Raw genomic sequence first — 45,741 nt, forward strand, 5'->3', positions numbered from 1 at the left:
AAAATCTTGCGATGAGAGAAACTCCGAGAGCTCAACCCCATTTAATAGGAAAATCCTGTAAATAAACCTATAGTTTTATTTACAGTGTATACTTCCCAATTAGTTTAGGCAGAGATTTAACTTATAGCAAACTAAAACTTGTTAGTCTAATTCCTAGTTTGATGTAAGGTAAAACTATGAAGCTTACTGATATTTCTCCTGCTATTGCTCTTACTCCACTCGATGGACGCTATCATACACAAACTTCTCCTCTAGTTGAATACTTAAGCGAACCTGCATTAAATCGCGAACGCATGCGAGTAGAAGTAGAATGGATGATTCTTTTAGCAAATGGTTATAAAGCAAATAACTTTATGCCAATCGTTAAAGGCGTTGAACGTTTAAGCGATGAAGAATGTGAATATTTGCGTTCTATTCCAGAAAATTTTGATAAAGAAGGAATTGCACGTCATGCAGCTCATGAAGCTATTACTCATCACGATGTAAAAGCTGTTGAATACTACATTGATGACGCTTTAGACGAAGCAGAAGAAAAGTTAAAGCATAAAACTCAACTTTCTTCGCTTAAAACTCTTGTTCATTTTGCTTGCACAAGTGAAGATATAAATAATCTTTCTATTGCTCGATGCGTAAAAAACGCTGTGAAAAATGTTTATAGAAAGCAATTAGACCAAATAGTGGATTATCTAGTTAAAAAAGCACGAGAATATCGCGATATGCCTCTCCTTTCGCTTACTCATGGTCAGCCTGCAACTCCAACTACTTTAGGAAAAGAACTTGCTGTATATGCCTATCGCTTGCAAAGACAGCAAAAGCATTTAGATAATCAAGATTATCTTGGGAAAATAAATGGTGCTACTGGAACTTTTGGAGCGCATGTAGTAGCATTCCCGGAAGTCGATTGGATTAGCGTTTCAAAAGAATTTGTAACAAATCGCATGAATCTTGATTTCAATCCTTTAACTACTCAAATAGAAAGTCACGATTGGCAAGCTGAATTATATAGCACTGTTAGCCACATCAACCATATTTTACATAATCTTGCTGTTGATATATGGATGTACATTTCTAGAGGAGTATTTGTACAAGTTCCAGTTAAAGGCGCAACAGGATCTTCTACCATGCCTCATAAAGTAAATCCTATTCGTTTTGAGAATGCTGAAGCAAATCTCGAAATTTCTTGCTCCTTACTCGACACTCTTTGTGCAACTCTTACTGAGAGCAGATGGCAAAGAGATTTAACAGATTCAACAACGCAAAGAAATATTGGTTCAGCGTTTGGATATGCAATACTTGCTCTTAACAATCTATTTGGAGGATTACAATCAATTCATCCTAATAGTGATTTTATGAAACAAGAATTGAATAACAATTGGGAAGTTTTAGGCGAACCAATACAAACTGCTATGCGAGCTGAAGAGATTGCTGGAGTTGAGGGTATGGAACGCCCTTATGAACAAGTTAAAGAACTAATGCGAGGAAACAAGATTAACCAAGAAGACGTTGAATCCTTCATTTCTTCTAGAAACTTTGATTCTGAAACATCTAAACGTTTAACTTCTTTAAAGCCAGAAACTTATACAGGATTGGCTTCAAAATTAGTTGATTTTCTTGAATAAGGAATATTATTAAGAATCATGTAAACTATGCATAGTGTGTTATACAATAGCACGCTATGCATTCCTGTTCTAATTTGAGCAGAATAACATTAAATACGCATACAATTGATGGTACGTTCAAATGCAAACGCAAGTAGTTTCACATACAGATGTTGTTATCAATGACACTCAGCCTAGTAGAGTGAGAAATCTAGCAGATTTACTTTATGCGATTTTGTCATTGGTTTTAAGCTTTGTTGTAATTCTTTCAGCAATGTATCTTTCTGGTACTACTGCAGGTGTCGAGCACGATGCTAGAAATGCTGGCAAAATTATTGTGTGGATTATAACAGATGTTCCTTCATCTCTTATGCAACAAGGTTTAACTATTATAATCGTCACAGTTGTTCTTGCGAGTATGATTAGAGCAAAAAGATGGGTTGATATATCAATATCAACTATCACTTTGCTTTTAACATATTTAATTTCATGGGCAATTTCTTATATGCTTGCAAAATTAAATAGTCCTTCTCTTTTCGCATCCCTTACTTCAATTTCTAATTCTCAAGGTATAGAAGTATTTGAATTATTGCCAGATATGTATGCAGTACTAGTAGCTTTCCTTACTGTAAGTGGTCCTAGAAGAGATAATAGAATACTGAAAATATCTTGGAATACTTTGATTGTCACTGCTCCTATTTTGATTATGACATCATGGAATTCTTTAACTGGAGTACTAGCATCATGGTGTATTGGCAGAACTATTGGAACTTTAGTTAGATTTATTAAAGGAACTAAAAGCAAAGGTGCTTGGGGTGACGATATTGTTGACGCTTTAAGCAATATAGGAATCAATAATTTAGTGCAATTAACTAGACGAAACCAACAAGCAGATCATTCTGGAATGCTTCGCTCTAGTTTAGATGACGATTTAATAGAAAATTCTCGTATGTATGATGCGACCGATATTCATGGCAATCGTTACGTAATTTCTGTTTTAGACAATCAAGTTCACTTACCAGGATACATAAATCAGCTTTGGCAATGGATTAGACTTATTGACGTTCCTGTTAGAAGAGATCCTTCAGCTCGTCATACAGTTCATCATCATCTTTCAATGTTACTTGCATTAAGAAATCTAAGATTAGCAACAGCTAATTTTTATGGAGTTACAGATTTTGAAAAGTCATCAATGATGGTTTTTAACTCTAATAACACTCCTAGCCCATGCAATCTTAATACTATGACTATTGATGATGCTGCTAGATTTATGAGATATCTTGATATTGCTAATAGTAGAGGTATTACTCATAGGAGAATTACTCCAGAAACTTTAGCTAGATTAGAAGATGGAACGCCAATTATAGCTGGATGGCATAATGGCGATGTTGCTAGTGATAAAAACAATATTGCTTTAGATAAAGTACAATTATTAACACTTATTGCAGCTTTAATTGGCATAGATAATGCGATTCAAGCAGCAATTGAATCATGGGGACGTAACACTTTAGCTGATTTGCTACCTTTTATGCAAAAAGCTGCTATACCTGCATCTACAAGAGCATTGCCTTCAGTTAATAAGAAAATGCTTGAGGAATTAAATAATAAAATAAGCGCGAATGTTATAGAGCAAGTGAACGAAGAAGATGTAACAGCAATACGTCTTTCTCGTTTCAATATTCGATTCTTTGTAAGTATAGTTTTAGCAATTATTGCTGGTGTAGTTATAATCACGCAATTACATTTACAAGAATTAGTTAAAGCTCTAAGAATGGCGAACCCTCTACTAGTTTTAATATGCTTATTATGCAGCATTGCAGCATGGATTGGTTCAGCAATAACATTAAGCTCATTCATGGATGACGCTAAGCCTTCTGCTTGGGTTTTATTCTGCTCACAAGTAGCATCAGGTTTTACAGCTGTTTCTATGCCAGCTGGAGTAGGACCAGCGTTTGTAAATCTTCAACTTCTAAAAAAGCAAGGCTACTCTCCTACTGCAGCTACAGCTATTACAAGTGCAACTTGGATGATCCAAGCTATTATGACAACGCTTGTTATGTTCGCAATCGGTATTTTTACTGGAAGAAATGTACTTTCAGGAATGATCCCAACGCATATGTTTATTACAGTAATTGGATTAGTTACATTGATTGTAAGCATATGCATGGCAATTGCTCCTATTCGTAAAAAAATAACAAAGCGCTATTTACCAATTCTTTTTGCTTATGGACAGCAAATTAAAGAAATGATTTCTAAGCCAATACAACTTTTTATCAGTATTTTTGGAGCAATCATATTAGTTATAGCAGTTGGATTAGGATATTGGATTTCACTTCTTGCTTTCGACTATTATGCAAATCCTTTAGAAACAATATTGCTATTCTTAGTTGCAAATGCTGCAGGCTCTGCTATACCAACTCCTGGAGGATTAGGAGCTGTAGAAGCATCATTGACATTCGCATTTACATCAGTTGGAGTTCCGCCGACAATTGCATTATCTGCAACACTTCTTTATAGATTGATGTTTTATTGGTTAAGAATACCTTTAGGAGCTATGTCTATGAGATGGCTTAGTAAAACTGGCAATATATAGAGAAAAACGCAATTTAGAACACTAAATAATAGTTTTGCTATTTACTAAAGACTCATTTTTGAAAAAAATATTAAAAAAGTTTAAGAAATCATCAAAAATGGCTACATTTGTAGGGAAAATGTACTAATATCAAGTATGAGTGTGGCCTTTGAAAGAGAAAGGCCCCTGACACAAAGGATGCTGCATGGCATACAACAAGTCTGATCTCGTTTCGAAGATCGCACAGAAGTCCAATTTGACCAAGGCACAGGCCGAAGCCGCCGTCAACGCATTCCAGGATGTGTTCGTTGAGGCTTTGCAGTCCGGCGAAGGTTTGAAGCTTACTGGTCTTTTCTCTGCAGAGCGTGTAAAGCGCGCTGAGCGCACTGGTCGTAACCCACGCACCGGTGAAACCATCAAGATTCCTGCATCCTACGGTGTGCGTATCTCTGCTGGTTCTTTGTTGAAAAAGGCTGTAACTGCCTGAATCACACTTTTACACTAAAAGCGTAAAATAAAAAATATTGAAGGGACATTTCGCTGTGTTGCTATGTCCCTTCAATTTTTTCTAATGTAAGTATTGTTGTAATTCTTTAATAACTAAACCATTAGAGGCAACTACATCATTTTCTCTACGCCAATGTATAGAACTTCCATCCCATTGGCATACAGTTCCTTGTGCTTCTTTTACAACAACTGCACCTGCAGAAACACCAGGAATATCCCAATAATGAAGATGCGGCTCGAAATATGCATCGTATGTACCGTCTGCAACTTTACACAAATCAAGAGATGCAGGGCCTATACGTTTAATATCTGCAGGTCCACCTTCTAATGAAGACACAACATCTAAAGCTCTCTTAGATTCTTCTGGAATATACGACATTCCGTAACACACAACAGATCCTTGTAAGGTTGATGTTGTAGAAGGAGTAATTTTTTCGCGTTTTTCACCATTAGGAGTACGACGTATTCGAATAGCACCTTGACCTTTAGCTGCTAAATATGTAAGACCTAGAGCAGGAGCGTGAACAACACCTAAAACAGGTTGAGCTGAGCTTTCTTCATTAAATTCAAACAAAGAAACAGTAAGAGTCCACTCTGCCATATCTCTATTAAAATTGATTGCTCCATCAATACTACCAACGCACCAAAAGCGCTCCCCAGGCTTACAATGCTCATGACGATTGCGCCAAAAACCTTGGAATGCGTTAATGTATGTTAAACGATTCTCAATAAAACGAATAAGTTTATCGCCAAACTCTGATGATGACTGCGTTGGATCCCCAAGAGCTAAAGAGCTCATATCTCTAGGACTTAATTGATCTTGATAAGCGTGTTTCCCAACATCCTCTAAAATTCTAGCTACTTCTAATGCTGCTTCTCTTAAATTTATTTCTGACATATTCTCACCTCTCTATCGTCTGTATCTCATCTGTATCCACATATTCTCTTAAAATCTTGCATCTATTTTACTCAAGTTTTAGCATGTTACAAAGCGTATACACATTATATTTCAAACACTCCAATAAAATTTCACAATTATCACAATAAAAACATATAAAACATATAAAACATATAAAACATATAAAACTAAGTTTTACTACAAGTAAGACTTACATCCATTCATAAAACTCATAAGAACAAACATATAACAATCAAAGATTCTTATTTGATTTGTTGTACATCATATATACAGTATCAGATATGGATGAATATAAAAAGTGCCAAACTCAAGCTTTTAGACACGGGCTTTTAGTTATGGACGTTGATGCAACTCTTATTGACGAAGAAGTAATTGATTTGCTTGCACAAGAGTCTGGAGTAGCAAAAGAAGTAGAAGATATAACACATAAAGCTATGCAAGGAGAAATTGATTTTAATACTTCACTAGTTAAAAGAGTTTCAATGCTTAAAAATACAGATTCATCAATATTAACTAAAATACGCGAAAAAATACATGTAACTTATGGAACTAAAGAATTGATTGAGATTCTTCATTCATATGGATGGAAAATTGGAGCTGTTTCCGGTGGATTTCATGAAGTTATAGATGATATATTATCTTCTATTTCTATAGACTTTTGGGCAGCAAATCATTTAGAAATTGTAAATGGGAAATTAAGTGGACGCGTGGCGGGGCAAATCGTAAACAAAGATTATAAATCTTATATGCTGAAAAAATGGGCTTATGAAAATAACATAAGCATAGAAAACACTGTTGCAATTGGAGATGGCGCTAACGATATTAAAATGCTAACTTGTGCAGGAACAGGAATCGCATTTTGTGCTAAAGAAATAGTTAAAAACAAAATTCCAAACATCATAGATAAGCGAGATCTACGTGAAGTTTTGAAGTTTATTAGCAAAAAAATATAGCTTATTATTCACAATGTGCTTGATCGCTTAAATGCGCTCCTCTAGCCCAATCTGCAGCGTTCATAGACTTTTTCCCTTGTGCTTTTACTTCTAGCAACTCTAAAACTCCATTAGAAGTACCAACCCAAACATGATGCTTATCTATAAATAATCTTCCAGGTAAAAGATTTACAACTCCCTTTTTTTGTAAATCATTGTTATCAGCTAAAGCACACTTAATAATATGCAACTTTAATTCTGATTCATTATGTGTTGTATCAACTAAATTACACCAAGCACCAGGATTTGGAGTGCAAGCACGAATTTGACGATCGAGAGCAAAAGCTGGAATATCAAAACGAATATGGGCATCTTCAACTGTGATTTTTTGAGCTACTTCATACGATCCTAAAGGTTGCTCTATTGGAATAATAGTTCCAGATTCAACTCCTTTAAGAGAAGTGCAAAGCAAAGGAGCGCAATCTAAACTTAGTCGTTTTAACAAATCTCCAGAAGTTTCATGAGATCCGATTTCAGTAGTGTATTGAGAAAGAATAGGACCAGAATCCATACCTTTAGTAATACGAAATACTGTAGCTCCAGTAACATCATCTCCAGCCCAAATGGATCTTTGAACAGGTGCAGCTCCACGCCATTGAGGCAAAAGTGAAAAATGAAGATTATACCATCCTAAAGGCAAAGCATTTAATACAGGTTCGCGTAAAATCTTTCCATATGCTACTACTGCAGCAGCTTTAATACCGGAATCCTTTAATTGCTTAATAAATAACTCTTCTTCACTAGGATCTGATTGCCATACAGGTAAACCTAATTCTAAAGCTGCCTGTTTTACAGGACTTTGTACTAATTTTCTTCCTCGTCCAGTTGGCGCATCAGGGCGCGTAAGAACAGCGCGCACATCAAAATGTTCATGATCTTCAGCTAATAAGCGAAGAGATGGCACTGCAACTTCAGGAGTACCAGCGAATAACAATGGTAATACCATAAACACTCCACTAAAAAAACCAACTAAAACTAACTAAAACTAATATAAAACCAATATAAACTAGCTAAAGCTAATCTATAAAAGCATCTTTAAGCTTACTAAAGAAACCTTTACGATTTAAATTCTCTTTTACTGAAGTTTGCTTTATATCTTTAACTTCTAAATCGTGAATCTTTGCAAATTGCTCCATTAACTCACGTTCTTTAGAACTCAATTTAGTAGGAATATTAACGTTTACATGAACAAGTAAATTGCCACGTTCTTTATTTTCAGAACGCATTATTCTAGATCCTAAGCCTTGTAAAGTAATAACATCCTCATTTTGGCAACCTTGAGGGATAGCAACTTCTTTATCTCCGTCAAAAGTGTGAATTGTTGTATTGTGTCCTAATACAGCCCAGCTCATAGGAACTTCAATCCAGCAATGTAAATCATCACCTTCTCTAGTAAATTGTTTATCATTTCGGATTAAAACATCAATGTACAAATCTCCGGCAGGTCCGCCACACTCGCCTACTTCGCCTTGAGATGCTAAACGAAGTCTAGATTGATTGTTAATTCCAGCTGGAATATTTACTCCAACTTCACGAACAGTGCGAACGCGACCAGTTCCGCGGCATTGAGAACAAACGTTTTTAATAATAGTTCCATGACCTTCACACATTCCACAAGGCATAGAAGTCATCATTTGACCTAACAAAGTATGAATAACTTTTTGAGTTGAACCAGTTCCATGGCATTGCGGGCATGTAACAGGAGAATTTCCATCGCTAGAGCCATTTCCATTGCAATCTTTACATAATCCAAAAGTGGATACTTTAATCTTTACAGTTCCACCGAAAACTGCAGTCTTTAAGTCGATATTAGCTTCTGCTAACGAATCAGAACCTCTTTGAACTCTCGAAATTGGTGAGCTAGTAGTTCCACCAAAGAATTGCGAGAAAACGCTACCCATATCCATATCAAATGGATTACCAGCAGAAGAACCTGAAGATGGATTATTAGGATCAACACCCATATCGTACATTCGACGTTTTTCAGGATTTGACAAAACTTCGTAAGCGTTATTTACTTCCTTAAACTTATCTTCAAATTCTGCACCTGCAAGATCAGGATGATACTTACGACTCATCTTCCTATAAGCTTTACGAATATCATCATCACTTGCATTACGATCAACGCCTAAAATCTCGTAATAATCAGTCACTATAATCCCTCATTTATTTCATCGAAAACACGCAATGAAACTTATTCTAACTTCCAACGTCATCTTATTGTGGCATTAGGCAAAGTCAACATTAGCATAGAAATCTTTAACTGATGTAAATTCTTTCAGCAATATTTTAGTTTTTCTTGTAGTTTTATTGAAGTTTTCCGTGAGCTTTGCTTGAAGTTTCACCAGTTTTTACATCAATTTTATTAGTTTTAACATTATATTTTTATTAGTTTTAAGATTATATTTAATTATATTTGATTAGCGAATCCTACTACTTTATTTTATTATTTTTCAGTCACCTTACTTTTATTTTATTAACTCAAATAAAGTTCAAATATAGCATATTATTTTTCAGCTATTATGAGATATGAAAGTATTAAGATAACGCGCAACTGCTCTAACAGCAGACATTGTAACAGCATAATCCATGTGTTGCGGACCGATTGATCCTATAAAAGCAACTGGAACATTCGTATGAGAAGTGTTATTAAGCGAATTATCACTAATATCTTTATTATTAGAAGATTTCTTATAATCATCTGAACTTTTTAATGTGCTAATACAAATATTATCAATGCAATTTTTTGTATTCTCTTTCTTAACTAAGTAATCACAGCTTAACACTTTAGATTCATTAGATTCATTAAATCTATTAGAAGTTTTAGACCTATAAGTTGATGATGAAAAAGTCGCATCTTCATTACTACTATCTTCATTACTACTATCTTTAATATTATCTTCGTTATATAAAGAAGATTCACTTTCATCGCACTCAATAGACGAATCATATCCATATCCGCTAGTTACAACAGAAGCGTTCAATAACTCAGGAGTATGAGTTTCAGATCCAATAGCAACACTTACTCCGTTTACGCAATCACTAGCTTCTTCGCTCAAAGAAGTCATCAAACGCATGATTACAGCTTGTTCTTCTAGAGCATCAAATAATTGTGCAAAATCATTAGCATGATGTTTATGTGCTAGTTGAGAAGCTCCAGCAACATACAAATCATGAGCATGCTCTCCAGCGTACATATCATCTATTGCTGCAGCCAAACTTGAAATAACAATTCGCATATTAGAATCGTCAATATGTAAAGACAAATCTCTTACATAGCGTGCAGCTAAATCAAAAGGAGCATTAACACACTTATTATTGATGACAGTTGTTAAAGATGAAAAATCGTCAACATGAATATTTCCAATAGGCAACATATGTTGTGCAACACTGCCGGTATCTGTGATAATAACAGCTAATAAAGTTGATTCCGAAACTTGCACTAATTCAATATGCCGAACTCGAGATTTAGATAAGGATGGAGATGCTACTAAAGCAATCTGACCAGTAATACTTGCTAGTAAACGAGCTGAACGCTGTAAAGTATCTTGCAAGCTTACAGATCCACTTAAAAAGTTGCGAATACCTCTACGCTGAGCTTCAGAAAGAGGGATAATCGAAGCCAAACCGTCAACAAAATATCTATATCCTTTTTCAGTAGGAATTCTACCTGCAGATGTATGAGGCTGAACTAAATATCCTTCTTCCTCTAAAGCAGACATATCGTTGCGAATAGTTGCAGAACTAACACCTAAATGATGATTCTTAGTCAAAGATGCAGAGCCAACAGGCTCTTGAGAACGAATATAATCTTCAACGACCGCTCGAAGTACCATCATGCGTCGTGATTGCATTGACTTTCCTCTCATATTCAATTAGGTAATATAACTTCGTTTTTATTATGTTAGCAAAAAATACTACTATTTACAGTCACTAACTGTAAGTTAATAGAGTAAATAAATTCCAATAGATTATAACCAAATTATAATCAGATTATAATCATTAAAAGCAATCGTAAGAAATATTTCTTGACACACTTTATAACCTTTAGTCTGATGCAAAAGATAGGATGAAATCGCAATGTGAGGGTAAAAAGCCAGCGTGAGCTGTGCTTAAAAACCCGAATTATTGGAAGGAAAGTAGATCACATGACCGATTTCAACTGGTCTGCATTAGACGAGCGCGCCGTAAAAATGGCGAAGGTTCTCTCGGCTGATGCTGTTGAGCGAGCAGGACATGGACATCCTGGCTCCCCTGTTTCATTAGCACCAATTGCGTACACCTTGTACCAGCATTTCATTAAGCATGATCCAGCTGACCCAAAGTGGGCCGGACGCGATCGTTTTATTCTTTCTGGTGGTCACGCTTCACTTACGCAATACGTGCAATTGTTCTTCTCTGGATACGGCTTAACTCTTGATGATCTCAAGTATTTCCGTGGCGGTGCAGACACACGTACTCCAGGTCACCCAGAATATGGTTTAACTCCAGGAATTGAAATGACTACTGGTCCTCTTGGACAAGGTCTTGCTTCTGCTGTTGGCTTTGCTTATGGTCAACGCTTTGAGCGCGGACTTCTTGATCCACAAGCTCCAGAAGGCACTTCCCCATTTGATCACAAAGTTTGGGTTATTTGTGGCGAAGGCGATGTTGAGGAAGGCGTTTCTTCTGAAGCTGCTTCCTTAGCTGGAAACCAAAAGCTCGGTAACTTAACTGTTATTTTCGATGCAAACCACATTCAGATTGAAGGAGATACAAAGCTCACCTTCTCTGAAGATATTCTTGCTCGTTACCGTGCATACGGTTGGTACACTGATGAAGTTAGCTTCATCCAGCCAGACGGCTCCTACAAGGAAGACGTTCAGGCTTTGGCTGCAGCTATAGAAAAGGCTCAGGAAGTTACCGATAAGCCTCACTTCATTAAGGTTAATACTTTGATTGCTTGGCCAACACCAGGCAAGACTAACAACGAAGCTTCACACGGATCCAAGCTTGGCGAAGAAGCTGTGAAAGGCTTGAAGGAACTTTGCGGTTTCGACCCAGAAGTTTCGTTCCCAATCGATGAAGAAGCTTTGGCTCACGCTCGCAAGGTTGCAGAACGTGGCTTAGCTGCTCATAAGGCTTGGGATGAAGCTCTCGCAAAGTGGGCTGCTGCCAACCCAGATAAGGCTGCTCTTTACGAGCGCATTAAGGCTGGCAAGCTTCCTGAAGGCTTCGACAAGGCTATTGACGACTTGGTTGCTGGCTTCGAAGTTGGCTCTAAGGTTGCTACCCGTAAAGCTTCCGGCGCAGTTCTTAACGCAATTGCTGCTGTTATGCCAGAACTTTGGGGTGGCTCTGCTGATTTGGGCGGCTCTAACAACACAAACATTAAGGGAGCTGACTCCTTCGGTCCATCTGAAGACGCAACACGCACTTGGCCAAACGTTTCCGAGTACGGCCGTCAGCTTCACTTTGGTGTGCGCGAGTTCGCAATGGGTGCTATTACCAACGGTATTTTGCTTGGTTCTGACACTCGCCCATTCAACGGCACATTCTTCCAGTTCTCTGACTACGAGCGCCCAGCAGTTCGCTTGGCTGCTTTGATGGAGATTCCAAACCTCTACGTTTGGACCCACGATTCCGTAGCTTTGGGCGAAGACGGTCCAACTCACCAGCCAATCGAACACTTGGCTGCTTTCCGCGCTATTCCTCAGCTTGAGGTCGTGCGCCCAGCAGACGAGTACGAAACTGCTGAAGCTTACCGCTACTTCTTCGAAAAGAAGAACAACTACCCAACTGCCATGATTTTGACCCGCCAGGGCGTTCCAACCCTCGCTCAGACTGCTGAAAAGGCTCGCGAAGGCGTGAAGCACGGCGCTTACGTTTTGGTTGATTGCGAAGGCACTCCAGACGTAATCATCATGGCTACTGGCTCTGAGGTTCAGTGGGCTGTTGCAGGCGCCAAGACTTTGGCTGCTGAAGGCATTAAGGCTCGCGTTCTTTCCATGCCATCCCTCGAATGGTTCGAAGAGCAGGACGAAGAGTACAAGGAAGCAATCCTTCCAAAGTCCGTCAAGGCTCGCGTTTCCATCGAAGCTGGCTTGGCATTGCCTTGGTACAAGTATCTTGGCGATTGTGGCAAGGCTGTTTCTATCGAACAGTACGGCTTGCAGGGTGACGGCGGTCAGAACATGATTGACTTGGGCATTACTGCTGAGCACGTAGTAGAAGCTGCTAAGGCTTCTATCGAAGAAGCTCGCGCTTAAGCACAAGAAATATAAAATAAAACTTGATTTATCTACTATTTTGCTAATGCATTGTATTGATAAATCACAAAACTCGAAGTGCTAATTTAGCAACTTCACAAGAAGCAGCAAAGGCGTGTTGATGCCGAGCTACCGTTGGTTTGACATCAACCGCTGTTTCTTGTAAAAACGCCAAAATACCGACGTGCCCCAATTGGTGGAGCACAGTGTTAAGGAGATAACATGACTGAAGCAACGCAGCGCACTAGCGATTCCGGCGTTTCTATTTGGTTGGACGATTTGTCCCGCACCCGCATTGAATCCGGTTCTTTGCAGGATCTTATTGCTCACAAGAATGTTGTTGGCGTTACCACCAACCCATCCATTTTCCAGAAGGCTTTAAGCCAGGTTGGCCCATACGATGCACAGCTTAAGGAACTCGGCAAGGTAGACGTAGAAACCGCTATCCGCGAGTTGACCACCACCGATGTTCGTAACGCAACCGATATCTTCCGCGAGATTGCTGAAAAGACTGATTTCGTTGACGGTCGCGTTTCTATCGAAGTTGATCCACGCTTGGCTCACGATACTGCTAACACTGAGAAGCAGGCTGAAGAGCTTTGGGCAAAGGTTGATCGTCCAAACGTTATGATCAAGATTCCAGCAACTTTGGAAGGTCTTCCAGCTATCACTGCTACCCTTGCTAAGGGCATTTCCGTGAACGTAACCTTGATCTTCTCCCTCGAGCGCTACGAGCAGGTTATCGATGCCTTCATCGAAGGTATTGCTCAGGCAGATGCTAACGGCCATGACTTGAAGCACATTGGTAGTGTCGCTTCCTTCTTCGTTTCCCGCGTTGATACTGCTGTTGATAAGCTCCTCGAAGCTAACGGAAGCGAAGAAGCTAAGGCTCTTGAAGGCAAGGCTGCTGTTGCTAACGCTCGCTTGGCTTACGAACTCTTCGAGAAGAAGTTCGCAGCTGACCCACGTTGGGCTGCTCTTGAAGCTAAGGGCGCAAAGAAGCAGCGTCCACTTTGGGCTTCTACTGGCACAAAGAACGCAGCTTACTCAGATTGCAAGTACGTTGACGAGTTGGTTGCTGAGCATGTTGTCAACACTATGCCAGAAAAGACTTTGAACGCTCTTGCTGATCACGGCAACGGCGCTCCTTCCGTTAAGGGCACTTACGAAGAGAGCCACGCTGTTATGAACAAGCTTGCTGAGCTTGGCATTAACATCAAGGACGTTACCGACAAGCTCGAAGCTGACGGCGTTGCAGCATTCATCAAGTCTTGGGATTCCGTTATTGCTGACGTGCAATCTGGAATTGATCGCGTGAATGCATGATTTATAGCTTTTTAAGTTAAAACATAATAAATAAGCCGCATTTTGAATTAGGAATATTCCTAAACATTATGCGGTTTATTTATTTTTATCTATAACTCAATAAATTGCACTCAATAAGTAGATAGAACGCAGAATCAATACGCTAAAAAGATATTTGAAACAATAAAATTTAATACTGTTTACTTTTACTAATTTATCTATTACACATTTAGCATAACAAGACTTATATTTGTAAAAACAATAAACAATAAACAGTAAATAGTAAACAGTAAACAATTTAATAATTTAACAGTTTAATAATTTACTTAAGTGAACTCCAATCAAATGGTTGCTCTACAAAATAGTATGCATTATTGTCATCAGGAGCAGGCGCAAATGGAACAGGTTTATGCGCGACTGTAGGCACAAACGGGTTATTAACAGTATTATATGTTCCTGTAAATGGAATAACTTTCTTATCATATAACTTTGGATCTCTTCTAAGAATGAATGGACGATTTAAGTCCGGTTGATTAGAACTACTTCCCTTAAAGTAACCGCTATCTTCAACTTTTTTCAACTTAGAATTAACAGGGAAAGCTACATAAAAATCGTTAATCCTATAATTCATACCTGACCATTTAGAGGTATCTTTCATCGCATGGAAAATATCCATTATTTCATTTGCATTAAGATCTTTTAGAACGCCATGATCACAAATCTTCTTGTAATTAAAAGGATTGATCAATGGACTAGTTCCACAATACGGGAAACTACCGTTATAAAATTCTACTGCTCCAGAATCTCCCGCAATAAGATGATTTCTCATATTAGTTTTCTTATCTTTTGAAACAGTAATATTCAAATTTAATGAATCAAAAATATTTTTAATTACTTCATCAGAACTATTAGCATCAACTTTATCTACATCAATATTATCTGAATTAGGAACATATGATTTCGCAGAAGTACTAAGATTGTCATCGCTCAAATCAGGCTTACCATTTACTGTGTATAAAGATAGTCTTAAATTCTTCAAAGAAGAATATTGTTTAACAACCTTTTCAATATTTATGCAATTACCAGATTTAGTACACCATTTTCCTAAAAGTGGATCAAGGAACTGTATTATATAAGATTTACCATGATCAACATATGAACTCAGAGCTTCCTTAGTTTTAGAAGCGTCAATTCCATATAACAAATCAATATGTCCATTTGTTACGCTTGATCCGAGAGATGGATAAGAACCAACAATTTTTCCTAACATTTTCTTTGACGAAAAATGAGGTGTTAGCATAACGTCTTTGAACCCAAGGGATTCAAGTTTCTTTAAAGCAGCTTCTTTATCCATTCCAAATAAATCAATAGGTATGCCTTTTCCTTTACTAGCAACTGCTAAATGAATAGCGTCATGGTCTGGATTTATAACAGAATTTCCAGGCATTGGATCAGCTCCAATAACTTCTCCATCTTTCTTATTATTAGATACAACTTGATGAATCTTTATTTCAACACCCATATCTTTAATTACTTCTTTAGCAGAAGAAAGAGATGCTCCGATTACACCTTTTTCTGGAACTCCTGGACCAATAGATTCAACAATCGTAATTTTATTAGATTTTAATACATAACTTCCCGGATTTGCGCCGTTTAATCTTATATAGCTTCCACTCTTCAACTTATTAAATTCTTTTTTAACTTCAACAGTTAAACCTTGTTTTTTAAGATTACTTTCAATTGTATTTACAGGCATATTCTTCAATTGTGAAGATTTAGGAATATATACTTTATTATTTGCAAAATAGGCAAATACTCCAATAGCAGCAGCTAAAACAACTACAAGTGAAACAATAATAGAGATTATAATAACTTTACGCTTAGTTTTTTTATTATTTTTATTATTTATTGGCGAGCTCGACTCAGAATTTGTATTTGCTGCATTTGTTGTATCTGATGGAGCTGTTGAATTGGTTGTAGATGTTGTAGCTGCTGTATCTTCTACAGGAAAACCACAATTATCGCAAAAAGACCAATCATCTTCGACTTTCTTACCGCAATTTATACAAAACATATCAATCCCTCGTTTAGCTCTCGTACATAATCCAATATACTACAAGAAAACGCTATTTACACACTAAACAGGTTCTATATTCTAGAAAAGAAACATATAAAAATTTATAGATTTATAAATAAAAAAAAACGCGCGACTAAAAAGCCGCGCGCAATAAAATTCACTAAATCAACATGAATTTACTCATCAAATCCAAAGCCACAATAATTGCAACCCAGAACAAAGCGATAAACACAGTCCAACGGTTCAAATTCTTCTCAGCGACACCAGAACTACCAGCGTTCTTTGTTAAGCCGCCACCAAACATATCGGAAAGACCGCCGCCTTTACCCTTATGCATCAAAATTAATAGAGTGAGCAAAATGCTTGCGAGCACTAATAATACTTGCAAAACAATCTTGACAGCGTTCACAACTAACCTCCCGTTATAGAGTACTTTGATTGAGCATAATACTAACCATTGACCTATTTATTTACAATATTCACAATATCAGCAAGTTCATCTGCATCTAAAGCAGCTCCTCCAATAAGAAAACCATCTACATCATCTTCTTGTATCAGAGTAGATGCATTTTGAGAAGTAACGGATCCACCGTACAGAATTCGCACATTATTTGCGACTGTTTGCGAAAAAGTATTTCTTAAATCTTCGCGAATAGCATATGCAGCTTCTTGTGCAGATTGCGCGTTCGCAACCATGCCAGTTCCAATTGCCCATACAGGCTCATAAGCAATAATCAAACGTTCAGCCTGCTGAGAATCTAAATCACGAGTAACATCATGTACTTGTCCAACTGCAAAATCTAATTCAATGCCTTGCTTACGCTCTTCAAAACTTTCGCCAACACAAAGAATCGGCTGCATTCCAGCAGCTAGAACAGCTCTAACTTGATCAACAATATTTGCATCATCTTCAGGATGATATTTTCTACGCTCAGAATGCCCAACAATCACAAACGAACATCCAAGACTTGCAAGCATATCTGCTGAAACATCACCTGTGAAAGCACCTTGTGCTGTTACAGATACTGCTTGAGCACCATAAAGTATAGGAAGTTTATTTGATTCAACTAATACTTGCACGCTTCTAATAGATGTAAAAGATGGCATTATAGCTACATCACATTTGCGATAATCAAAATGAAAATCATGTAAAAGTAAAGCAAACTTGTGAACAAAATAAGTAGCTTCACGATGATTAAAATTCATCTTCCAATTACCTACAACAAGCGGCTTTCTTCGTTGAATCATATTCATCCTTAATAGCAATTCTCAAAAATGCTTAAATGATTAAAAATTAACAGTGTGCCGACCCTATATTTAAGAGTCGACACACTATCTACAAATAACTTTATTACAAGAATACTAGTCAAGCACGCTCAAGCCTGGAAGAGTCTTACCTTCCAAGAACTCGAGTGAAGCACCGCCACCAGTTGAGATGTGAGAGAAACCATCTTCTGCAAATCCAAGATTACGAACTGCAGAAGCAGAATCGCCGCCACCAACAATAGTGAAAGTACCATTCTTAGTAGCATCAACCAATCCTTGAGCTACAGCGCGAGTGCCATCTGCGAACTCTGGAACTTCAAACACTCCCATAGGACCGTTCCAAACAACTGTCTTAGAATCAACAATCTTGTCGTGGAAAAGCTTCTGTGAATCTGGACCAATATCTAAGCCCATCTTGTCTGAAGGAATAGAATCAGCTGGAACTACTTCTGGAGCAACTGGAGTATCGCCTGCTGGGAAACCTGCGTTCACAACAATATCAGTTGGAAGAACAAGCTCAACGCCATTTGCTTTAGCTGTTTCAATATATCCTTTAACTTTCTCAAGCTGATCCTCTTCAAGCAAAGAAGTACCAACTTCATGACCTAAAGCCTTCAAGAATGTGAATACCATACCTCCGCCAATAACTAAACGATTAGCTTTAGAGAGCAAGTTCTCAATAACACCAAGCTTGTCGGAAACTTTAGAACCACCAAGAACAACAGTCAAAGGACGCTCTGGATTTTCAGTTGCACGAGAAAGTGCCTTAACTTCCTTTTCAACAAGCAATCCGGCAGCTGAAGGAAGATCTGCAGCAACATCGTAATTAGAGCCCTGAGCACGGTGAACAACACCAAAACCATCAGAAACAAATACTTCACCAAGAGACGCAATCTTCTTAGCATAAGCTGCACGCTCGGAAGCATCCTTGCTGGTTTCTTCTGCGTTAAAGCGCACGTTTTCAAGCAAAACAACGTCACCGTTGTTCATTGCGGCAACTTTAGCTTGAGCATCTTCACCATAAGTGTCTGCAGCCAAAGCAACTTTCACACCAAGAAGCTCACCTAGACGAGCTGCAACTGGAGCTAAAGAAAGCTCAGGAACAACTTGTCCCTTTGGACGTCCAAGATGAGCCATCAAAATAACTTTTGCATTCTGCTTGCGCAAAGCATTGATTGTTGGCAGAGCTGCACGAATACGGCCGTCATCGGTGATAGTCGTACCCTTGAGAGGAACATTAAAATCAGCACGAACTAAGACGCGCTTACCGCTCAAATCTCCCAAATCCTTAAGTGTCTTCATTGGTATCCTTTCAAAACCATGATGCAAGTAATATAAATCGAAGCATGTTTAATTTGCCTCGAAAATCTACAAATGCCAAGTGCGATTATATCGCATAAACCCAACAAAAAAGCATTTTTATTTGTAATAAAAAACGAATACACATTGCAATTGCATCACAATAAAATATATAAAATTGGGGTTACAAGCATTTCGCTTATAACCCAATAATTTTTGTGTCTTTACGCTCGAACACAGAAATAATTTGTAAGATCATTTACAAATCACGTGCAAATTTAAGAACTATCTTAAGAACGAGATTTTTCAACTTTATCTGAAAGCTGCAAAAGTCTTCTAATACGTCCTGCAATAGCATCCTTAGTAATAGGAGGATTAGCTAAATGTCCAAGCTGTTCCAAAGTTGCATGAGCATGCTCTAAGCGCAAACGTCCAGCCATCAACAAATTATCTGGAATATCATCGCCTAAAATATCAAATGCATGACGCACTTTCTTACAAGCTTCAGTCGCAGCACGAGCACTTCTACGCATATTAGCATCATCAAAATTAGCTAAACGATTAGCTTTTCCGCGTGCTTCACCATCAGATCGCTTACCAGTCCATTCTCTAGCAGAATGTGGAGCTCCAATAAGATTCAACATACGCTCAATAGCATCTGAATCTCTTAAAGTAACTCTTTCAGAACTACGAACTTTACGAGCTTTGGCACTAATTCCTAAACGAGCTGCCATTGTTTGCAAAGCTGTAGCAGCTTCAGCTGTAGGGCAAACAATTTCTAAATAACTCGCTTTACCAGGATCTGAAATAGCACCGTGAGCCAAAAAAGCTCCTCGCCAAGCTGCTTTAACTTGAGCAATACTTCCACCAACAATCTCAGGAGCTAACCCAGCAACAATACGCATACGACGATCTAATAAACCAGATTGCAATGCTAATGCTGTAGCGCCATGTTCAACAAGAACGTCATAACGAATTACAGATCCGTTAGGTGTTTGACGAGTGACCTGAGAAACACTAGCATCACGCTTGCACTGTATTCGTAAAACATCGACAAGCCACTGAGCAGCGCTCAATGAGTCGAATTGGGCACGAATTACAGCCTTATTATTAACTGGTCGCAAACCGCCAGCAAAGCGCATCATCGCAGCCGCTTGAGCCATAATGACAGTCGGGAGCTCGTTGTCGTTCGATACGAGTTCATTTTTGACGTCGTCAAGAAGAGCCAAGAGACAACCTCCTACTTTTGTTCTTCTTCAAGTATGCGTTTTTTGATTCGTGCATGATGCGCAAAACATCGACATGCTCGGCTTTCTGTGATACCGAATGACTTGGACATTTTCGAACAAATCTCAATAATTTGCACATCAATAATTGCTATGCATCAAGATATTACAACACTATTGTTATATTCTACGTGCTAACTCGCGAGCAGAAACAGTAACTTGTAAACCATGAATACGCAATCTTCTTGCTAACTCAATGCTTACAGCTACAGAACGATGTTGACCACCAGTACATCCAACAGCAATCGTAACATAATGTTTATCTTCTTTTGCAAAACCATCAATTGCAGTACGCAATGCTTTTTCATAAGAATCCAAAAAAGAAACAGCTTGAGGATTAGATAACACGTAATCTTGCACAGCTTTATCTTTACCTGTTAAATCTCTTAATTCTGGAACCCAGAAAGGATTTGGCAAAAATCTCATATCAGCTACAAAATCAGCATCCATAGGCATTCCATATTTAAATCCAAAACTAAAAATATGAACCGATACAGTAGATAAGCCTTTTCCAAGAAGACTTTCATAAAGTTTTGTGGAAAGCTGATGAATGCTTAAGGTTGAAGTATCAATAATAATATTCGCACAATCTTTCAAATGACTTAAAAGCTCTCGTTCTTCACGAATACCATCAATAAGACGTCTACCACGTTGTAAAGGATGCGGTCTACGAACTGATTCATAGCGCTTAATAAGAACATCATCATGAGCATCTAAAAACAGTATTTGAGTCTTAACACCCAACTCATCAACATGAGCTAAGACAGCGAAAAGATCGTCAAAATATCCTCGAGATCTAACATCTATAACAGCAGCAAGTTTATGAACTTTAGAGCCAGAAGAAGTCATCATATCTACTAAAGGAATAAGCAGCTTAGGCGGTAAATTATCAATAACATACCATCCCATATCTTCTAAAGCATTTGCAGCATGAGATCTTCCAGCACCACTCATTCCAGTTATTAGCATTACTTCAAAATCAGCTAAAGAACTATTACGTGCATGATTATGCGGAGTAAAAGAATGATTTACAAAATCATCTTCATTATTTTTAATATTAGCTGGAAAATTTTCACTCTTAACACTATCGCTATGCATATCAACATCATGGCGATCATTAAGCAATGAATCATCATTCATAATGCTTCCTCCAACTCTTTACGCATATAACTGCTTAGCTTATCGTAATCTGTAGCCTTGTCAGAATCTTTTTTTAAAGCATTTGCAAAACAATTCTCGCCACAATTTGCAAAACAATTTGCAAAATTTTCTTTAGAATTCCGGTAAGCAAATGTCATAAGCTTTACTTGCTCTAACGCTTGGTATAAAAGCATTTCTTCGCCGCCAATTGCCAATCCGTATTGACTAAAAGCACTAAGAAGCATACTTGGGCGAGGATCATACACAACGTCAAGCAATACTCCCAGACTTTTTACACACCTATTTTGGCAGTAAGCTTTTAGAGCTAGAGCTATTAAATCTGCAACGTGCGCTGGAACAGTGCTTATTACTATGTCTGCTTCTGATATTGCTCGAATTGCGTCTAGTGAACTTAAAGATTGCAAAATAAGAGATTCATCATATTCAGATAATTTTTCCGCACACAATTTTTTCGCACTATAGTCAGCAAATTTCGCTGTAACGTCTTCACTAAATATTGGGAATTCAATGCCTTGAACCGATTCGTAGTTTGCATTATTTGCGTTACTTTGAATTTTGTTAATTTGAAAATCGTGAATTCCGTTACTTTTAATTCCATGATTCTCGTTACTTTGAATTTTGTTACTTTCTAAGCACGGTTCTATACTTCTGCTATTTGGAAAATCAGCACAATAGGTACGCAAAATATTATTAAAACGTTCAACGCCTTTTACACTACCATTATTGTCAGTTCTAGCAACAACTTGCACTTTTTCAAGTTTTGAAGCTTGCGCGATTTCTATAAGTGCAGCCATTGCAGATGATGCAGTATTACCACTACCAATAATAACAGCCTTTTTTACTTGGCTTATGCGCTCTCGCAAAGCTCGAATAAAAACTGCAATTATGCCATTTACATCAGTGTTGCACAGTTCAATTTGACAAGGAGATGCTATTGCAGGATTTGTTGTAAAAATCACTGTGTTTGCGACTCTAAGTGCGCTAGACCAATAATCGCAAGGAGTACCAAGTTTCATTACGGCTTTTTTAAGCGGCATTGTAAGGCTTAAGCCTTTCCAAGAATCGTCAAGTTTTAAAATAAAATCAGCTAACTCTGTTTCACTCACTTTTTCTTTGCTATATTGCCAATTTGTTAGACCTAAAGCTTTATAAGCAGCGTTGTGCAATACAGGAGAAAGTGAGTGAGAAATAGGATCTCCTAATACTGCACAATGAAAAATCTCACACATATTCTCTCCTATCAATAAGCCAATAAATCCTTAGCGTCAAAACTAAAACGCAATTCTCCTTTATAATTAAATGCGCTATGTTCAGATAACTCTTTACGCAATCTTCTAACTAATTCCCCTCTAAATTCTAAAGGAACTCTTACTACTGCTTTAACACGATCATGCAATTCTTCGAAATGCAAATTGTGATCGCTAACAGGCGTATGCATAGGTACTATTCCAAGCAAAGGCGAAATGGCAACATTATCAACAAAAATATTAGGAAGATCATTATTTTTAATATCTTTATTAAATCCGCTAGAAATATAATGATCAGCATTGTTATCATTATTTTTTATTTTACTAGACTCAATTTCATCACAATAATTATGAATAGCACCAATATTTTTTAATGCTCTCATAACAGCTTGTCTACTACCCCAAACACATGCAGCACAAACTGTTGGAGGAAGAGCAGCTCGCTTTCGCTCAGAAAGCTCATAAGATGCCAAAATAGATGAATCCCACGATTCAAGTGACTTAGCAATTGCACTATGAGTTTCACCTAATATCATCACACATCCACCACGAGATTTTGCAGCGCAAGCGCAAGAAGCACGCATCCACGATTCCAATACATCGTATGAACCATCTAAATTAGTCAAATATAAACTCGTCCACGCGTCAAGTAAAGCAACTACTTGATATTCTCCAGTAAATGTTTCATATGCAATAGAAGAAATATTAGAAATATTATTGTGATTTTTATCACTTTTTTGACTTCTATTTAGATATACAACATCTGACGCATTACTTTGAAGATTACTTTGAAGATTTTCGCCTATATTTTCTACATCACTTACGCCATTGATACTATTATCACGATCACTGCTATCAACAAAATCATCGCCTGCAGCACGCTTAAAATCAGGTTCTAAATCAATATCTTTTCTACTATTTTCAAAAGAATAATTGTTATTTAAACGTTTAACTCTAGGCTCTGCACCCGGAGTTGCAACTACAATTACAGCTTCCTCGTTAATCCAATGCACAATACCGTTTGAACAATGAGGTGATGAAACAATCAACTTAACACCAGGAAATAGCATTGAAAGCTGCTTAATCGTGCCAGATGCACCGACACGAATTGCGCGCAAAGACTTACCTGAGCAATACGTACACGACCAATTCGCTAAACTATTACCACACCATGCGCACCTTGAATGAGCGCCATCTATACCAAAATCAATTGGACCTGTACAACGACGACATCTAGCTTGATGACGGCATTTAGTACAAATAACTGACTGAGTAACTCCATCTTGAGGAATCGACATTAGCACAGGCTTACCAATGCTTAATGCATCTTTTATAATCCTAACTGCTGTATCTGGAACTCTTAATCCTGCACTTTCATCGCCAATTTTTTCTAAAGTCTCACGATTAAGCCATCTTACCCAAGCTGAAGCTTCATATCTAACAGAATTAAAAGGAGTAATAATCTCACTTTTTCCAGAAACTAACGATGAATTTTGGTAATTATTTGAATTATTGGATTCATTTAATTTATTTGATTCGTTTGATTCATTTGATTTAAGAGAAGATCTTAAATAATCTTCGCTATCAATTTCATATTGGCTAACTAAACTCCTCGCAAAAGACATAGATATGAATACACCGCCATGACTTTTAGCGCGCAATCGCATAACACCTCTAGCTTGAGCATACGGTTGCATACCGTCAGCCTGCTGATAAGCACAATCTTCAACAATAACGAAAAGAGCAGCTCCTTCAACTGGCGCATACATTGCAGCCCTAGTTCCTAATACACACGGAACAATCCCCTTGGAAATTGCAATCCAAGACCTATATCTATCTGCTGGAGTGTCTGCAGCACAAAGTCGCACAACATCACCAGAAAATTCTCCATTTTTTAACTTCTTATATGGTTTGATTCCGCAAACCATAAGCGCTCGCATAACATCATTCACTTCTCGCAATGTAGGCAATACTACTGCGACTTGTCGTCCAGAGCCGATAGCTGTTGTAATAATCCATGCCAAATCTTGCGCCCAACGTCCAGAGCCCGGCAAAGCATCCAAAATAAAAGAAGAAGATTGACTAGCGTTATTAACTTCATTAGAAAAATCACGAAGCTCATTGAGCTCATCACAAGAAATATAAGAATATGGATTATTAACATGACATAATGCTTTCTTCAAAGATAAAGCATTATTATAAGACGCTATCATCCTCTCATCGCTTGTACGAAATACACGCTCTGAGCCGTTATATTCAACTAAATTACTTGATAAGTCTTCGTGAAATTTAAGCGATGGAAGAATTTTTTCTCGAAGCGTTTTAATCCTAAGTTTTTGAGAGCGATTACAAAAATAAGCATCGTCTTCAACACTTGCTATTCTTTGAGGAACAGCCAACCTAATAATATTTGCAGGAGTTCCACCATAAGCATCAGCTATAGATAGAATATCTGCTCGCATTGAAGAAGATAATAAAACTCCATTTGACAAAACACGATCAATAAATCTCAAGGAATCTTTTGTAGTATGAGATTCATCTGACCTAGACCAAATAATTCCATTAACACGTCTTGCGCCAAAACGAACTCGAACTAATACTCCAGGGCGCGCAATATCATCATATTTTTCTGGAATAAGATAATCAAAAGTATGACCTAAATGCGCAGCTTGAACATCAAGCATAACATGAGCAACAGCATTAGAATGTGCAGGCACACTATAAGATGCGCTTTTTTTACGCTTCTTCTTGTGCGCTAAACCTTCTAATTCAGGTTGTTGCAGCATAAATCACACCTTCACTCTTATGCTAAACAGTCTAACAATTCTGCTGATGAATAGACGAAATAGCATGTTTCAAATCTTCAACACGATTCAAATTCTCCCAAGGGAATTGCACATCAGTTCTGCCAAAATGACCATAGGATGCAGTTTTAGCGTAAATTGGACGCAATAAATTAAGCTCGTCAATAATTGCTGCAGGGCGCAAATCAAATACCATACGAACAGCTTTAGATATATCGTCACAACTTATTCCAGAAGTTTCAGTACCGAAAGTTTCTATATTTACACTAACTGGCTCAGCAATACCAATGGCATAAGCTACTTGCACTTCTACTTTATGAGCTAAAGATGCCGCAACTATATTCTTTGCCACCCATCTAGCAGCATAAGCAGCAGAACGATCTACTTTACTTGGATCCTTTCCAGAAAAAGCACCGCCACCATGATGAGCAGCTCCACCATATGTATCGACAATAATTTTTCTGCCTGTCAAACCAGAATCTGCAGCAGGCCCTCCTAATACAAATGAGCCAGTAGGATTAACTAACATCCTATAATTTTCGTAACTAACTTTATTTTCAAGAGTTTCTTTAAAAACAGGATTAACAACATTTTCTACTAATTGCTTTTGAAGCCAATCATGCGAAACATTTGGATCGTGTTGAGTAGAAATAAGAACAGTATCAACACGCTTAGGACTACCATCTTCACCGTATTCAATAGTGACTTGAGTTTTACCATCAGGACGCAAATGCGGGATAATACCATCTTTACGAACTTTTGCTAATCTATACGCAAGCTTATGAGCTAAATAAATAGGCAAAGGCATATAAGAATCTGTTTCATCGCTAGCATAACCAAACATAACACCTTGATCACCAGCACCTTGAGAAGAATAACGATCTTGTAAAGAAACTGAATCATTCTTAGAATCTATACGCTGTACACCTTGATTTATTTCAGAACTTTGCTCAGTAAGCGATACCATAACACCGCATGAATCTGCATCAAGACCAATAGTAGAACTCGTATATCCAACGTTTCTAACAACTTTACGAACTATTCCAGGAATATCTGTATAAACTTCTCCACGAACTTCGCCAAAAACTACGAATTGACCTACGCAAGCACACACTTCTACAGCAACATGAGCACTAGGATCTTGGCTGAGCATATCGTCTAAAATCGAATCAGCAATTTGATCACATAACTTATCTGGATGCCCCTCTGTCACAGATTCTGCAGAAATTAACTTGCGTTCTTTCATGTACCCTCCATATTTTTAAGCAAAATCACGCATAAACTAACAAATCGCAGCCATATAATCACTCAAGGAGCTACCTTATATGACTGCGATCGTTCTAACAAAGAAATAAAACTTAATTGCCTTCACTCATATCATCGTCACCAAGAGTTTCCTCTAACAAGCCTTCGTTGATTTCACGGAAAGCAATAGAAAGAGGCTTTTCTTGATTTTGATACTCAACAAGCGGACCAACATTTTGCAATAAGCCCTCATTGAGTTGAGTGAAATAAGAATTAATCTGCCGTGCTCGTTTTGCGGCAAACAAGGCAAGCGCATACTTGGAGTCCGCATGTTCCATCAAATCGTCAATCGGCGGATTCGCAAGTCCCGTAGGTGTTGGCTGAGTGCCCAATGCCATAATGTTCTCCATATTCTATGGTGCCACAATAGTTCCAAGTTGCTTATTATATGCTACAGCTTGGATATTGCAAGCATCGATTTCCTTTTAAATAAAAAATTTTAAATGTTCTATACTATTATGCTCTAAGACTAAAGGAGAAAAACAGCTTTCGCTCACTTCAAATCATATTCTTGAGCAATTATATTCCATAACTCGTTAGCAGCACGATTTACATCATCATTAACAATAACTACGTCAAATTCGCTAGCAGCAGCTATCTCTACTTTCGCAGTTTCTAAACGCCGCTTTTGCTGCTCAGGAGTTTCAGTACCACGACCAATCAATCTTCTTTTAAGTTCTTCAAAACTTGGCGGAGCTATAAAAACATAAACAACTTCTAATCCTAAACGGGAAGCTTCTTGCTTAACTCGCCTAGCACCTTGCAAATCGATCTCTAAAAGAGTAGGAATATTCTGCTCTAAATGATCTAAAACAGGCTGAAGAAGAGTTCCGTAATAAGCCATTCCATGAACTAGTGCAGTTTCTAAAAATTCTCCGTTACGCTGACGGCGCTTAAACTCATCTTCATCTAAAAACCAATAATGAATGCCATTAAACTCTCCTGGGCGAGGAGATCTAGTAGTTGCAGAAACAGAGAGCCAAATATTAGGGTGTTTTTCACGCAATACGCCTTCAACAGTACCTTTTCCAGCGGCAGTAGGACCAGTAAGAACAATAAGCCTACGCTTACGAACACCGTATGTATAAGTTGTATTGGCCATCGTAACATCGTGCTCCACTAAAATCATGTTTTGTTTACTATAGCTTACGTAAAAATACATTACATAAACATATAAACACGTTACCACTCTTACATGAATTATAACTTCGTTTTCTGTTAATGCCTTATTGCTGATTTTTATTTGCTCTTAAATCCAACAATTTAATTTAATATTTTCGTCAAGCTTAATGTTGAGAATCGTCAATCCATTAAAGCTTGACGAATATCCCAAGCAATACGCTCAGTAGCAGCTGAAAGAGAGCCGATATCTGGACCATGAGAAGCAATAGATCTAGAAACAGTAACTAAAACATTTCCGTGAGTTCCAGCAAATACAGTTTTCAAATCGTTTGCTTCAGCTCCTTGCCAACCATATCCAGGAGAAAGAATTGGACCTGTAAAACTAGTAAGATCAACATCTCCACCATTCATCCAATCTCCAATAGTAGCTCCAACAATTAAGCCAACCGAACCCATGCCTTTAGTGTGCTCATTAAAGCTTTGAGCAGTTTGAGCAATACCATGAGCAACAGTATGCCCGCGATAACTTCCACTTTGACGAATAGCTGTTTGAAGATTAGCTCCTTCACGATTAGATGTCAGAGAAGCCATGAAAACTCCACATCCATTATTCAAAGCTTCGTTTATAAGACTACTCATAGAGCGAGCGCCATAATATGGAAGAAGAGTTATAGCATCTGCTCTTAATGGTGCTCCAGGCTTAAAATATGCATCTGCTAAAGCTGAAATAGTTGTAGATAAACCACCATGACCGCAATCAACAATAGTAATAACATCCATTTGACGAGCCGCATAAAGAACACGTTCAAGCGCTGCGAAACCTTTAGATCCGTAGCGCTCAAACATACTCGATTGGAATTTAACTGCAGCAGCACGACCGTTCATAGATTGAAGCATTCGCATAGAGAACAATTCAGCACCTTGAGCATCCATATTGTATCCCCAATTAAGCAACATTTTCCTATGAGGATCAATACCGACACATAGAGGTCCATATTTTGCCATTGCATTTTGTAAACGCAAACCAAAATCAGATCTTTGTGCTTGTAATTCTTGATCGCATATGCTTTCAGTCATATGATTTTACGCTCGACTTTCTTAAAGCTACTTTTGGTTTTCAGCACATTCTATTGCAAACAGTTGCTTAGCATGCTCCTGTATACTCATAACCTGATAATCATTGTTTTTAACAGCTTCAATAGCCATTAAAACAGGTGCGAACTCAGTAATTGTAGTGAATTGAGGAAGATCTGCAGCAACAGCAGCAGCACGAATTGCATATCCATCAGTGCGAGATCCTCTAGAATTCGGTGTGTTCAGCACCATATCAATCTTACCATTCTCAATAAGTTCTACTACGTTTTTGCCAATTCTTTCTTTAGAATATTCGCTATCACGCACATCTTTAGCGGTATCACCAATACTAGAAATTTTATCTACAATAACAGAATCAATACCGTATCTACGCAATACAGAAGCAGTACCTTCAGTAGCCCAAATAGTAAAACCAAGTTCCACTAAACGAACAGCTAATAATGGCAATTGTCTTTTATCTGCATCACTTACAGAAACAAATACATTTCCGCTTGTTGGCAATCCTCCCTTATATGCAGCAAGCTGGCTTTTAGCAAAAGCGTGTGGAAAATCTCTATCGAATCCCATAACTTCACCAGTTGAACGCATTTCAGGTCCAAGAAGAATATCAACAGTACGTCCAACAGGAGTGCGGAAACGCTTAAAAGGCAGCACGGAAGCTTTAATAGCAACTTGTTGACCTTGATGAATATCACCGCCGTCACCCTTAGGAAGAAGAAGACCACGTTTACGTTGCTGTTCGATTGTTTCACCAGCCATAATTCGTGCAGCAGCTTTAGCAAGCGCTACACCAGTTGCCTTAGATGCAAACGGAACTGTGCGCGATGCTCGAGGATTTGCCTCAATCACGTACAAAGTATTCGCCATAAAAGCGTACTGAACGTTAATAAGACCGCGAACTGAGCAGCCGCGAGCAATCGAAAGCGTGCCCTCACGAAGGCGGCGAATCTGATCGTCCGAAAGTGTGCTTGGAGGAAGAGTGCAAGCTGCGTCACCAGAGTGCACGCCAGCTTCCTCAACATGTTCCATAATTCCGCCAATATAAAGCTCATTGCCGTCATAAAGCGCGTCAACATCAATTTCAATAGCGTCTTGCAGGAACTTATCAATCAAAAGAGGAGAAGGAAGCCTGCCAGAAACAACAGTGTCTGCACGAGCCTCATTCAATGCGCGCTCAACATATTTTGCAAGCTGAGAGTCATCGTACACGATTTCCATGCCACGCCCGCCAAGCACGTAGCTTGGTCGCACAAGAACCGGGTAACCGATTGCGTGAGCAGCATCCCTTGCTTCATCTAAACTTAACGCTGTACCGTATCGAGGAGCATTCATTCCTTCTTGACGAAGAACTTCACCGAAAAGTTCACGATTTTCAGCCAAATCAATAGCTTCAGGAGTTGTTCCCAAAATTGGAACTCCTGCAGCTTTCAGACGAGCAGCAAGCGAAAGTGGAGTTTGACCACCAAGCTGCACAATCACGCCTTTAACTGGTCCAAGTTTCTTTTCAGCTTCATAAATTTCAAGAACATCTTCGAAAGTAAGAGGCTCAAAGTAAAGACGATCAGACATATCATAATCTGTAGAAACAGTTTCAGGATTACAATTAACCATAATAGTGTCGTAATCCTTACCCAGTTCTTGAACAGCATGAACACAAGTGTAATCAAACTCAATTCCTTGTCCAATTCGATTCGGACCAGAGCCAAGAATAATTACTGCTTCACGATTGCGCTTCTTCAATTCACTTTCATCAGCATAGCAAGAATAGTAATAAGGAGTAATAGCATCAAACTCTGCAGCACATGTATCTACAGTTTTATAAACAGGATGCAATCCATAAGCCCAGCGAAGCTCGCGGACCATATTTTCACCCTCATCACCAAGAGAACGCAAATGTGCAATTTGAACGTCCGAAAGACCTGCAAGCTTAGCATTCTTCAAAACTTTAGGAGTTAAAGTTTCAGCATTTTTAACATATAAAGCTGTTTTATTGATTTGTGCAAGTTGATGAATAAACCACGGATCAATTTTAGTTGCATCGAAAATCTGTTCAGGAGTAGCTCCTCCCCACAAAGCACGCTGAATTTGCAAATATCTATGCTCTGTTGGAGTATGAATCTCATTTAGAAGATCCTCAACTTCTTCTTTACTTGGACACTCACCATCCCAGCTAAAGCATGCATGACGCTTGTCAATTGAGCGCATTGCTTTACCAAGAGATTCCTGGAAGTTTCCAGCTAACGCCATTGCTTCACCAACTGACTTCATAGAAGTAGTAAGAGTGGTATCTGCTCCTGGGAATTTTTCGAAAGCAAAACGCGGAATCTTAGTAACAACATAGTCAATCGTTGGCTCAAAACTTGCAGGAGTAGAACGAGTAATATCATTTTGAATCTCATCCAAAGTGTATCCAAGAGCAAGTTTCGTTGCAATTTTCGCAATCGGGAAGCCAGTAGCTTTAGATGCAAGAGCAGAAGAACGAGATACGCGAGGATTCATCTCGATTACAATTATGCGACCCGTTTGAGGATTGATTGCGAACTGAATATTGCATCCACCAGTATCTACACCAACACCGCGAATAATAGCAATACCAATATCACGCATCTTTTGATATTCGCGATCTGTAAGAGTAAAACATGGAGCTACAGTAATAGAATCACCTGTATGCACTCCTACTGGATCAACATTTTCAATAGGGCAAACAACTACAACATTATCCTTTGAATCTCGCATAAGCTCAAGTTCAAATTCTTTCCAACCTTCTATTCCTTCTTCAATAAGAACTTCATTAGTTGGAGAATAATGTATGCCTGCTCCTGCAATACGATGCAACTCTTCTTCATTATGAGCAATACCAGAGCCCAATCCACCCATTGTAAAGCTTGGACGTACTACTACTGGGTATCCTAAAGTTTCAACAATTTTGTCTACTTCTTCTATTGAATGAGCAATAAATGATTTTGCGCTTTCCGCTCCAGCTTTTTCAACGACTTTCTTGAAAAGCTCACGATCTTCTCCTCTATCGATTGCTTCCAAAGAAGCGCCAATCAGCTCAACGTTGTACTTCTCTAGAATTCCTGCACGACCTAAATCCATCGCTGCATTAAGCGCCGTTTGACCGCCTAGTGTTGGCAACAGCGCGTCTGGCTTCTCTTTTGCAATTATTCTCTCTAAAATTGACGTGTCAATCGGCTCAATATAAGTAGCATCAGCAAGCTCAGGATCAGTCATAATCGTAGCTGGATTAGAGTTGACTAAGATTACGCGAATACCCTCTTCATGCAAAACTCTACAAGCTTGAGTTCCTGAATAATCAAATTCTGCAGCCTGGCCAATAACAATAGGACCAGAACCAATTACCATAACAGACTTTATATCAGTACGTTTTGGCATAGTAAATTTCCCCTTATTATTACTTTTCTGATTTAACGCAATTGTTATTATGCAAGCGCATAAGCTCTATAAAACGATCAAACAAATAAGATGCATCATGAGGACCAGCAGCAGCTTCAGGATGATATTGCACAGAGAAAGCTGGAATATCTAAACATTGCAATCCTTCAACAACGTTATCGTTCAAATCAATATGAGAAACCAAAACTTTACCAAATTTACCATTCTCATAAGGAGATTGAACCGGCTGACCAATAGGAGCATCCACAGCAAAACCGTGATTATGCGCTGTAACTTCAACTTTTCCAGTGGTTAAATCTTTTACAGGCTGATTTACTCCGCGATGACCAAATTTTAACTTGTAAGTATCGAATCCTAACGCTCTACCTAAAAGCTGATTCCCGAAGCAAATTCCAAAGAATGGATATTTTGCATCCAAAACTTTACGCAACAACTCAACTTCACGATTAGCTTGAGATGGATCTCCAGGACCATTAGAGAAAAATACTCCATCAACATTAAGATTTTGAAGATCTTCAAAAGAAATTCCTGAATTTACAACATATACTTTGCATCCGCGCTCAGCTAAACGATGCGGAGTCATTGCTTTAATTCCAAAATCAACAGCTGCAACACTGAATAACGGTTTCTTGCCCTCATACTCTCCAGATGGCTCAATAGTATAAGTAATTTTAGTACTTACTTCATCAGTTAAACGCAAGCCTTGCATTTGAGGAGTTTTCTTAATTTCATTAACAAACGATGCAACTGTACGTATTGCTCCAGTTGTACTGTCAATAAGCGCATCACTAGAAAAAATGCCGGCACGCATAACGCCTACCGAGCGTAAATGACGTACCAGCTTTCTAGTATCAATACCACTGATTGAAACGATACCTTGTTTTTCTAAATCATCTTGCAAGCAACCAGTAGATCTCCAATTACTAACAACCGGGCTTGGAACTTTAACAACATATCCAGCAACCCAGATTTTTGAAGATTCTGGATCTTCAAGGTTAACACCTGTATTTCCTATGTGTGGGAACGTTTGAACAACGATTTGTTGATCATAACTTGGATCAGTTAGTGTTTCCTGATAGCCTGTCATACCTGTTGAGAACACAATCTCAGCGCATGTAGAACCTTTAGCACCAAAAGGTTTACCAACGTAAACCTGACCATCCTCTAATACCAATACTGCATCGTCACTGTCGAATCCAGCAAAGGTGTCATTGTAGTCCACCTTAACCCCCTTATGGCTTTAGGTTATTCGTGGCAAGTCTACTCAGATTGTAGGACCGCGACTCGCCGAAATTGTGGATATAAAAAATCCGCTTAAGCAAATACTTTAAGCGGATTAACAAAATTTCAATTATTCAACTACATTAAATCTAGAAAATAATTTACTATTCTTCTATTCTTGCAAAGATTCACTAGTTTCAGATTCACTAGCATCCGTTTCATCAGCGTCTTGTGAAACTACATCACCATTTAATCTAGCTAAACAATCATCTTTAGAAGAAACAATTGCACTCAACAATCCATGAATGAAAGCAATAGCATCATCATCACTATAAATCTTTGCAAGTGCAATAGCTTCATCAATAGCTACTTTATCTGGAACATCATCGTTCGCAAGAATTTCCCATGCTGCGATTCGTAAAATATTACGATCAATAACAGCCATTCTTCCAACTTTCCAGCCGGTTGAACAATAATTAAGCACTTTATCAATTCTATGGCGGCGTTCACCTACACCGCGCACAATCTCAACTGCATATTCTGGAAGAGGAGTTTGAGCGCCAGGCTCTTTTACGCGCTCATCAAGTAAAGAAAGAATATTCTGACTTTTTTCATCTGCTTCGTAAAGCGTATTCAAAGCCCTCTTACGAGCTGTAGAGCGTGCCATAGTAGAGTCCTTCGTTTTATATTGTATTTAACTAAATCTTTATTAAGTTTTACTTTAACATTAAACTTAATCGTTTATCCAATAAAGAATTTTACTAATTCGATTTTTTATTCTTAATAAAATTTTCAAACGCTAAATATTTAGAAAATAAAGAAAATCTATATTAAAAATCGAAAAGAACGACCCAGCAACGCGTAAAATATATCGTTACCAGGCCGCCCAATATTGAAAATTTAATTAGTTCTCACGACCAAGATAAGATCCATCACGAGTGTCGACCTTAACTTTTTCACCTTCACCTACGAAAAGCGGAACCTGAATCTCAGCTCCGGTTTCTACAGTTGCTGGTTTAGTTCCAGCATTAGAACGATTACCTTGCAAACCAGGCTCTGTATGAGTAATAGTCAAAATCACAGATGCTGGAAGCTCAACACTTAAAGGAGTGCCGTCATGGAAACTTACTATGCAATCAGTACCTTCAAGCAAATACTTGCTTTGATCTCCAACCAAGTCCTTAGGAATATAAACTTGATCGTAAGTTGTCATATCCATGAAGACAAAATTATCTCCATCTTCATAAGAATATTGCAAAGTACGATTGTCAACAGTTTCAAACTCCATCTTCATTCCGGCGTTAAAAGTCTTATCAACGATCTTGCCTGAGAGCACATTCTTAATAGTAGTGCGCACAAAAGCAGGACCTTTACCTGGCTTTACATGCTGGAACTTAACAACAGTCCAAAGCTGACCTTCAAGGTTTAAAACCGATCCATTCTTAATATCATTGGTAGTCTGTGCCACGAGTTACCTGTTTCTTTCGCTAATAAAGCTGCAAGCGCAGCTTAAGAAATAAACCTTGCTTATTATGCCACAAAGCGTCAACTAATTAAAATCCAAAAACAATACTAAAGACGAAATAGCATATTTTTCTTAATTTTGACCATCTTGACCACTTTGACTATCTTGACTATCTTGAGTGTCAATATAATCAGGATCAACAGAGTCTGAATTATCATCACGACCAGACGGGACGTATCCTCCATCATCATCTTTTTGATGTTGAGAAGAAAGCGGATATCCATTACCATCACGATTTAGAAAATTAGAACTCAAATTTTTAATTTTCTCAAGATATTGATCAAAAGCTTTCTTTAAATCGTCAATGCATTGCTTCATCTCTTTAATATTATTGTTATTGCTATTATTAAGAGCTTGATTAGCTAAATCAACGATTTTCTGTAATTCATCTTTAGCTTGAGATAAAACAGGAATATTTTTAGTTTTATTTATAAGATCTTTGCCTTTAGAAACCAATTTCACTAGCTTTGCTGAAATAACACTCTTGGCAGCTTTAACAGCGTTATAAGCAGATTTTTTCAGGGAATCATTATCTTGACGGAAATTTTCAATTTTCCCAGAAAACTTATCTTCCACAGAAGGAGAATTGCTAGAATCAGCACCAACTGGACAATTTTGAATCTTCTCATTTAAATCCGCTTTAACATAATTTAAAGAAGATTCGAAATCATCAAAAGCGCTCTTAGCTTCATCAGAATTCACTACGAAATCATATGTTTTAATTTCTGTAGCATTACTAACATCGTCACTAGAAAGAGTTGCCTCTAGATTTTTTTGCTCAAAAAGCAAATCTTTACGCAAGCGAACGCAATTCTTAGTAGGCTCACTAACATTATTATGTTTTATGCTATTAGAATTAGTAGTAAACAAGAAAAATACAATTGACGCAACAATAGCAATTGCAATAACGCAAACAGCAACTACAGCTGCAATTTCTCTTTTACCACCAAATAATGAATTATCAAAATCATCATTATAACTAGAACCGTTTTCGCTCGTGTCTTTATCATAATCAGCAGGTATAAATTCAGGAGGCATATCTTCCGGGTTATCGAAGTTGCTATTTTGATCATTCATAATCGGTCATTTCATAGTAAAATTCACACAACAATAACGTAAATAATATAACTATATAAAGAAATTTAATTTTTAATGCTATTCACGCGCTCCATACTCTTGCAAATACTTTTTTGCGCTTCTTACAAGATTTTCATCCATAACAGCACTTCCATCACTATTTGTAAGCTTTTGAGCTGCATTAAAAATTTCACTTACGTTAGCAATTGGCAAAACAGGGAAGCCAAATTCTTTCTCGACTGCTTTTACTGCAGAAAGATCGCTATCTTTTGTGCGCTCCATTCTATCAACTGCTAAAATCAAACCGACTACTTCAACTTTTGCTTCAGAATTTAATTTTGGTAAAGTTTCACGAACAGCTGTTCCTGCAGTCATAACATCGTCAACTAATAAAACTTTCATGCCATCTTTCAAAGGCTTTCCAACCATAACACCGCCATCGCCATGATCCTTTCTTTCTTTACGATCGAAAGTAAAACCAACCGGCATATTGTAATTATTAGTCAACGCAATAGAAGTAGAAACAGCCAAAGGAATTCCTTTATACGCTGGACCAAATACAGTATCAATATCTTTCGGGAGTTGACTGTTATTTATTGCTTGTACAACTCTTTTAGCGTAATAATCTCCAAGAGTTGCAATTTTCATTCCATCGTCAAATGCTCCAGCGTTTATGAAATAAGGCGATTTTCTACCAGACTTCAATGTGAAATCACCAAATTTAAGAGCTCCTGAATCAAGTAAAAACTTAGTAAAACGTTCGTCTAACTGTTCCATTATTAACTCACTTTCTTAATATTTTTATAAGTTTTGCAAAATCGCTAACGCCAAGTCTTACCTTCAGCAAGCAAAGATGCTAATTTTGGTCTAGAATCAAGCAAATCATCTAATTCTCTAGCAATACGGATTGGAGCTGTAGGATCAACTAAAGCAGCAGCACCAACTTCTATTGCATTAGCGCCAGCATACAAGTATTCAAGTGCTTTTTCTCCAGAATCAATTCCGCCAATACCAATAATAGGAATATCTGGCATAGCTTGACGAACTCGCCAAACAAATCCTAAACCAATTGGAAAAACAGCAGGCCCAGAAACACCACCAGTGCGATTAGCAATAATTGGCTCACCAGTTCGAATATCAATACGCAATCCAACTAAAGTGTTAATCATACTAAGAGCGTCAGCACCAGCATCAACTGCAGCTTTACAAATTGTCACAATATCTGTAACATTCGGAGTCATTTTCACAATCATCGGCTTATCTGTCATTGCGCGAAGACGAGTAATTAAGCGGTGTAATGCCACTGGATCCGTGCCGACACTCATACCACCGTGAGTGACATTTGGACAACTAACGTTAATCTCCAACATATCTGCAGAAGAATCTGCAAGTTTAGCTACAACCTGAGCATAGTCATCGTCACTATGGCCTGCAACATTAGTAATTACAAGCGCTCCCATCTTTTTAAGCTTAGGTAGCTCATCTACTAAATAATGGTCAACTCCAGGATTTTGTAAACCAACTGCATTTACCATTCCAGAAGGAGACTCTGCTGTTCTAGGAGCAGGATTTCCTTGCCAAGGCACAGGTGAAACACCTTTAGTACATATTGCACCAAGCTGACTAACATCATAAAAACGACGACATGCTGCAAGCTGAAAAGTTCCAGAAGCAGTTCCAACCATGTTTTTCCACTTAACACCTGCAACTTGAGTTGGATGCTTCCACACGTGACTTGTGTCAAAACCTAAAGTTGCAGCGGAATTTGTAGCGTTCATATTTACTTCTTACTCCCAACCCAATCGCTTAGAATCAAAAACTGGACCTTCATTACAAACTTTCAATCGACCTTCTAGAGTATCTACTACACAAGCAACACAAGTGCCATAGCCACAACCCATACGAGCCTCTAAACTAAGTTGACATTCAATACTACGCTCATGCGCCCAATGAGAAACAGCTTTCATCATTGCAAGAGGACCACACGAAAGAATTACAATCGGCAAATTATCATTAAAATTAAAATGATTTTCTTCCTCTAATTTATTAAGAAGCGTAATAACAGTTCCTTCAGAATTAGTAATACTATGAACATCACTAATATATTCTTTCATTAAATCATCCGCAAAACGCTTATCTCTATATCCAAGAATCGCGCTTACAGTAGAATTCTCACACTTACTTAATGCTTGAGAAGCACATATCAAAGGAGGAACTCCTAATCCTCCACTTACAAGAATATAATGAGCAGATTTAGAAATATCATACCCTATTCCTAAAGGACCAATCGCATCAACACTATCACCTGCACGAAGGCGAGAAAAAGCTTTCGTACCGACTCCTACAACAGCGAATATTAAAGTAAAAGTATCACCTTCAACACTTGCAACTCCAAAAGGTCTAGGAAGCATAGTTGTTGAATCAGGAGAATACAAATTTACAAATTGAGCAGGAAGCGCACATTCAGCTATAGCAGAATCTCGCAAAGTCAAACGATATACACCATCATCAAGTTTCTGATTGTCTATTACTTCTATAGCACGTCTTGCTAAAAGAGGTGAATATTTTGCGTCATCATTAGATTTTGAGGGACTACCACCTATATCATCAGCATTATTATTACGAAAAGTAAATATGGAGCTTTCCAAAGCTTTTCGCGTATGCATAAACATGCCATCACTCATGTGATACCCCTACTCTTGTAGTAATTGCTATCAATTTTTATTTTTAAATCTAAAAAGCTTAAATTTTAGTTATTATAAACAATTTATTAAGCTATCTTTTAAATTATTCTTAAGTTATATCAAATTACTATTATTTGCACTTAACAGTTTCACGAATATTCACCTTTTAATCAACATATTTTAGCGATACACAGCTTGACGCAAGTTATCGCGCATATCACATGCAGATTCATAAGCACAATCTCTAACAATTTCAAGAACACTATCTATAGATAACGAACCCTTATTTTTTATATATGATTCTGATTTTTTCCACGATCCTATAATTCCACGAGAAGAATTAACTATAGCTCCAGAGGCAAATTCGTCAAACATGCCAGCAACATCTTGAGCTGTACCGCCTTGAGCACCATATCCTGGAACCAAAAAGAAAGTATGAGGCATAAGATTGCGTAAATGTTTACCTTCTTCAGGATGAGTAGCTCCAACTACAGCACCGACTCTAGAATAACCATGCTTTCCAATATTTGACTCACCCCATTGTTCAATAAGATCAGCCATATGCTCGTATACAGCTTTACCATCTTGTACAACAAGCTCTTGCAACTCTTTACTAGAAGGATTTGACGTTCTAAGAAGAACAAAAATGCTCTTATTATACTTAACAGCATTATTTATAAAAGGCTTCACGCCATCTGAACCCATATAAGGATTAACAGTTAATGAATCTTCATGCCAAACATCATTATTTTGTGATTTTTCTAAAATTTTTGTTAAAGAATCATTCAATAATTCATTTTTTGAAGTCAAATAAGATGTAATATCTGTAAAACCGCTTATATGAGCAGCATACTGAGCTGCAGTAGATCCAATATCTCCTCTTTTAGCATCCCCTATTACAACTAATCCTTTAGATTTTGCATATTCGCAAGTCATAGTGTATGTATCTATTCCAGCAGGACCAAGCGCTTCATACATAGCTATTTGAGGTTTTACTGCTGGAACAACATCTGCTATTGCATCAATAATCGAACGATTAAATTCGAAATACGCTGTAGCCATAAGAGTTGAAAGAGCCTCAGAATCATCAACTTCTTGTAAAACTTCATCAACAAGTCCGTTAATAATCTCAATAGGAACAATATCGGCTTTAGGATCTAACCCTACAACGCTAGGATTTTGTTTAGATTCGATTGCTTCTATAAGTTCGTCCATACAATTTCCCCTAAATTAGATAAATTAAATTCACATTCTTGAAAACGCAATTTCAGATCCAATAATTGTAGCTACTGGACGTCCTTTAACATCCCATCCATCGAATGGAGTGTTACGAGCTTTTGAATGGAAAGATTCAGCGTTCACAGTCCATCTTTCCTTTGTGTTAATCAAAACTAAATCAACATTTTCAGGATGCTCAGTTATGCTCAATCTCAAAGTACGCTTCGTGTCACATCTAGAAGATACGTTAAGCAATGCAGCAATATCAGTTGGCCTTCTACTCATCAATTGCATAGGATTGACTGACATCAACTCAATCAAATGTTTATCATCTGTGTATCCTGCATCTACTAACACTTTTCTGCAAACAGCATATGCACATTCAAGACCAATAATTCCGTTAGGAGATACAGCAAAATCACCAGACTTTTCTTTTTTAGTATGAGGAGCGTGATCTGTTGCAATCATATCAATTGTTCCATCTGCAATAGCAGCTAGTGTTGCTTGACGATCTGCTTTTGAACGAAGAGGAGGATTCATTTTTGCCATTGAACCGTAACGCAATACATCTTCATCACATAATGCAAGATAGTGAGGAGCTGTTTCACAAGTAATAGGCAAACCTTCTTTTTTAGCTTTACGTATAGCTTCAAAAGATGCAGCAGTACTTACATGCTGAAAATGAACATGCACACCAGTTTTACGAGCAGCGTCAATATCTCTTTGAACAATTGATAATTCTGTAGAAGATGCAATACCTTCAACACCAAGCATTTTCGCAACAGGACCATCATTCATACATCCACTTTCGTGATGTTCGCAATGTTCTACGAAAGGCAAACCAGTTTTCTTAGCCATATCAAGAACATCTAACAAGATAGATTCAGGTACAGCAGCACCATCATCACTTATTGCAGTAACAGGATGCTTACGCATTGGAGAAGTTTTTTCATCATCGCTTATTCCAAGAACATATTTTTCCCAATGCTCTATATTGCTAGGCTTTAATCCTTTACGACCAAGAGAAGCGCAAACAGTTACATCGTAGCGAACAGGTAATTTCACTCCATAGATACATCCGTATCGTTGCAAATAATCTATAACATTTTCAACATCAAATGGAGCATCAACCCATTTCTCACCATCAACTGCAGGAATCGTATTTGGCATGATTAAAACTTGCGTATAACCACCAGCAGATGCAGCTTCGCTTCCTGTTTGCATAGTTTCTTTGTCAGTTTGACCAGGATCTCTAAAATGCACATGCGGATCAGCAAAACCAGGAGCGACAATCATGTCACTTGCATCAATATCTCCACTTAATCGCGCATTAGGCTCTATCAAAGCATCTTGGCGAACACCATCAACTATAAGATCTATACGTTCACCAGTATCCCACACAGAGATATTGCGCAAATTTAAGGTACGTGCCTCGTCCATATAACTCCTAGTTTGCGTAAATTTTTATACTTAATATATTGTAATAGATTTTATTTTTCTTTATGCCTTATTATCACAATATAAGCAATGATATTCATGCATTCCAGATTCTGATTTGTAGAATTTTTTAACTAATGTCAATTCACTATTTGTAATACAGCGAGGATTTGAACAAGTCATATTTTTTGGAGCATTCATATCATTATTGTGGATTCTTGGAAGGCTCAGAGAAATTCCATTAGCATCTTTAGATTCATTCTCTTCTAAAGGTACTCTTACAAAATCTGTAGGCTCATAGCCATCAAGTTCATCTCCAAGAACAGAACTTTCCAACGCCATACGCATTAGCATTCCATTCTTTACTTGATCAAAGTATGCAGCTCTAGAATCGCAATCAACATCAACTGAAATCTCGTTAATTCGAGGAAGAGGATGCAAAACAGCAGTATTTGGCTTTGCTTTATTTAATTTTTCTTCAGTCAAAATATAAGTATCACGAAGTCGCAAGTATTGATCTCGATCAGTAAAACGCTCTTCTTGCACACGAGTCATATAAAGAACATCAAGTTCGCCGATTACTTTCATCAAGTCACGAGTTTCTTCATACGTGCAAGAAGGAGTATCTTTAATTCTGTCGATTACATATTGAGGAGTTTTAAGCTCATCTGGGCTAATAAGCACAAAATGAACGTTTCCAAAACGACAAAGAGTTTCAATAAGTGAGTGAACTGTGCGTCCATATGTTAAATCTCCACACAATCCAACTGTTAAATTATTTAATCTACCAAAACGCTCAAGAATCGTTGCTAAATCTGCAAGAGTTTGCGTAGGATGCATATGTCCGCCATCTCCTGCGTTAATAATAGGTGTATTAACAGCTTGCGTTGCAACGAAAGCTGCACCTTCTTTCGGGTGGCGCATTGCTACAACATCAACATAATTAGACACGACTTTCAAAGTGTCACTTACTGTTTCACCTTTACTAGCACTAGAAAGACCAGCACCAGCGAAGCCGATAACCTTACCCCCTAAACGCAACATTGCAGTTTCAAAACTCAAACGAGTTCGAGTACTAGGCTCATAAAAAAGAGTGGCTAACAATCTGCCATCGCAGGTGTGAGCCACTTCTTTACGGTGCGAATCAATGTATCGCGCTTTATCTAAAAGCATTCTAATTTGCGCAGTCGAAATATCATCCAACGTAACAACACTTTTACCACTTAAAGACTGAGAAATATTTGACTCAATTGGAAGAAAACAACCAGAATTTTCGGATTGGGCATCTGATGCAAGCAATTTAGCGGAAATTTTCACGGGCTTTCCTTTCTCTGTAGAAAGACGGCCACATATTGCGCGACCTTGTAGATTGTACAAGATTTACAAGACTACGACACAAAATACTTTCAATAAAGCGTTTAAACTAGCAACCATAAAATATTCTAGACATAGCTTCACGGCATTGACGCATTATTGCTAACAAATCATTTTCGAATACTCTACCTTGATTTGACTCATAACCAAGATAAGTTGCTATTCCACCAAGAGAATAAGAATCAGTTGGAATCACATCAGCTCTAGACATAGACCCAGACCATAAAAAGTTTGCATTGCGCACAGAAGAACACATATGCCAACAGCGACGAAAAATTTCAGCATCTTCTTTGCTTATTAAATTCTCATCTTCTAAAGCTTTCAAAGCTTTAATTGTTCCAACAACTCTTAAAGATTCAAATTTATGAGCATATTGCAATTGAAGTAGTTGAACAGTCCACTCAACATCACTTAATCCTCCACGACCAAGTTTAAGATGACGATCTCTACTAACACCTCTAGGTAAACGCTCAGCTTCCATACGTGCTTTAAGCCTACGAATTTCAGCTATTTGCGATTCATTAAGTGGATTCGTACAGTATCGCAAATCGTTTATTACTCCGTTAAGAAGTAAATCTGCTAAGTTTTTAGAACCTGCAGCAAAACGCGCTCGAAGTAACGCTTGATTCTCCCAAATGCTAGCCCAATTACGATAATAATTTTCACAAGACTCTAAAGAGCGAACAATCGGCCCATCTTTTCCTTCAGGACGCAAGTCTAAATCAAGCATAATTTTGGGCTCAAGAGTAATAGATCCTTGCAAAATATTTCTTAGAATATCGACTGTAGTTTGAGCAAAGCTAAAAGCAAGATAGTCTGAATCAGAATCACCGTGAGCATAAGTTGGCTCGTATACAACGATAATGTCTGCATCAGAACAGAAATTAACTTCTCTACCACCGTAACGACCCATTGCAATAATAGCAATAGAAGATACAGGAGAGTCTAATTTCATTTTTAAAGCTGCCTGATGCATAGACCATTTCAACGCTGCATCTAAAACAGCATCAAAAACATCACTCATAGCACTCATAGAAGTGTCATCATCAATTAAGCCACACATCCAAGAAATAGCCAAACGCTCGATTTCTTGCCTACGCAAAGAGCGCAAAGATTGAGCAAAATCTTCAATATTTCCAGCGTATCTTGCCAGCATAGCGCGAGTTTGCATATCTAAACTATCTCTATTTCTAGCAGATAATAAATCATCATCTCCAAGCCACGTAATCGATTGCATTGATTGCATCATAGCGTCGCCCAAATAACGAGAATCAGATAGAATATGACACAATCTTTTTGCAGCTGAAGGAGAATCACGCAAAAAGCCAAGATACATGTTTTTACCACCGAAACGCTCAGAAAGCTTTCTAAAAGCAAGTAATCCCATATCTGGATTCTGACCATCTCCAAGCCACTTCAAAACAGCAGGCAATAAAATCCTATGTATTTTAGCAGCTCTTGAAAGTCCTTCTGTAAGCGCTTTAACATGCAAACTAGCAGCTTTAGGATCCGCAAAACCAATTGAAGCAAATCTAGCTCTAGCAGCTTCAGCAGAAAGCACAATTGGATCAGAATCTGTTTGAGCGTTTATAGGCAACATTGGTCGATAATAAATATCTTTATGTAAATGACGAATTTCACGGCGTGCTTTATCGAAACGCTCAACTAATTCTTCAGGACGCAATCTCACAGCTCTGGAAAGCCTGCGAATTTGCTCATTGCTGTTTAACTTTTCAGTTGAAATATTTCGCGTGCGATCTAATCCACCATTGCCTTGAGGACCTAAATCTGGGAATAAATGAGTGCGATGCATACTCCACATTTGCTGCCGATGCTCAAGAACACGTTCAAAACGGTAATGTTCAGCTAAAGTTGAGGCTTGAGATCTTGAAACGTATCCTCCAATTGCTAACGCTTGCAAAGCAGAAAGAGTATCTCGAACACGCAATGACTTATCGTCACTTCCATGAACAAGCTGTAACATTTGCACAGTAAATTCAACATCTCTTAATCCACCTTTACCAAGCTTCATATCAAGATCACGCTCCGATGCAGGAATAAGAGATTCTACGCGCTGACGCATATGTTGACAATCTGAAACAAAATGATCTCTACTAGAAGCCTTCCAAATTAAAGGCTCAACCATATCACAATAAGATTTACCAAGCTCTAAATCGCCAGCAGACGGACGTGACTTCAGTAATGCTTGAAATTCCCAACTACTAGCCCACTTTTCATAATATTCTCTGTGAGATTCAAGAAGTCGCACAAGCGGACCATCTTTACCTTCAGGTCTAAGTGCTGTATCAATTTTCCACAAAGGTGGCTCGCTAGATCCAAGAACTACAGACTGGCAGACTTTTTGCAGAACCATTGCAATTGAAGTACCAACACGAATAGCATAGTCTTTTTGATGATTTTCAACAGGAGCAACAACGTAAATTAAATCAATATCTGAAACATAGTTGATTTCTTGAGATCCAAGTTTTCCCATTGCAATAATCGCAAACTTGCAAGATGAAGATCCTTCTACTTGTCCTCTAGCAATAGCTAGCGCTGCTTCTAATACAGCATCAGCAGCATCAGAAAGTTTATGACTAATATCTGGCTGAACTTCTACACAATCAGCACTAGCTAAATCAGCAGACATGATTGCAGCTACATGTTCACGATATCTAGATCTTAAAGAAGAAACAGCTTGAGCAAATCCTAAAGAAGTCAATGGAATAGTTATCGAAGAATCATTATTTTCTGCTACTACTACAGTTGCACTATACGCTTGTATTGCGTTCAATAAATCTTTACAACGCTCTTGACGAGTCATATGAAGCAAGTGTTCAGGATCACTAGCAGCAGCTTTTATAAGATTAGGATGCGTTCTCATTAGCATTGCAAAAGCATTAGAAGCTCCAAGTACTTGTAATAGAGAAGTAAAATCATTAGATTGCAAATTGCGAGAAAATATGTCTTTTATAACATCTGGAT

The 45,741-nt window shown here is 38.0% G+C and carries 34 protein-coding genes; 6 read left to right on the plus strand and 28 right to left on the minus strand.

Features of this window, described 5'->3' with window-relative positions:
* The first annotated feature begins 176 nt into the window (after positions 1 to 176).
* From purB to HMPREF3230_RS02050, 3 genes are all read left to right on the plus strand, one after another.
* A complete protein-coding gene (gene purB / locus HMPREF3230_RS02040) occupies positions 177 to 1,619 on the plus strand; it encodes an adenylosuccinate lyase (protein ID WP_075523324.1) in 1,443 nt (480 codons plus the stop codon).
* 121 nt (positions 1,620 to 1,740) lie between these two features.
* Positions 1,741 to 4,191: a lysylphosphatidylglycerol synthase transmembrane domain-containing protein gene (locus tag HMPREF3230_RS02045; protein ID WP_075523325.1), complete on the plus strand. Its 2,451-nt coding sequence runs from the start codon at positions 1,741 to 1,743 to the stop codon at positions 4,189 to 4,191.
* Positions 4,192 to 4,375: 184 nt separating this feature from the next.
* Complete coding sequence (locus HMPREF3230_RS02050; protein WP_004119480.1) at positions 4,376 to 4,657, plus strand: HU family DNA-binding protein; 282 nt, start codon at positions 4,376 to 4,378, stop codon at positions 4,655 to 4,657.
* An 81-nt stretch (positions 4,658 to 4,738) separates the two neighbouring features.
* Here the strand turns inward: HMPREF3230_RS02050 and HMPREF3230_RS02055 are convergent, their stop codons facing one another.
* Positions 4,739 to 5,575, minus strand: coding sequence for an inositol monophosphatase family protein (locus HMPREF3230_RS02055; RefSeq protein ID WP_082266235.1), 837 nt, complete (start codon positions 5,573 to 5,575; stop codon positions 4,739 to 4,741).
* 302 nt (positions 5,576 to 5,877) lie between these two features.
* On the opposite strand from HMPREF3230_RS02055, the gene serB reads away from it, so the two are divergent.
* Complete coding sequence (gene serB, locus HMPREF3230_RS02060) at positions 5,878 to 6,549, plus strand: phosphoserine phosphatase SerB (RefSeq protein WP_075523326.1); 672 nt, start codon at positions 5,878 to 5,880, stop codon at positions 6,547 to 6,549.
* A gap of 4 nt (positions 6,550 to 6,553) precedes the next feature.
* On the opposite strand, the gene fmt is transcribed toward serB, so the two are convergent.
* From fmt to hrcA, 3 genes are all read right to left on the minus strand, one after another.
* The gene (gene fmt, locus HMPREF3230_RS02065) at positions 6,554 to 7,534 is read right to left on the minus strand and encodes a methionyl-tRNA formyltransferase (protein ID WP_075523327.1); all 981 of its coding nucleotides are present in this window, start codon (positions 7,532 to 7,534) and stop codon (positions 6,554 to 6,556) included.
* Between the two features lie 70 nt (positions 7,535 to 7,604).
* Positions 7,605 to 8,741 (minus strand): molecular chaperone DnaJ, encoded by a 1,137-nt coding sequence (gene dnaJ, locus HMPREF3230_RS02070; RefSeq protein WP_075523328.1) that lies wholly within the window; start codon positions 8,739 to 8,741, stop codon positions 7,605 to 7,607.
* Between the two features lie 360 nt (positions 8,742 to 9,101).
* Positions 9,102 to 10,442 (minus strand): heat-inducible transcriptional repressor HrcA, encoded by a 1,341-nt coding sequence (gene hrcA / locus HMPREF3230_RS02075; protein ID WP_082266236.1) that lies wholly within the window; start codon positions 10,440 to 10,442, stop codon positions 9,102 to 9,104.
* Positions 10,443 to 10,736: 294 nt separating this feature from the next.
* Between hrcA and tkt the strand changes: the two genes are divergently transcribed.
* Complete coding sequence (gene tkt / locus HMPREF3230_RS02080; protein WP_075523329.1) at positions 10,737 to 12,836, plus strand: transketolase; 2,100 nt, start codon at positions 10,737 to 10,739, stop codon at positions 12,834 to 12,836.
* A 222-nt stretch (positions 12,837 to 13,058) separates the two neighbouring features.
* Positions 13,059 to 14,162: a transaldolase gene (tal, locus tag HMPREF3230_RS02085; RefSeq protein ID WP_075523330.1), complete on the plus strand. Its 1,104-nt coding sequence runs from the start codon at positions 13,059 to 13,061 to the stop codon at positions 14,160 to 14,162.
* A gap of 301 nt (positions 14,163 to 14,463) precedes the next feature.
* Here tal and HMPREF3230_RS02090 read toward each other — a convergent pair whose 3' ends face one another.
* The 24 genes from HMPREF3230_RS02090 to HMPREF3230_RS02205 form a co-directional block, all read right to left on the minus strand.
* Positions 14,464 to 16,215: a zinc-ribbon domain-containing protein gene (locus HMPREF3230_RS02090; protein ID WP_075523331.1), complete on the minus strand. Its 1,752-nt coding sequence runs from the start codon at positions 16,213 to 16,215 to the stop codon at positions 14,464 to 14,466.
* Between the two features lie 163 nt (positions 16,216 to 16,378).
* Positions 16,379 to 16,627 (minus strand): preprotein translocase subunit SecG, encoded by a 249-nt coding sequence (gene secG, locus HMPREF3230_RS02095; protein ID WP_075523332.1) that lies wholly within the window; start codon positions 16,625 to 16,627, stop codon positions 16,379 to 16,381.
* Between the two features lie 53 nt (positions 16,628 to 16,680).
* Positions 16,681 to 17,466: a triose-phosphate isomerase gene (gene tpiA / locus HMPREF3230_RS02100; RefSeq protein WP_075523333.1), complete on the minus strand. Its 786-nt coding sequence runs from the start codon at positions 17,464 to 17,466 to the stop codon at positions 16,681 to 16,683.
* Between the two features lie 114 nt (positions 17,467 to 17,580).
* Positions 17,581 to 18,786, minus strand: coding sequence for a phosphoglycerate kinase (locus HMPREF3230_RS02105; RefSeq protein WP_075523334.1), 1,206 nt, complete (start codon positions 18,784 to 18,786; stop codon positions 17,581 to 17,583).
* 287 nt (positions 18,787 to 19,073) lie between these two features.
* Positions 19,074 to 20,012 (minus strand): DNA-binding protein WhiA, encoded by a 939-nt coding sequence (gene whiA, locus HMPREF3230_RS02110; protein ID WP_075523335.1) that lies wholly within the window; start codon positions 20,010 to 20,012, stop codon positions 19,074 to 19,076.
* A 177-nt stretch (positions 20,013 to 20,189) separates the two neighbouring features.
* On the minus strand, positions 20,190 to 21,125 hold the full coding sequence (gene rapZ / locus HMPREF3230_RS02115) for an RNase adapter RapZ (protein ID WP_082266249.1): 936 nt from the start codon (positions 21,123 to 21,125) through the stop codon (positions 20,190 to 20,192).
* Positions 21,126 to 21,205: 80 nt separating this feature from the next.
* Complete coding sequence (locus HMPREF3230_RS02120; protein WP_075523336.1) at positions 21,206 to 22,459, minus strand: shikimate dehydrogenase family protein; 1,254 nt, start codon at positions 22,457 to 22,459, stop codon at positions 21,206 to 21,208.
* 11 nt (positions 22,460 to 22,470) lie between these two features.
* Positions 22,471 to 25,263 carry a primosomal protein N' family DNA-binding protein gene (locus tag HMPREF3230_RS02125; RefSeq protein ID WP_075523337.1) on the minus strand — a complete coding sequence of 931 codons (2,793 nt, stop codon included), beginning with the start codon at positions 25,261 to 25,263 and terminating at the stop codon, positions 22,471 to 22,473.
* A gap of 31 nt (positions 25,264 to 25,294) precedes the next feature.
* Positions 25,295 to 26,527: a methionine adenosyltransferase gene (gene metK / locus HMPREF3230_RS02130; RefSeq protein WP_075523338.1), complete on the minus strand. Its 1,233-nt coding sequence runs from the start codon at positions 26,525 to 26,527 to the stop codon at positions 25,295 to 25,297.
* Between the two features lie 112 nt (positions 26,528 to 26,639).
* Complete coding sequence (rpoZ, locus tag HMPREF3230_RS02135) at positions 26,640 to 26,924, minus strand: DNA-directed RNA polymerase subunit omega (protein WP_075523339.1); 285 nt, start codon at positions 26,922 to 26,924, stop codon at positions 26,640 to 26,642.
* 155 nt (positions 26,925 to 27,079) lie between these two features.
* Positions 27,080 to 27,688 carry a guanylate kinase gene (gene gmk / locus HMPREF3230_RS02140; protein ID WP_075523340.1) on the minus strand — a complete coding sequence of 203 codons (609 nt, stop codon included), beginning with the start codon at positions 27,686 to 27,688 and terminating at the stop codon, positions 27,080 to 27,082.
* Between the two features lie 200 nt (positions 27,689 to 27,888).
* Positions 27,889 to 28,785 (minus strand): orotidine-5'-phosphate decarboxylase, encoded by an 897-nt coding sequence (gene pyrF, locus HMPREF3230_RS02145; protein ID WP_075523341.1) that lies wholly within the window; start codon positions 28,783 to 28,785, stop codon positions 27,889 to 27,891.
* A 27-nt stretch (positions 28,786 to 28,812) separates the two neighbouring features.
* Positions 28,813 to 32,199 carry a carbamoyl-phosphate synthase large subunit gene (gene carB / locus HMPREF3230_RS02150; protein WP_075523342.1) on the minus strand — a complete coding sequence of 1,129 codons (3,387 nt, stop codon included), beginning with the start codon at positions 32,197 to 32,199 and terminating at the stop codon, positions 28,813 to 28,815.
* Positions 32,200 to 32,218: 19 nt separating this feature from the next.
* Positions 32,219 to 33,442 (minus strand): glutamine-hydrolyzing carbamoyl-phosphate synthase small subunit, encoded by a 1,224-nt coding sequence (carA, locus tag HMPREF3230_RS02155; RefSeq protein ID WP_075523343.1) that lies wholly within the window; start codon positions 33,440 to 33,442, stop codon positions 32,219 to 32,221.
* Between the two features lie 171 nt (positions 33,443 to 33,613).
* Positions 33,614 to 34,108 (minus strand): transcription antitermination factor NusB, encoded by a 495-nt coding sequence (nusB, locus tag HMPREF3230_RS02160; protein ID WP_075523344.1) that lies wholly within the window; start codon positions 34,106 to 34,108, stop codon positions 33,614 to 33,616.
* Positions 34,109 to 34,345: 237 nt separating this feature from the next.
* On the minus strand, positions 34,346 to 34,909 hold the full coding sequence (efp, locus tag HMPREF3230_RS02165) for an elongation factor P (protein ID WP_004130995.1): 564 nt from the start codon (positions 34,907 to 34,909) through the stop codon (positions 34,346 to 34,348).
* 129 nt (positions 34,910 to 35,038) lie between these two features.
* On the minus strand, positions 35,039 to 36,043 hold the full coding sequence (locus tag HMPREF3230_RS02170) for a hypothetical protein (protein WP_075523345.1): 1,005 nt from the start codon (positions 36,041 to 36,043) through the stop codon (positions 35,039 to 35,041).
* Positions 36,044 to 36,121: 78 nt separating this feature from the next.
* Positions 36,122 to 36,820, minus strand: coding sequence for an orotate phosphoribosyltransferase (gene pyrE, locus HMPREF3230_RS02175; RefSeq protein WP_075523346.1), 699 nt, complete (start codon positions 36,818 to 36,820; stop codon positions 36,122 to 36,124).
* 44 nt (positions 36,821 to 36,864) lie between these two features.
* On the minus strand, positions 36,865 to 37,821 hold the full coding sequence (locus HMPREF3230_RS02180; protein ID WP_075523347.1) for a dihydroorotate dehydrogenase: 957 nt from the start codon (positions 37,819 to 37,821) through the stop codon (positions 36,865 to 36,867).
* Between the two features lie 9 nt (positions 37,822 to 37,830).
* Positions 37,831 to 38,727 (minus strand): dihydroorotate dehydrogenase electron transfer subunit, encoded by an 897-nt coding sequence (locus HMPREF3230_RS02185; protein ID WP_075523348.1) that lies wholly within the window; start codon positions 38,725 to 38,727, stop codon positions 37,831 to 37,833.
* 180 nt (positions 38,728 to 38,907) lie between these two features.
* Positions 38,908 to 39,942 (minus strand): orotidine-5'-phosphate decarboxylase, encoded by a 1,035-nt coding sequence (gene pyrF, locus HMPREF3230_RS02190; protein ID WP_075523349.1) that lies wholly within the window; start codon positions 39,940 to 39,942, stop codon positions 38,908 to 38,910.
* Between the two features lie 30 nt (positions 39,943 to 39,972).
* Positions 39,973 to 41,385 (minus strand): dihydroorotase, encoded by a 1,413-nt coding sequence (locus HMPREF3230_RS02195; RefSeq protein ID WP_075523350.1) that lies wholly within the window; start codon positions 41,383 to 41,385, stop codon positions 39,973 to 39,975.
* 60 nt (positions 41,386 to 41,445) lie between these two features.
* Entirely contained in the window at positions 41,446 to 42,633 is a 1,188-nt protein-coding gene (gene pyrB / locus HMPREF3230_RS02200) for an aspartate carbamoyltransferase (RefSeq protein WP_075523457.1), read from the minus strand.
* Between the two features lie 172 nt (positions 42,634 to 42,805).
* Positions 42,806 to 45,741: bifunctional [glutamine synthetase] adenylyltransferase/[glutamine synthetase]-adenylyl-L-tyrosine phosphorylase (locus HMPREF3230_RS02205; protein ID WP_082266237.1), on the minus strand; the 2,936-nt coding region annotated here is incomplete at its 5' end.

Source organism: Gardnerella vaginalis, assembly GCF_001563665.1.
Taxonomy (GTDB): domain Bacteria; phylum Actinomycetota; class Actinomycetes; order Actinomycetales; family Bifidobacteriaceae; genus Bifidobacterium; species Bifidobacterium vaginale_A.

Excerpts from the sequence above, each read along its gene's own strand:
- purB (WP_075523324.1), top strand. The coding sequence starts at position 177 with ATGAAGCTTACTGATATTTCTCCTGCTATTGCTCTTACTCCACTCGAT.
- HMPREF3230_RS02045 (WP_075523325.1), top strand. The coding sequence starts at position 1,741 with ATGCAAACGCAAGTAGTTTCACATACAGATGTTGTTATCAATGACACT.
- HMPREF3230_RS02050 (WP_004119480.1), top strand. The coding sequence starts at position 4,376 with ATGGCATACAACAAGTCTGATCTCGTTTCGAAGATCGCACAGAAGTCC.
- HMPREF3230_RS02055 (WP_082266235.1), bottom strand. The coding sequence starts at position 5,575 with ATGTCAGAAATAAATTTAAGAGAAGCAGCATTAGAAGTAGCTAGAATT.
- serB (WP_075523326.1), top strand. The coding sequence starts at position 5,878 with ATGGATGAATATAAAAAGTGCCAAACTCAAGCTTTTAGACACGGGCTT.
- fmt (WP_075523327.1), bottom strand. The coding sequence starts at position 7,534 with ATGGTATTACCATTGTTATTCGCTGGTACTCCTGAAGTTGCAGTGCCA.
- hrcA (WP_082266236.1), bottom strand. The coding sequence starts at position 10,442 with ATGCAATCACGACGCATGATGGTACTTCGAGCGGTCGTTGAAGATTAT.
- tkt (WP_075523329.1), top strand. The coding sequence starts at position 10,737 with ATGACCGATTTCAACTGGTCTGCATTAGACGAGCGCGCCGTAAAAATG.
- tal (WP_075523330.1), top strand. The coding sequence starts at position 13,059 with ATGACTGAAGCAACGCAGCGCACTAGCGATTCCGGCGTTTCTATTTGG.
- HMPREF3230_RS02090 (WP_075523331.1), bottom strand. The coding sequence starts at position 16,215 with ATGTTTTGTATAAATTGCGGTAAGAAAGTCGAAGATGATTGGTCTTTT.
- tpiA (WP_075523333.1), bottom strand. The coding sequence starts at position 17,466 with ATGATTCAACGAAGAAAGCCGCTTGTTGTAGGTAATTGGAAGATGAAT.
- HMPREF3230_RS02105 (WP_075523334.1), bottom strand. The coding sequence starts at position 18,786 with ATGAAGACACTTAAGGATTTGGGAGATTTGAGCGGTAAGCGCGTCTTA.
- HMPREF3230_RS02120 (WP_075523336.1), bottom strand. The coding sequence starts at position 22,459 with ATGTGTGAGATTTTTCATTGTGCAGTATTAGGAGATCCTATTTCTCAC.
- HMPREF3230_RS02125 (WP_075523337.1), bottom strand. The coding sequence starts at position 25,263 with ATGCTGCAACAACCTGAATTAGAAGGTTTAGCGCACAAGAAGAAGCGT.
- metK (WP_075523338.1), bottom strand. The coding sequence starts at position 26,527 with ATGAAAGAACGCAAGTTAATTTCTGCAGAATCTGTGACAGAGGGGCAT.
- rpoZ (WP_075523339.1), bottom strand. The coding sequence starts at position 26,924 with ATGGCATTGGGCACTCAGCCAACACCTACGGGACTTGCGAATCCGCCG.
- gmk (WP_075523340.1), bottom strand. The coding sequence starts at position 27,688 with ATGGCCAATACAACTTATACATACGGTGTTCGTAAGCGTAGGCTTATT.
- pyrF (WP_075523341.1), bottom strand. The coding sequence starts at position 28,785 with ATGACTGAAAGCATATGCGATCAAGAATTACAAGCACAAAGATCTGAT.
- carB (WP_075523342.1), bottom strand. The coding sequence starts at position 32,199 with ATGCCAAAACGTACTGATATAAAGTCTGTTATGGTAATTGGTTCTGGT.
- nusB (WP_075523344.1), bottom strand. The coding sequence starts at position 34,108 with ATGGCACGCTCTACAGCTCGTAAGAGGGCTTTGAATACGCTTTACGAA.
- HMPREF3230_RS02170 (WP_075523345.1), bottom strand. The coding sequence starts at position 36,043 with ATGAATGATCAAAATAGCAACTTCGATAACCCGGAAGATATGCCTCCT.
- pyrE (WP_075523346.1), bottom strand. The coding sequence starts at position 36,820 with ATGGAACAGTTAGACGAACGTTTTACTAAGTTTTTACTTGATTCAGGA.
- HMPREF3230_RS02180 (WP_075523347.1), bottom strand. The coding sequence starts at position 37,821 with ATGAACGCTACAAATTCCGCTGCAACTTTAGGTTTTGACACAAGTCAC.
- HMPREF3230_RS02185 (WP_075523348.1), bottom strand. The coding sequence starts at position 38,727 with ATGAGTGATGGCATGTTTATGCATACGCGAAAAGCTTTGGAAAGCTCC.
- pyrF (WP_075523349.1), bottom strand. The coding sequence starts at position 39,942 with ATGGACGAACTTATAGAAGCAATCGAATCTAAACAAAATCCTAGCGTT.
- HMPREF3230_RS02195 (WP_075523350.1), bottom strand. The coding sequence starts at position 41,385 with ATGGACGAGGCACGTACCTTAAATTTGCGCAATATCTCTGTGTGGGAT.